General features: G+C 35.0%; 54 protein-coding genes (1 of these 54 running past the window's edge). 44 read left to right on the top strand and 10 right to left on the bottom strand.

Annotation, left to right across the window (positions count from 1 at the left end):
• The 5 genes from Q0W95_RS01265 to Q0W95_RS01245 form a co-directional block, all read left to right on the top strand.
• A protein-coding gene (locus tag Q0W95_RS01265) for a DUF969 domain-containing protein (protein ID WP_297788881.1) crosses the window boundary here: on the top strand, nucleotides 1-249 show its 3' portion. The gene continues 423 nt to the left of window position 1, outside the view; 249 of the gene's 672 nt are visible here — the last part of the coding sequence; its start codon lies beyond the left edge, outside the window; it ends in the stop codon at nucleotides 247-249.
• Nucleotides 242-1180 carry a DUF979 family protein gene (locus tag Q0W95_RS01260; protein WP_297788878.1) on the top strand — a complete coding sequence of 313 codons (939 nt, stop codon included), beginning with the start codon at nucleotides 242-244 and terminating at the stop codon, nucleotides 1178-1180. Before Q0W95_RS01265 ends, Q0W95_RS01260 begins: the two co-directional genes overlap by 8 nt.
• Before the next feature lie 8 nt (nucleotides 1181-1188).
• The gene (gene pcp, locus Q0W95_RS01255; protein WP_297788875.1) at nucleotides 1189-1833 is read left to right on the top strand and encodes a pyroglutamyl-peptidase I; all 645 of its coding nucleotides are present in this window, start codon (nucleotides 1189-1191) and stop codon (nucleotides 1831-1833) included.
• A gap of 61 nt (nucleotides 1834-1894) precedes the next feature.
• Nucleotides 1895-2914, top strand: coding sequence for an alpha/beta fold hydrolase (locus tag Q0W95_RS01250; protein ID WP_297788871.1), 1020 nt, complete (start codon nucleotides 1895-1897; stop codon nucleotides 2912-2914).
• A gap of 25 nt (nucleotides 2915-2939) precedes the next feature.
• A complete protein-coding gene (locus tag Q0W95_RS01245) occupies nucleotides 2940-3089 on the top strand; it encodes a hypothetical protein (protein ID WP_297788868.1) in 150 nt (49 codons plus the stop codon).
• 211 nt (nucleotides 3090-3300) lie between these two features.
• Here Q0W95_RS01245 and Q0W95_RS01240 read toward each other — a convergent pair whose 3' ends face one another.
• Together Q0W95_RS01240 and Q0W95_RS01235 are read right to left on the bottom strand one after the other, a co-directional pair.
• Nucleotides 3301-4395, bottom strand: coding sequence for a DUF262 domain-containing protein (locus Q0W95_RS01240; protein ID WP_297788865.1), 1095 nt, complete (start codon nucleotides 4393-4395; stop codon nucleotides 3301-3303).
• 1 nt (nucleotide 4396) lies between these two features.
• Nucleotides 4397-5488 (bottom strand): adenine-specific methyltransferase EcoRI family protein, encoded by a 1092-nt coding sequence (locus Q0W95_RS01235; protein WP_297788862.1) that lies wholly within the window; start codon nucleotides 5486-5488, stop codon nucleotides 4397-4399.
• A 113-nt stretch (nucleotides 5489-5601) separates the two neighbouring features.
• On the opposite strand from Q0W95_RS01235, the gene Q0W95_RS01230 reads away from it, so the two are divergent.
• Nucleotides 5602-6546 carry an L-lactate dehydrogenase gene (locus tag Q0W95_RS01230; RefSeq protein ID WP_297788859.1) on the top strand — a complete coding sequence of 315 codons (945 nt, stop codon included), beginning with the start codon at nucleotides 5602-5604 and terminating at the stop codon, nucleotides 6544-6546.
• A 22-nt stretch (nucleotides 6547-6568) separates the two neighbouring features.
• Here Q0W95_RS01230 and Q0W95_RS01225 read toward each other — a convergent pair whose 3' ends face one another.
• Nucleotides 6569-7828, bottom strand: a complete 1260-nt coding sequence (locus Q0W95_RS01225) for an L-serine ammonia-lyase, iron-sulfur-dependent, subunit alpha (protein ID WP_297788856.1) — start codon at nucleotides 7826-7828, stop codon at nucleotides 6569-6571.
• Between the two features lie 199 nt (nucleotides 7829-8027).
• Between Q0W95_RS01225 and Q0W95_RS01220 the strand changes: the two genes are divergently transcribed.
• The 16 genes from Q0W95_RS01220 (at nucleotide 8028) to Q0W95_RS01145 (ending at nucleotide 26360) form a co-directional block, all read left to right on the top strand.
• A complete protein-coding gene (locus Q0W95_RS01220; protein WP_297788853.1) occupies nucleotides 8028-9140 on the top strand; it encodes an ABC transporter ATP-binding protein in 1113 nt (370 codons plus the stop codon).
• The gene (locus Q0W95_RS01215) at nucleotides 9133-9927 is read left to right on the top strand and encodes an ABC transporter permease (RefSeq protein WP_297788850.1); all 795 of its coding nucleotides are present in this window, start codon (nucleotides 9133-9135) and stop codon (nucleotides 9925-9927) included. The genes Q0W95_RS01220 and Q0W95_RS01215 overlap by 8 nt, the downstream gene beginning before the upstream one ends.
• The gene (locus Q0W95_RS01210; protein WP_297788847.1) at nucleotides 9924-10727 is read left to right on the top strand and encodes an ABC transporter permease; all 804 of its coding nucleotides are present in this window, start codon (nucleotides 9924-9926) and stop codon (nucleotides 10725-10727) included. The genes Q0W95_RS01215 and Q0W95_RS01210 overlap by 4 nt, the downstream gene beginning before the upstream one ends.
• A complete protein-coding gene (locus Q0W95_RS01205) occupies nucleotides 10724-11803 on the top strand; it encodes a spermidine/putrescine ABC transporter substrate-binding protein (RefSeq protein ID WP_297788844.1) in 1080 nt (359 codons plus the stop codon). The genes Q0W95_RS01210 and Q0W95_RS01205 overlap by 4 nt, the downstream gene beginning before the upstream one ends.
• 3 nt (nucleotides 11804-11806) lie before the next feature.
• The gene (locus Q0W95_RS01200; RefSeq protein ID WP_297788841.1) at nucleotides 11807-13045 is read left to right on the top strand and encodes a CapA family protein; all 1239 of its coding nucleotides are present in this window, start codon (nucleotides 11807-11809) and stop codon (nucleotides 13043-13045) included.
• A 122-nt stretch (nucleotides 13046-13167) separates the two neighbouring features.
• A complete protein-coding gene (locus tag Q0W95_RS01195; RefSeq protein ID WP_297788838.1) occupies nucleotides 13168-14100 on the top strand; it encodes a zinc ABC transporter substrate-binding protein in 933 nt (310 codons plus the stop codon).
• Nucleotides 14093-14761 carry an ATP-binding cassette domain-containing protein gene (locus tag Q0W95_RS01190; protein ID WP_297788835.1) on the top strand — a complete coding sequence of 223 codons (669 nt, stop codon included), beginning with the start codon at nucleotides 14093-14095 and terminating at the stop codon, nucleotides 14759-14761. Before Q0W95_RS01195 ends, Q0W95_RS01190 begins: the two co-directional genes overlap by 8 nt.
• Before the next feature lie 3 nt (nucleotides 14762-14764).
• A complete protein-coding gene (locus tag Q0W95_RS01185; RefSeq protein ID WP_297788832.1) occupies nucleotides 14765-15559 on the top strand; it encodes a metal ABC transporter permease in 795 nt (264 codons plus the stop codon).
• Between the two features lie 10 nt (nucleotides 15560-15569).
• Nucleotides 15570-17828: a hypothetical protein gene (locus Q0W95_RS01180; protein WP_297788829.1), complete on the top strand. Its 2259-nt coding sequence runs from the start codon at nucleotides 15570-15572 to the stop codon at nucleotides 17826-17828.
• Nucleotides 17829-18015: 187 nt separating this feature from the next.
• A complete protein-coding gene (locus Q0W95_RS01175) occupies nucleotides 18016-18468 on the top strand; it encodes a MarR family transcriptional regulator (RefSeq protein ID WP_297788826.1) in 453 nt (150 codons plus the stop codon).
• A gap of 70 nt (nucleotides 18469-18538) precedes the next feature.
• Nucleotides 18539-19396 (top strand): fructosamine kinase family protein, encoded by an 858-nt coding sequence (locus Q0W95_RS01170; RefSeq protein ID WP_297788823.1) that lies wholly within the window; start codon nucleotides 18539-18541, stop codon nucleotides 19394-19396.
• A gap of 56 nt (nucleotides 19397-19452) precedes the next feature.
• Nucleotides 19453-20835: a tellurite resistance TerB C-terminal domain-containing protein gene (locus Q0W95_RS01165; RefSeq protein WP_297788819.1), complete on the top strand. Its 1383-nt coding sequence runs from the start codon at nucleotides 19453-19455 to the stop codon at nucleotides 20833-20835.
• On the top strand, nucleotides 20822-22147 hold the full coding sequence (locus tag Q0W95_RS01160) for an ATP-binding protein (RefSeq protein ID WP_297788816.1): 1326 nt from the start codon (nucleotides 20822-20824) through the stop codon (nucleotides 22145-22147). Before Q0W95_RS01165 ends, Q0W95_RS01160 begins: the two co-directional genes overlap by 14 nt.
• The gene (locus Q0W95_RS01155; protein WP_297788812.1) at nucleotides 22144-24231 is read left to right on the top strand and encodes a DEAD/DEAH box helicase; all 2088 of its coding nucleotides are present in this window, start codon (nucleotides 22144-22146) and stop codon (nucleotides 24229-24231) included. Before Q0W95_RS01160 ends, Q0W95_RS01155 begins: the two co-directional genes overlap by 4 nt.
• Nucleotides 24232-24261: 30 nt before the next feature.
• Nucleotides 24262-25185, top strand: a complete 924-nt coding sequence (locus tag Q0W95_RS01150) for a hypothetical protein (RefSeq protein ID WP_297788809.1) — start codon at nucleotides 24262-24264, stop codon at nucleotides 25183-25185.
• Nucleotides 25186-25286: 101 nt separating this feature from the next.
• Complete coding sequence (locus tag Q0W95_RS01145) at nucleotides 25287-26360, top strand: hypothetical protein (RefSeq protein ID WP_297788806.1); 1074 nt, start codon at nucleotides 25287-25289, stop codon at nucleotides 26358-26360.
• 114 nt (nucleotides 26361-26474) lie between these two features.
• Here the strand turns inward: Q0W95_RS01145 and Q0W95_RS01140 are convergent, their stop codons facing one another.
• The 3 genes from Q0W95_RS01140 to Q0W95_RS01130 are packed head-to-tail and all read right to left on the bottom strand — an operon-like array spanning nucleotide 26475 to nucleotide 29849.
• On the bottom strand, nucleotides 26475-27812 hold the full coding sequence (locus Q0W95_RS01140) for a S41 family peptidase (protein ID WP_297788803.1): 1338 nt from the start codon (nucleotides 27810-27812) through the stop codon (nucleotides 26475-26477).
• Nucleotides 27813-27829: 17 nt separating this feature from the next.
• Entirely contained in the window at nucleotides 27830-29155 is a 1326-nt protein-coding gene (locus Q0W95_RS01135; protein ID WP_297788799.1) for a HAMP domain-containing sensor histidine kinase, read from the bottom strand.
• Nucleotides 29136-29849 (bottom strand): response regulator transcription factor, encoded by a 714-nt coding sequence (locus Q0W95_RS01130; RefSeq protein WP_297788796.1) that lies wholly within the window; start codon nucleotides 29847-29849, stop codon nucleotides 29136-29138. The genes Q0W95_RS01135 and Q0W95_RS01130 overlap by 20 nt, the downstream gene beginning before the upstream one ends.
• A gap of 162 nt (nucleotides 29850-30011) precedes the next feature.
• On the opposite strand from Q0W95_RS01130, the gene Q0W95_RS01125 reads away from it, so the two are divergent.
• Nucleotides 30012-30275 (top strand): GlsB/YeaQ/YmgE family stress response membrane protein, encoded by a 264-nt coding sequence (locus Q0W95_RS01125; protein ID WP_297788793.1) that lies wholly within the window; start codon nucleotides 30012-30014, stop codon nucleotides 30273-30275.
• Nucleotides 30276-30361: 86 nt separating this feature from the next.
• On the opposite strand, the gene Q0W95_RS01120 is transcribed toward Q0W95_RS01125, so the two are convergent.
• Nucleotides 30362-33292, bottom strand: coding sequence for a transglycosylase domain-containing protein (locus tag Q0W95_RS01120; protein ID WP_297788790.1), 2931 nt, complete (start codon nucleotides 33290-33292; stop codon nucleotides 30362-30364).
• A 128-nt stretch (nucleotides 33293-33420) separates the two neighbouring features.
• Here Q0W95_RS01120 and hflX point away from each other — a divergent pair, with 128 nt between their 5' ends.
• The 21 genes from hflX to Q0W95_RS01015 all read left to right on the top strand — a co-directional run bounded on the left by hflX (nucleotide 33421) and on the right by Q0W95_RS01015 (nucleotide 53252).
• Complete coding sequence (gene hflX, locus Q0W95_RS01115; RefSeq protein WP_297788786.1) at nucleotides 33421-34659, top strand: GTPase HflX; 1239 nt, start codon at nucleotides 33421-33423, stop codon at nucleotides 34657-34659.
• A complete protein-coding gene (locus tag Q0W95_RS01110; RefSeq protein WP_297788783.1) occupies nucleotides 34634-35272 on the top strand; it encodes a YigZ family protein in 639 nt (212 codons plus the stop codon). The genes hflX and Q0W95_RS01110 overlap by 26 nt, the downstream gene beginning before the upstream one ends.
• Before the next feature lie 8 nt (nucleotides 35273-35280).
• Nucleotides 35281-36015: a YebC/PmpR family DNA-binding transcriptional regulator gene (locus tag Q0W95_RS01105; RefSeq protein WP_297788780.1), complete on the top strand. Its 735-nt coding sequence runs from the start codon at nucleotides 35281-35283 to the stop codon at nucleotides 36013-36015.
• Between the two features lie 2 nt (nucleotides 36016-36017).
• Nucleotides 36018-36818 (top strand): prolipoprotein diacylglyceryl transferase, encoded by an 801-nt coding sequence (gene lgt / locus Q0W95_RS01100; protein ID WP_297788777.1) that lies wholly within the window; start codon nucleotides 36018-36020, stop codon nucleotides 36816-36818.
• A 127-nt stretch (nucleotides 36819-36945) separates the two neighbouring features.
• The gene (gene mraZ / locus Q0W95_RS01095) at nucleotides 36946-37359 is read left to right on the top strand and encodes a division/cell wall cluster transcriptional repressor MraZ (protein ID WP_297788774.1); all 414 of its coding nucleotides are present in this window, start codon (nucleotides 36946-36948) and stop codon (nucleotides 37357-37359) included.
• A gap of 1 nt (nucleotide 37360) precedes the next feature.
• On the top strand, nucleotides 37361-38281 hold the full coding sequence (rsmH, locus tag Q0W95_RS01090) for a 16S rRNA (cytosine(1402)-N(4))-methyltransferase RsmH (RefSeq protein WP_297788771.1): 921 nt from the start codon (nucleotides 37361-37363) through the stop codon (nucleotides 38279-38281).
• 2 nt (nucleotides 38282-38283) lie between these two features.
• Nucleotides 38284-38679 carry a hypothetical protein gene (locus Q0W95_RS01085; protein WP_297788768.1) on the top strand — a complete coding sequence of 132 codons (396 nt, stop codon included), beginning with the start codon at nucleotides 38284-38286 and terminating at the stop codon, nucleotides 38677-38679.
• A gap of 3 nt (nucleotides 38680-38682) precedes the next feature.
• Nucleotides 38683-39630, top strand: coding sequence for a phospho-N-acetylmuramoyl-pentapeptide-transferase (mraY, locus tag Q0W95_RS01080; protein ID WP_297788765.1), 948 nt, complete (start codon nucleotides 38683-38685; stop codon nucleotides 39628-39630).
• Complete coding sequence (murD, locus tag Q0W95_RS01075) at nucleotides 39627-40955, top strand: UDP-N-acetylmuramoyl-L-alanine--D-glutamate ligase (RefSeq protein WP_297788761.1); 1329 nt, start codon at nucleotides 39627-39629, stop codon at nucleotides 40953-40955. Before mraY ends, murD begins: the two co-directional genes overlap by 4 nt.
• Entirely contained in the window at nucleotides 40952-42046 is a 1095-nt protein-coding gene (murG, locus tag Q0W95_RS01070) for an undecaprenyldiphospho-muramoylpentapeptide beta-N-acetylglucosaminyltransferase (RefSeq protein WP_297788758.1), read from the top strand. The genes murD and murG overlap by 4 nt, the downstream gene beginning before the upstream one ends.
• Nucleotides 42033-42848 (top strand): FtsQ-type POTRA domain-containing protein, encoded by an 816-nt coding sequence (locus tag Q0W95_RS01065; RefSeq protein WP_297788755.1) that lies wholly within the window; start codon nucleotides 42033-42035, stop codon nucleotides 42846-42848. The genes murG and Q0W95_RS01065 overlap by 14 nt, the downstream gene beginning before the upstream one ends.
• Before the next feature lie 33 nt (nucleotides 42849-42881).
• On the top strand, nucleotides 42882-43967 hold the full coding sequence (gene ftsZ, locus Q0W95_RS01060; protein ID WP_297788753.1) for a cell division protein FtsZ: 1086 nt from the start codon (nucleotides 42882-42884) through the stop codon (nucleotides 43965-43967).
• Between the two features lies 1 nt (nucleotide 43968).
• Complete coding sequence (gene nrdR / locus Q0W95_RS01055) at nucleotides 43969-44436, top strand: transcriptional regulator NrdR (protein WP_297788750.1); 468 nt, start codon at nucleotides 43969-43971, stop codon at nucleotides 44434-44436.
• Nucleotides 44437-44463: 27 nt separating this feature from the next.
• A complete protein-coding gene (locus tag Q0W95_RS01050; RefSeq protein ID WP_297788748.1) occupies nucleotides 44464-45783 on the top strand; it encodes a replication-associated recombination protein A in 1320 nt (439 codons plus the stop codon).
• A complete protein-coding gene (gene asnS / locus Q0W95_RS01045) occupies nucleotides 45773-47161 on the top strand; it encodes an asparagine--tRNA ligase (protein ID WP_297788746.1) in 1389 nt (462 codons plus the stop codon). Before Q0W95_RS01050 ends, asnS begins: the two co-directional genes overlap by 11 nt.
• Nucleotides 47162-47169: 8 nt before the next feature.
• The gene (leuS, locus tag Q0W95_RS01040) at nucleotides 47170-49572 is read left to right on the top strand and encodes a leucine--tRNA ligase (RefSeq protein WP_297788744.1); all 2403 of its coding nucleotides are present in this window, start codon (nucleotides 47170-47172) and stop codon (nucleotides 49570-49572) included.
• Between the two features lie 238 nt (nucleotides 49573-49810).
• Nucleotides 49811-51496 carry a DUF5633 domain-containing protein gene (locus tag Q0W95_RS01035; RefSeq protein WP_297788742.1) on the top strand — a complete coding sequence of 562 codons (1686 nt, stop codon included), beginning with the start codon at nucleotides 49811-49813 and terminating at the stop codon, nucleotides 51494-51496.
• A 66-nt stretch (nucleotides 51497-51562) separates the two neighbouring features.
• Nucleotides 51563-51829, top strand: coding sequence for a flavodoxin family protein (locus tag Q0W95_RS01030; RefSeq protein ID WP_297788740.1), 267 nt, complete (start codon nucleotides 51563-51565; stop codon nucleotides 51827-51829).
• A gap of 52 nt (nucleotides 51830-51881) precedes the next feature.
• A complete protein-coding gene (locus tag Q0W95_RS01025; protein ID WP_297788738.1) occupies nucleotides 51882-52100 on the top strand; it encodes a hypothetical protein in 219 nt (72 codons plus the stop codon).
• A 213-nt stretch (nucleotides 52101-52313) separates the two neighbouring features.
• Complete coding sequence (locus Q0W95_RS01020; protein ID WP_297788736.1) at nucleotides 52314-52907, top strand: VTT domain-containing protein; 594 nt, start codon at nucleotides 52314-52316, stop codon at nucleotides 52905-52907.
• Nucleotides 52908-52916: 9 nt separating this feature from the next.
• On the top strand, nucleotides 52917-53252 hold the full coding sequence (locus tag Q0W95_RS01015; RefSeq protein ID WP_297788734.1) for an SdpI family protein: 336 nt from the start codon (nucleotides 52917-52919) through the stop codon (nucleotides 53250-53252).
• Between the two features lie 57 nt (nucleotides 53253-53309).
• Here the strand turns inward: Q0W95_RS01015 and Q0W95_RS01010 are convergent, their stop codons facing one another.
• The 3 genes from Q0W95_RS01010 to Q0W95_RS01000 all read right to left on the bottom strand — a co-directional run.
• Nucleotides 53310-55070 (bottom strand): ABC transporter ATP-binding protein, encoded by a 1761-nt coding sequence (locus Q0W95_RS01010; protein WP_297788732.1) that lies wholly within the window; start codon nucleotides 55068-55070, stop codon nucleotides 53310-53312.
• Entirely contained in the window at nucleotides 55067-56812 is a 1746-nt protein-coding gene (locus Q0W95_RS01005) for an ABC transporter ATP-binding protein (protein ID WP_297788730.1), read from the bottom strand. Before Q0W95_RS01005 ends, Q0W95_RS01010 begins: the two co-directional genes overlap by 4 nt.
• Before the next feature lie 221 nt (nucleotides 56813-57033).
• Nucleotides 57034-57671: hypothetical protein (locus Q0W95_RS01000; RefSeq protein ID WP_297788728.1), on the bottom strand; the 638-nt coding region annotated here is incomplete at its 5' end.

Below are 57671 nucleotides of genomic sequence, written 5' to 3'. Positions count from 1 at the left end.
GAGGAGAGGGAGAAGCTAAAGTCTCGTGCAGCAGCTATGGAGAATTTTGGTAATTTCTTTGCTCAAAATACCTTTGTCGGTGCAGCTGGAGTGTTGATGATGGTTGGAACTATGGCTGAGCTTGGTTATAAGGTAACAAATATAGAGCTTGCCCAATATTCAATTCCTATCGCTATAATCACCCTAGTTCTTGGAGTTTTAAAAAACATTATTGATGATAAGAAGATTAAAGGAGATAAGGATGAGTAAACTTACACCAGCAGAATTTTTCCCAATGTTTTTGGAGGCTATTTTTGTTATTATAGGCTTACAATTCTTCTATACTGCCTATAGGACGAGTAAGGATTCTTCTAGGGATAAGAAGGCCACTACCGTAGGTTTTTGGCTAATCCTTGGCATACTCTTTGCCCTAGGTAAGGTGCTTCCACCAAAAATTAGTGGAGGGCTTGTAGTTTTGATTGCCCTCATATCATTGGTAGATGGAATAAAGATTAAGGGGATCAAGGAAGTTAATGAGAAAGTACAAATCGCTTCAAGCAAGAGGCTTGGCGGCAAGGTATTTCTTCCAGTAATTGTTATGGCAGTCCTTGCCATTGTGATAGCCAAGATAATCCCAGAATCATCTTCCTCAGTTCTAGGACTTACAGCAATAATTGCTATATGTTATGCTATGATTATGACAAAATCAAGCTTTAAGGATATGCTCAATTCATCCGACAGGATGGTTCAACAAGTTGGAGTAGTTGCAATCTTGCCCCAACTTCTTGCAGCCCTCGGGGCAATTTTTGCGGCAGCAGGAGTTGGAGATGTGATAGCAAAGATTATAGGAGGAATAATTCCAACAGTCAACCCTTGGACAGGAGCTATTGCTTATGTGCTTGGCATGGTGATTTTCACAATGATAATGGGAAATGCCTTTGCAGCCTTCACAGTAATTACTGCGGGAATTGGAGTTCCCTTCGTCCTAGCTCAAGGTGCAAATCCAGCAATTGCAGCAGCACTTGCAATGACATCTGGCTATTGCGGCACCCTTCTTACACCAATGGCAGGCAATTTCAATCTCTTGCCAGTAGCCCTATTGGAAATGAAAGATAAAAATAAGATAATCAAAGACCAAGCCCTACTTTCAATAATTTTGATACTTGTTCATATATTGTTGATGAGATTTTGGGCCTTTTAGGAGGTAAAATGAAAATTTTAATTACAGGCTTTGATCCATTTGGAGGAGAAGCAACAAATCCAGCTATAGAAGCAGTTAAAAGAATTGATGAAAATATTGAAGGTGCAGAAATTCATAAGCTTGAAATCCCAACAGTATTTCACAAGTCGGCAGCTCTAATAGAAGAAAAAATCAAAGAAATAAGACCCGATGCAATCCTATCTGTAGGTCAAGCTGGTGGAAGATATGACATAACTGTTGAAAGAGTTGCTATAAATGAAGACGATGCGAGAATCCCTGATAACGAAAACAACCAACCAATTGATGTCAAGATAAGGGAAGATGGTAAAAATGCCTACTTTGCAAGCCTACCAATCAAGGCTATGGTTGAAGAAATAAAAAGGGAGGGGGTTCCTGCCTCAGTTTCAAACACTGCTGGGACTTTTGTTTGTAACCATGTAATGTATCAAGACCTTTATCTAGCAGAAAAATACGGAAACATCAAGGCTGGTTTTATCCACGTTCCTTACCTACCAGACCAAGTCTTAGACAAAAAAGACACAGCGTCTATGAACCTAAAAGATATAGTTAAGGGCCTAAATGCAGCTGTTAGAGCAATAGTTAAATACGAGTACAAAAAAGATTTGACCATAACAGGTGGAGCGACCCACTAAGAAATAATCTCCTAGCTAGCTAGGGGATTATTTTTGGGTATAAATAGGAAAAGGAGGATTTATGAAATATTTTTTAATAATTATTGCCCTAGTCCTTATCCCACAAGTCTATTATTACATAGGAGAAAGAAGGTACAGGTCTATCAATGTTGGAAGGAAATTCTATAAGAAAATTGACGTAAGAAAAATTGACAATTATAGGGAATATTATCTGACAGGGGCTGATGGCTTCGATACTTTTGTAAGAGAGCTTGAAAATCCAAACCCTAAGGCAGTTGTCCAACTAGTCCACGGGATGAGTGAGCATGGAGGAAACTACATGGACTTTGCCAATTACCTAAACGATAGAGGATATGCAGTAGTAATCCACGACCACAGAGGGCACGGCAAATCCCTTAGCGAAAAATACCCAAATGGGCACATGGAAAGAGCGAGCGAACTTGTAAATGATACGGCTATGATAACAAGGTATATGAAAGAAAAATATCCCCATGCACCTATCTATATGCTAGGCCACTCTATGGGCTCAATGACAGCCAGAGTTTTCCTAATAGATAATGACGACTTAGTTGATAAACTTATTTTGACAGGAACTCCACCCCAAGATATATTCTCATATCCAGCCTATTTTCTCGCCAATATCCTTTGCTTCTACCTAGGAAAATACCAAAGGTCAAATGTAATTCACTACCTGGTAGGAAGTGGCAAGGATAGTCTAGACTTTATTTCATATGACGAGGAAAATAGGAAGGTAAAATATAAGGATAGGCTAAGAATCTTTGAATTTACCCTAGGATACACAAAAACCTTGATCGAAATAAACAAAAACTTATCCCCAAAATCAAAGTATAGGACAAAAAATAGGACTCTTCCAATCTACAACCTAACAGGAAGAGATGATATCATAAGCAAGGGAGAAAATGGAGTCAAAAAATCCCTAAAGCTCCTAAAGGAAGTGGGATACAAAAATATTTATAACAAGACCTACAACAAAATGCGTCATGAAATTTTGAATGAAACAAATAAGATGCTAGTATATGAAGATATCCTAAAAATATTTGAAGATAGAAAAAATGGGTAAAAATTAAATAGTCAAGGAGGAGTTTATGACTGAAAAAAAAGATATAAAAAAAGAAGAAGAAAAGAATATTAAAGATGGAGAATATTGCGGAATTGAAGAATTTAATGGCAAAAAATTCAATACTTGCAATGGAGAAGAGATAGTAGAAGAAGGATTCAAAAACCCTGACAAATAAAAGCAAAAACCAAGCTCCCACAAAAAACTTGTGGGAGCTTTATCTTTCATATGCCCTTGTCAAGATATGGATGATTTCCCATAAAGGGAATAGACAGAATTGACTAGGCTTTTCAAAAAGAGCCAAAAAACTCGTCTGGTTTAAGTAAATCTCAAAAAACATGGGAGGGGACGTCAAGAAAATCTGCTTTCATAGCCTACAAACCTCAACCTTAGTGATTAGACTTTTTTATATTGCAATCCCCACACAACATTTGACAATTCTCTGCTATAGTCTTCCCACCCTTGCTCCAAGGAATTATATGGTCGCCTTGAAGGTCGTCAAAGTCAAACTTTTCGCCACAACCAGCACACTTATGGCCCTGTCTTTCGTAGGCTGCTAGCTTATCTCGTCTGTCAAAACTTCTAATGTTTAGGGATTTTTCATCGCCAGTCAGTAGATAATTATAAATACCACTCTTCTTAGTAACATCTTCATCGCCCATTAATCTTTGAACTTCATCCTCAAGCTTAACAGGGTCAAGGTCCTTCCTGCTTCCATGTTGATTATAATAAAGCCCCCAAGGAAGACCCTTCATCTCCTTCCTTACCTTAGGGAAAATTGCCTGAACCCACTCGATAACAGAACGAAAATATGACCATAGTTCAAAAGCTGTTGGATCGTGCATATGCTTAGCCATATATTCCTCGATAGAAATCCCTTCACGAGAAGATACCCAAGATAGAGCAGTTTCAAGGTATTCTTGCCTAATTGAAGAACCTTTTAAATAATCGCCAGCTAAACCATCAGCAGCACTCCCTGTTTTTGAAAAATACCTCTTAGCATCCGTAGTCCAAGACCCTGCATAAACTGCATTTCTTAATTCTTGGTCTGTTAGTTTTTCGCCAGCTATGTTAATTATTTTAAACCATTCAAGCTTTTCGCTATCAGTTCCATCACAAACGTAAACAAAAAGTTCGTAGGCTAAAATTTTTTCTTGAATATCTGTAGGTAAATTCATAAAATACTTACCATCAACAGAAAAACTCCCATCTACATATTCACAAAGCGATATTGTTCTCTGTTGACCATCTAGAATTTCATAAGAATCCCCTCCAGTTCTTGCCCAATAAATTACATTTAGTGGTAATCCTTTTAAAACAGAACGGATAACCTCATTTCTTTTATCATCAGGATATACAAACTCCCTTTGATACTTTGGTCTAATATCAAGTCTATCGTCATATCCTGTTACACCTTCTTCGGCATCGTTAAAATAGCCTTCTGCAACCTCTCCAACAGTTACTTTTCTTTCTTCTATAATCATTTTAGTCCTCGTTTCTTGGTTCTGGGTGAAGATTTTTAATAAATATTCGTTTATATTTTCTTTTCTCGTCAACAAGGGGCTGGGATACTCCCGAGTCTTCATGCCACAGTCCATTTGAAAACCCCTTTCCCTCGCTTTCAGTTGCTCCATATACTTCAAATTGATATGGACTATATTTATCCATAAAAGTAATAGGAACTCCCATAATGCCTTCATAATCATAAGGAATATCTTTAACCTTTGAAACTTCAATTGCATCGTAATTATCATATTTAGGATATTCTTCGGCGTTATATCTTTTAATTAAAATTAAGTCTTCATGACGTTTCTTAATATCAAGATTTGTAAACCAGCAAACACCTGCTACATTTAAAATAATATCACCATTTGTATCTAATTTTGTCTTTTTGCTCTGAATTTCAACATTACCTGGCATAATCATCCATCTTCCACCATTAAGTGATGTTGCTCCAACCCAAACTTTGTTACTCTTTAGTAGAGGGAAAAACTCTTTATAAGTAATAGCGTTTTTATTTCCCATTATGACGAATTGTTTTTCGTAATCCATAAGAATAGTCACATACTCTCTAAATAAAGAAAAAGGTGGATTTGTTACAACGATATCTGATTCTTTCAAAAGTTCTATACATTCATCACTTCTAAAATCCCCATCACCTGCTAATTCTGTTAGCTGGTTTTCTCCTATTTTAAATAATTCTGCCACATCAAGCATATCAATACCTCCATCACCTGTGGCATCATAAATTTTAGTGACAACAGCCTTATAAGGCTTTCCTTTGTTAGCTTCATCACCACCTAAAACATCAAATAAGCTTAGTTGCTGATTTGCTATAGGAGAAGTCGCATAACAAGTCGCTATTAATTTTTTAAGTCCTAGTCTATTAAAATTAAGAACAAAATACTTGAAAAAATTTGATTCAAAAGGGTCATCACAATTACAAAAAACTGTCTTTCCTTTAAAATGTTTTCGATAATATCTTAATTCTTGTTCAATATCCGTAAGCCTAGTGTAAAATTCATCGTTTTTGACTTTTTTAGCATTTGCTAATCGACTATTGTTATTTTCCGCCATTTTTCCTCCTAGTCTTTTTCCTTACTAAAACTATACCCTAGATATTTGTTTGGTCAGTTTGTCCAAATAGTGTACAATGCATATGAAAAGTAAAATTAATCAGGAGGAAATTTATGACTAAGAGAAATAAAGTTGTTCTTATTGGTGATGGATTTGTGGGAAGTTCTTATGCTTTTGCCTTGGTAAACTCAGGGCTTGCTACCGAACTTGCCATAATTGATATAAGAAAAGATAAGGAGATAGCAGATGTTAATGACCTACTTGATGCTACAGTTTTAACTAGCTCTCCAACCCTTGTAAAGACAGGAAGTTTTGAGGATTGCAAGGATAGTGATCTCGTTGTTCTTGCCTATGGCAATAGCCAAAAAAATCTTGTAAATAGGCTTGATGATATAAAAATTGCCAGTCAAATGGTTGTTGATACAATCCCAAAGGTTGTTGAAGCAGGCTATGACGGAGTAATTCTCCTTGCGACAAATCCTGTTGATGTAATCTCAAGAGTTGTGGCAGAAGTGTCTGGTTTTCCTAAGGAAAAAATTGTGGGAACTGGAACAAGCCTTGATACTGCGAGATTTGCCCAATATCTTGCCCTAGCTAGCAAGTTCAATGTGGCAGATATCAATGCCTATGTTATAGGTGAGCATGGCAATTCTTCTGTTGCAGTTTGGTCAAATGCCAATGTAAATGGAATTAATATCAGTGAATTTATTGATAAAATCGATGATGCCTACAAAGACGAAGTGGGTGAATTGATTAGGGATAAGGCCTTTAAGATTATTAAGGGCAAGGGAGCAACTCATTTTGGTATAGCAAATTGTATGCTAGCCTTTACTAGGGCAATCCTCCTTGATGAGAAGAGGGTCTTGATGGCCTCAAGCTACCTAAGGGGAGAGTACAAGAACGAAGGATTATATACTGGAGTTCCAACAGTTGTTGGCAAAAATGGTGCAGAGAAAATCCTACAAATGCCAATAGATGATAGGGAACAAGAAATGTTCGACAAATCTTGCAAGGCTTTAAAGGAAAATTATAAACTAGCTCTTGAAATTATTGGATAAATCAAAAAATCGTCCCAGGTTACTAGTCGGGGCGATTTTTTTCGTGAAGTATCTCGGCTAGGATGACTTCATCAGTAGTTTTCATACCGAACCTTGCGATATGACCTATGGTTTCGATTGTTTTATCTATATCTTCCATCACTATTCCATCGCCTATCTTGAAAGAATTATTGCTTTGAGCTTGGATGTAGGCAAGGATTGCATTTCGAAGACTTGATGCTATTTTCATAGCGCAAGAAGCCTTGGCTCCATCACATATTATCCCAGAATTAACTGCTAGGGAATTGCTAATAGTTTCTTCGATTATCTTTTTATTTTCCTTGTTTATGAAGGCTATAGAAGCTATGGCAGCAGCAGATGCAGATACAACTCCACAATAGGCGGAGAGTTTGCCTATTTCATTTTTTATATAGAGAGAAATCAAGTTTGAAAAAATTAAAGCCCTATACAAATCATCATCTGAAAAGTCCTTGTCCTTAGCATAGATGCTGATTGGAACAGAGGCTGTGATTCCTTGATTGCCAGATCCAGAATTTATAACAACAGGAAGCTCACATCCATTCATCCTAGCATCAGAACCTGCTGCTGCGAAGGCTACAAGCTTTTCGTAATAGTTTGTCGAATTATTTTTTAGAATAAGCTTTCCAATATTTGCACCCCAATTATTTATAAGTCCCTCATTAGCAATTTTTTGATTGTATTCTATCTGCCTATCTAAAATTTCTTTTATGTCATTATAGTCGCAAGTTCGAGCAAAATCATATATTTTATTGAAGGAAAAATCTAAGGGACTTTCATCACTTAAAGCTTGTTTTTTTTCAAAAATAACTTCACCATTTTTCTCTATCTTAACTATATTAGTATGGCTATTGGCTATAGTTACTATAGCAGAAGAATTATTATCTATACAAGCAACTTCAATAAAAAGCCCAGCCTTATCTTTTAGCAAATTAACTTCGATTTTTTCATCAGCTATCATTTCATCACACAGACGTAACTTATTTTTATCAATTCCACACAAAAGCTCCAATCCCTTTGCTGAATCGCAAAGAATAGAGCCTACTGCAAGGGATATTTTGATTCCTCTCCTGCCATCTGTGCCTGGTACTGTTACAGAATTTGCATTTTTGATAATATTACTTGATAGATTTGCTATAATTTTTTGAGGTATACTTCCCAAAGTTTCTGCTGCCTTGGCGGAAGCATAGGCTATGGCGATTGGTTCTGTGCATCCAAAGGCAGGTATTAGTTCACTTTTAATTAATTCCTTGTAAGTAGTCATAATATATCCTAAAATCAATGTATTAACAGCTTATATATGCAACTTTTATGTATATTTCTATATTTATTATAAATCAAACGTTTTCTATGGTCAAGTATCCTTTTAGAGTAAGATGTAGTTAAGATTAAAACATAAATCCTAAAAATCTTTACATAAATATGGTATACTCATTTAAGAGATAAGAAGAAAGTAGGTGCCTATGGATAAGAAATATAAAGACATGAGTGTAGTTTTAAAAGCAGTTAGCAAGTCTTATGATGACGAGCTCGTCCTAAAGACTGTTGATTTGGAACTTGAGAAGGGAAAGTTTTATACACTTTTGGGGCCTTCAGGTTGTGGAAAAACTACAATTTTGAATATAATAGCAGGCTTTGTCGACCAATCTAGTGGCGATGTTTACATAAATGGAGAAAATGTTAACGAGACTCCAGCCAATAAGAGAAAAGTCAATACAGTTTTTCAAAATTACTCGCTTTTTCCTCATATGAATGTCTATGATAATGTCGCCTTTGGCTTAAACATTAAGAAGGTTGACAAGAAGGTTATTAGCCAAGAGGTCAAAAAGGCTCTTGAGATGGTTAATCTTGGAGGTTTTGAAAAAAGAAAGATTTCTCAAATGTCAGGGGGGCAGAGGCAGAGGGTTGCTATAGCCCGTGCTATTGTGAATAGGCCAGATGTGCTCCTACTTGATGAACCCTTATCAGCCCTTGATATGAAACTAAGAAAGTCCATGCAGGTTCTTCTTTCTAATATCCAATGGGAGCTAGGTATCACCTTTGTTTTTGTAACTCACGACCAAGAGGAGGCTCTGGCTCTTTCGGATGAAATTTTTGTTATGGATAAGGGAGAGATTGTCCAATCTGGTAGTCCTACGGATATTTACGATGAGCCAATCAATAGGTATGTAGCAGAATTTATTGGCGAATCAAATATTCTTGAGGCTGTTATGAAGGATGATTATTTGGTAGAGTTTTCTAACAAAACTTTCTCCTGTGAGGATGCAGGTATTCCAAAAGGAGAGAGGGTAGAAGTCGTTATAAGACCTGAGGATATTTCGGTTTCTAAGTCAGAAGATGCAGATATTAAGATGACTATTGATAATGTTATGTTTAGGGGTGTTTTTAACGAGTTAATTTGCTTTGATGAGAATGACTTTAGGTGGAAAATCCACACAACCAAGAATTTCCAAGAAGGAGATGTAGTTGGAATTTCAATAGACCCTGGAGATATCCATGTAATGAGATTTAACGAGTCAGAAGATGAATTTGATAAGAGGATTGAGAAATATTCTCTGGGAGAGGATGATGAATAGAAAATATAGGGGACTTTCAATTATATATTATGTTTGGATTGTTCTTTTTATCATAGCTCCTATAGGAATGTTATTTTATCAATCGTTTTTTGATATTTATGGCAAATTCACCTTAGATAATTATATTGCCTACTTTGTGTCAGGTAATTATGTGAGGATGACTCTTAATTCGTTTTTGACAGCTTTTCTTATCACTATGACTACCTTGGTCTTGTCCTATCCTTTTGCATATTTTCTTATAAGTTCAAAGAACAAGGAGTTTTACCTACTTTTGGTAACTTTGCCAACTTGGATTAACTTATTGTTGAAGGCTTATGCTTTTATAGGACTTTTGAGCAAACAAGGGCCTATTGCCCAAATTTTTGGTATGGCAAGTAGGGGATTCTTGTTTACAAATCCAGCCTTTGTTCTGGTAGCATCTTATGTGGAACTTCCCTTTATGATTTTACCAATCTTTAGGTCGCTTGATTCTATACCAAAAGAATATTTGATAGCAAGCGAGGACTTGGGAGCTAGCAAGTGGCAGACTTTTAGGAAAATCATCTTGCCTTTGTCCATGGATGGAGTCATTGCTGGAAGTCAGGCAGTTTTTATCCCATCACTTTCACTTTTCCTTATAACAAGGATTATTGGAGGAAATAAAATTATAACCCTAGGAACGGCAGTAGAAGAGCATTATCTAGTAACGCAAAACTGGGGCATGGGGGCAACTATTGGTCTTGTGTTGATAGTTCTGATGTTTGTGGTAATGAGTGTGCTAAATACAAGAAAGGATAATAAGCGATGAAAAAAACTTTTAAATTATCGAACCTCTACCTAATATTTATCTTTATCCTTTTGTATCTTCCAATTGCTTATTTGATTTTCTATTCTTTTAATAGTGGAAGCAGTATGAATAGCTTTGACGGTTTTTCTACCAGCCACTACCAGGAAGTTTTTAAGGATACTAGGCTTTGGGTGATTGTAATAAATACCATTATTTTGGGTCTTTTGTCATCGCTTCTTGCGACAATTATAGGGACTATAGGAGCTATAGCTATCTATTATTTGAAAAATGAGAGGGCTAGAAAGAGGGTTCTTAATTTCAATTCAGTCCTTATGGTAATGCCCGATGTAATGATGGGGGCTTCCTTTTTAGTGCTGTTTACCTTTTTGATAAAAATTCCTATGGGATTTATGACTGTTCTCTTATCCCATGTGGCCTTTTCGATACCTATAGTTGTGCTTATGGTTTTGCCTAGGCTTTTTGCCTTAAATGAATCAATGATTCTTGCTGCAGAGGATTTGGGAGCGAGTGACTTTACTATTTTAAACAAGATAATTCTACCCAATATTACAGGAGGAGTCCTTACAGGCTTTTTCATGGCTCTTACTTATTCCTTAGACGACTTTGCAGTTACCTTCTTTGTTACTGGTTCAGGCTTTACGACCCTTTCAGTTGAGATTTATTCGAGAGTAAGGACGGGAATATCCCTTGAAATAAACGCCCTATCGACTCTGATGTTTTTAATATCTCTAGCCTTAGTTGTAGTTTATTATTTTATTAGCCAGAAAGAAAATACTTTTCAAGAAGGAGGTAGTAGATGAATAAGGTTTATAAATTTTTCCTAGGATCCATTTTTGTAATAGTAGTTTTATTGGCTCTTAAATTTATGCTTATTGGAAGTGGACAAATATCAGATTCAAAAACTCTCTACCTCTACAATTGGGGAGATTACATAGCCCCAAAGTTGATTAGCAAGTTTGAAAAAGAAACAGGCTACAAGGTTGTAATGGAAACTTATGATTCTAATGAGGCTATGATAACAAAAATCAAGCAGAAATCTACTAATTTTGATATCTGTATTCCTAGTGAATATGCTGTTGAAATGATGAGAGACCAAGGACTTTTGGAAAAAATCGACCACAAGAAAATCGAGGGACTCGCCAATATTGATGAGAGATTTCTTAATCTCGCCTATGACCCTGGTAATGAATACTCCATTCCATACTTATGGGGAACCTTTGGCATAGTCTACAATACTAAAAAATATTCCCAAGAAGATTTTTCTTCTTGGAAAAACTTGTGGGATAAGAAGTTTGAGGGAGAGATTTTGAGCTTTGATGGAGCGAGGGAAACTCTAGGAATAGGACTACTCGCTGATGGACTTAGCTTAAATACTACTGACCCACAGACCTTGATAAAAGTTCGTGACGAATTGATAGGATTTATGGGCAATGTTAAGGCAATTCTTGCTGACGAAATAAGGATGTATATGGCTCTTGAAGAGTCGAATGTAGGCATAACCTTCTCTGGAGATGCGTCAAACGCTATAGATGCTAATAGTGATTTGGCCTATACAATTCCCAAGGAAGGGTCCAACATATGGTTTGATAATATGGTAATACCTAAGACTAGCAAAAATCAACAAGCAGCCTATGCCTTTATTAATTTTATGCTGAGACCTGAAAATGCCGCAGAAAATGCTGATTATATATGGTATGCAACGCCAAATAAAAAGGCTTTGGATTCAATTGATCCTGAGGCAAGAGAGGATAAAACACTTTATCCTGATGATGAAATTATAAATAAGCTTGAAGTTTTCAAAGCTTTGGATAAGGAAAGCACAATCTTATACAATGATCTCTTCCTAGATTTGAAGATATCACCACATGCGGAGTAAATTATGAAAAATATATTAAAAAAATTGAGCCTTGTAGTTTTTATGGCAATAATCCTTGCCTCTTGTGGACAAAACAAGGCAGAAAAAAACGAGAAAATAGACTTGGATAAGGCTATAAATCGAGCTTTAGAGGAAGTTAGGGAAGAAGAAACTAAGAAGAAGGAAAAAAGTTCAGGAGAAAATAAAAGAGATGAAAATGAAATAAAGAAAGCAAAACTTCTTTTTGGAGGGGATGTTCTTCCTCATATGCCTATAAACGATTATGCCCTTAATTTTGGTGGAGGAGTTTACGATTATTCACAATCTTTTAGGGACCTCAAAAGTTTTGCCAAAGACTTTGATTTTTTTATGGTCAATAACGAATTTTCAGTAAATCCTAATATGGAGCTTTCTGGTTATCCGACTTTCAATTCCAGCCCTAATATTTACTTGGCCCTAAAGGATATGGGGGTTGATGTTATGACGACAGCAAACAACCACTGCCTAGATACAGGGATTGAGGGTCTAAAATCAACAATTGATTCTATAGAAAGTCATGGGATTAGTCATGTTGGAACTAGCAAGGTTTCCTATACTCCATACATCATAAAAGAAGTAAATGGAATAAAGCTTGCAATTTTTTCTTATGCTGAGAACTTAAATGGACTAGATGGCCTCCTTGATACGGAAGATAAAGAAAAAATGGTGAATAGGCTTGATGCTGACCAGATTAAAAAAGATATAGAGGGAATAAAAGACGAGGTTGATTTTGTGGTAGTATATCCTCATTGGGGTGTGGAATATTCATCCTATCCTGAAGCCTATCAGATTGACCTTGCAAGAAATATGATAGATTGGGGAGCGGATATGGTTATAGGCAACCACCCTCATGTTATCCAACCTATGGAAGAATATGAAAGCAAAGATGGTAGGAAGGGAATTATCTATTACTCGCTTGGCAATTTACTTTCCAACCAAAAGGCAGAATCATTTGAGGGGGACTATAGGGTTGAGCAAGGCCTTCTTGTTGAAGCGAATATTGTAAAGGAAGCTGGCAAGAAGACGAAGATAGCGTCATCACGCTTCCATTCAACAATTGTGGATAGATCCTACGACCAATATGGAACCCTAGATGAAACTTATGTAGCAAGTCCATATCTGGCTAGTGAAGAAAAAATGGCAAATTTAGATGAGGGGACTCAATATCTTATAAGACTTGCCAATGAAATGAATACACAAACTATTGAAAAAGGAATAGAATAGGCGTAAGTAGGGTGAGCTTGGCTTGCTCTATTTTTGTGACAAAAAAATTAATGCGAACGGCTTGCAAATGTAAAAAAAAGTGATAAATTATATAATGCAAATGAATTGCAGATGGAGGAATTATGAAAAAATATTTTAAAAGCCTAATGGTTTTAGCTATAATTTGTGTTTTTGCTTGTACTTCTTGTTCCAAGAATGAGCAAACAAAGTCAGATGCAGGAAAAGATAATAATGGAAAAAAGATTGTGTATACGACCTTTTATCCAGTTGAGGATTTAACTAAAAGAATTGTTGGAGATAAGATGGAGGTCAGAACAATTATAAAGGCCAACCAAGAACCTCATTCTTTTGAACTATCAACTGATGATATGAAAAATCTTACTGGAGCAGACCTTGTTGTCTATAATGGAGCAGGCATGGAAAGCTTTATTGATGACTTGAAAAAGAGCATTAATGATGACGATAAATTCCTTGACTTATCCCAAGGTCTTTCACTTTTGGACAGTTCTGATGAAGCTAGTGAGCAAAAATCAATTAACCCTCACACATGGTTATCTATTAAAAATGCCATGGAAGAGCTTGATACAATCTATAAGAAAGTTTCTGCGATAGATCCAGCAAATGATGCTTACTACAAGGCAAACTTGGATAAGTCTGTTAAAGAATTTGCTGCCCTTGATAAGGAGTTTGAGGATGAGCTTGCCAAGGTTAAGTCAAAAGATAAGTATTTTGTTGTAAGCCATGCTGCATTTAACTATTTGGCAGATGATTATGGTTTAAAGCAAGTTGCTGTTACTGGAATATCTCCAGAAGATGAACCATCAGCCAAACAATTAAAAACTATAGCCGACTTTGTAAAGGCACATAATATTAAGACAATTTTCTTTGAAGGAAAGGCAACCCCTAAGGTTGCAGAAACTTTAGCGAAAAATACTAATACTAAAACATCAACCCTTTACACCCTAGAAAACCTCACAGAGGAAGAAGCCCAAAAGGGATATATCAACCTTATGAGGGAGAATTTGAAGAATCTTGTGGCGTCTTTCAATGAATAAGGCTATTTCTATCAAGGACCTTGACTTTGCCTATGATAAGGAAAAAATTCTTGAAGGTTTAAACTTAGAAATAGGTATTTGTGACTTTGTAGCTATTGTTGGAGGCAATGGGGAAGGAAAGTCCACCCTTATCAATCTTCTTCTTTCAAACCTGAGAAAGGATAGAGGGGAGATAAGGATTTTTGGAGATAACATTGAAGAGAACAATCATTTTTCTGATATAGCTTATATCAGCCAAGATGCTGTAAAATCCTACAAGACTTTTCCCACTACAATAGAAGAAGCTGTAAAGATTCATGCATCTTTTCTTAAAGTGCAAAAGGATGTGGATAAGCTTCTTGATGAAGTCGGTCTAAAAGGCCATAAACATAAAGCTCTAAGCGAATTATCAGGGGGACAACTTCAAAGACTAGGCCTTCTCCTTGCCCTTATTAAAGATGCTAGGCTAATTCTCTTGGATGAACCTACAACTGGGATTGATAAGAGTTTTTCTAAGGAGCTTTTTGAGCTTTTGAAGAAAATGACCCAAGATGATAAGACAGTTGTGATTGTAACTCACGATTTAAGACAGGCAAGCCTTTATGTTGATTATGCCTTCAAAATTTGTGATAAAAAAGCGACACTAATTGATAAATCAAGGCTTGAGGATGTATTGGAGTAAGATATGTTAGAAATATTTCAATATGAATTTATGAGAAGGGCCTTTATAGTAGGGGGGATACTTGCTATAATCCTACCTTGTATGGGTCAATCAATTCTTATAAAAAGACTTTCAACAATTGGAGATACCTTATCTCACTCATCCCTAGCAGGTCTTACTATAGGTCTTGCATTTGGTTTCAACCCTCTATCTACCGCTATAATTTCTTGTATAGTGGCTGGAGTTTTGATTGAATTTATTAGAAATAAATTAAAAAATTACCAAGAAGTTTCAACTGTTATAATTCTTGCTGCATCAATTGGACTTGCAGGAATTTTCTCATCTTTGGTGGAAAATACAAATTCTATCTCATCCTATCTTTTTGGTTCTATTGTAACCATTAGCGATGGAGAGTTCTATTTGGTACTTGTAATAGCTGCCATAGTTTTACTTTGCTATGGACTTCTTTACAAAAAACTTTACCTAAGTGTTTTTGATCCACAAGCTGCAAGAATTATGGGCATCAACACGAGCTTTATCAATTTTATGCTCACAATATTAACGGCAATTACAGTTTCAATATCTGCAAGAACAATAGGCTCATTGATTGTATCATCACTTTTAGTGATTCCTTCCCTTACAGCTATTGAACTAAGGAAAACCTACAAGGCGAGTCTTATCTTGTCTATAATTTTATCCCTCGTTTATGTTTACCTTGGTCTTTTACTTTCTTATCATTATAACCTAAGACCTGGTTCAGTAATTGTTTTAATATCAGTAGCATGCTTACTTATAATCATGCTAGTAAAAAATAAATAGGAGAATTAATATGAAAAAAATGCATATAGGAAAAATTATGGCTGTCTGTTCTCTTTCGGCAGTCATACTTTCATCTTGTTCCCTTTTTGGCAAAAAGGATGGCACAAAAAATGAAGCAATGAAAAATCAAACAAGCTTTGTTAGTAAGAAAACTAGCTACAAGAAAGATAAGACTACAGAAGTATTGATAGATTCAGAAATCAAGAAAGAAGATATAGTAAGAGTTGTAAAACACGGCGACCATTGGCACGTTTTCACCAAGGATGGCAAAGAGCACATTACCTACACCGATCCAGAAAAAATGGGAGATAAGGCAATGGATCTAGTTAGTGTCGTTTCAAAAAATGTTTTGAGTGGCATGGACGTTGTTTCAATCAAAAAACATGGCGACCACTGGCATGTCTATACTAGAGATGGAAATGAATACCTAACCTATGAAGACCCATCAGCCCAATTTCCGAATATTAGAGTTGGAGTTTATCATGGTAGCCATGGTTCAAGTGCTAGCTCTAATGGAAAAAGTGCAACTAATGCTAGAAAAATAAAAGAAAATCTTGAAGATAAGGGAGAATATGTAGTGAAAATTCTCCAGCACGAAGACCACTTCCATATTTATACCAACAAGGGTAACGAATACATCTCCTACGAAGACCCAAGGAGTCTATATCCAAATGCAAGTTTTGGTCAATATGTAGGAAGTCACGGTGGTTCATCTCATCTAGCAAGTAAAACTAGACCAGGAAAAACTTGGACGAGTAGCCCAAGTGCAAGTTCATCAAATAAATTAAAAAATATTGACAAACTTGTAAAGGTAAAGGATCCCAAAGATGTTATTCCACAAGGAAACAAAAACCAGGAAAGGGTAATAAAAATCCTAAAACATCAAGACCACTACCATATCTACACCAACAAGGGAAATGAATATATCTCCTATGTAGATCCAAGAAGTAAGTATCCTGATGCTGAATTTGGCATCTATCATGGTAGCCACGGTTCAAGTCAAAGGAAAGAAGAAGAACCTTCGGTCAAACCACCAAAAGTGGATCAAGAAAAGCCTCAACTTTCCCAAGAAGAGCAAAGAATTAAGGATATAAGGGAGATGAAAATTGTAAATATTATTGGTCAACAACCAGCAGATATTTTCGATATAGTAAAAATTCTAAAGCACGAGAACCACTATCATATCTTTGATTCTAAGGGAAGGGAATCAATAACCTACCAAGACCCTAGAAAACTATATCCTAAAGCCTTTTTTGGAGATTATGAGAAAGATAAAAAACCTCAACCTAATGAGGAGAACCCTAAACCTGAAAAAAATAAAGACCAATGGCCAGAAAATATAGTTAGAATAATTGACCATGGCGACCACTGGCACTTGTATGATAAGGATGGAAATGAAACTGTAGTAAATACTAATCCAAAAGCCCACTATCCAAATGCGGAATACATCGACGAAAGCAACCACAACTCAGATATTAAGGTTGATGATAGGGAAATCTTTACCTATGCAGATGTTAGAGCACAAATCATTGATAATAAAATAAAATCCTACATGGACGATAACTTAAAGAGTATGGAAGCCTATGGGGATGTTCCAAATGATGGCAAAGAAGTCTATGGCTCTGATGGGCTAAGGAAGAATGTATTTTATTGGCTTCATGGGGGTCATTACCACGCCATAACTATAAAACAAATTATCCAAAAGGAAAAGGCTAAGGAATTTGGCCCTTACACAGCCAAGGACGTTGTTGCTGCGATGAAATATAAGATTGAAAATCCTGGAACAGACTTGCAATACCAACCACAAGTAGAAGGTTGGGAAGTAGTCGAATATCTCAAAGAATACTATAAGATTAATGATTCTACTAGGATACTTCAAGTCGGAAATGATATTTATATCTACTCTGGTGATGATTCTGTAGCAATAAATCTTAGTGAATTTGAAAAAGTTGATGGAAAAATTAGCCACAAAGGCAAGCTACCTGAAGTCCTTTCTGATGAAGAGTTAGAAAAGAAATTAGAGGATTCTTCTAAAGAAGATGAAGAAAACCCTAGCGATGTTGACAAAATGGATAGGGATAATTATAATCAAGGTATAGTGGTAAAAGATAATGACCATAAATTAGCAAATGAGAATCAAAAAGAAGAAGTCAGCGATAAAAATAAGTCTGAAGATACCAAAGACAATTTTATCAATGAGAAAAATCCAGATGTGAATACAGAAAATAGTGATAAGATATCTGAGGCAAGCAAGGACCAAGCTAGGTAAAATAGCTCAAACTAATTATAACCATAGTCAGGGTTCTAGGAAAATATTCTAGAATCCTGATGGAATAATGGTTAGCTAAATAACCTTATTTTACAACTGGTGATAAAGTTGTTATAATGGTAATCTGGGATTGTATTTTTATCCCAAGATATTAGGTTTTTTAGTATAGCCTAGTAAGGAGATTGTTATGATGAATTTTGAAGAAGATATAGCTTTTGCTATAACTATTGCATCAAAGGAAATTGCAGACTCTTTTAACAATGTTGTTTTGTCATACGGAGTTACAAGGAGTCAGTGTGTTGCTATGTACTACATAAGTAAGTCTGAATCTATTACTCAAAAAGATTTAGCTTCATATATGCATATTAGAGAATCAACAATGACAGGTCTACTAGATAGACTACAAAGAGATGGACTGATTGAGAGAAAAGTTAATTCTGAAGATATGCGTAAAAAATCCATCTACCTTTCCCAAAAGGGTAAGAAAAAACTTAGGGAAATAGAAGATATTGCCATAGATTTTGTTAAGTGCTCTGAAAGCGACCTTAGCGAGGAAGATATAAGAAAGTTTAAAGAAATCATTGCAAAGATGGAAAATTCTACTAGTAAATGGGAAAAGGCAAACTTGAAATCATTTTAGCTTAGGCTAAGATGATTTTTTTATAAGGACATTTTTTTCTGTTATAATTTATATAGATTAGGAGGGCGAAATGGATATTTTTGAGAGTTTACCTCTTGAAGGAATTTATGATGTTAGAATTCTTTGTGGAGGGGATGTGAATGATGCCTATAAGGTGTATGCAAGGGGTGGTGAGTATTTTTGCTTAGTTCAAAAAAATGCTAGGAAAAATTTCTACCAAGCAGAAGTTATGGGCCTTAAACTTTTTGAAAAAAATAATATAAAGGCTCCTAGGGTTATTTCATGTGGTTTGGTTGGAAGGGATGCCTATCTACTTCTTGATTTTTTGGAAGAAGGATTTGTGGGTGATTTTAGAGACCTCGGAAGGCTTATTGCGGACCTTCATAGGATTGAAAGTCCAAATGGACAATTTGGCTTTGATTACGCCTACCATGGCTCAAGAATTATCTTCTCAAATACATATAAGGACACATGGAAAGAAGTTTTTCTTGAAGAGAGGATGGATAAATTAAGTGCCTTACTTTTGGAAACTTCCTTGTGGGATGAGAGTAGGTATAAAACTTATGAGAAGGTAAGGAAAATTATAGAAGAGGCCTTGGATAAGCACACTAGTAGGCCGTCTCTCCTCCATGGTGATTTGTGGAGCGGAAATTTTATGTTCCTCAAAGACGGACAACCAGCAATTTTTGACCCATCTCCCTTTTATGGAGATAGGGAGTTTGACCTTGGCATATCCATGGTCTTTTCTGGTTTTGACAAAAGCTTTTACCAAGCTTACAACAAATATTATCCCTTAGATGAAGGATTTGCTCTAAGACTTGAATTTTATAAGTTGTATTTTTTGATGGTCCACCTCCACAAATTTGGAAGTTCTTATAAAACATCTGTCGATAGGGCAATGGATAAGATTATTTCTTTTAAAGGCTAGCTAAGACTAGCTTTTTTATTTGCCTAAATTTCAAGAAAATTCCAACAAGCAGTATAATGAAAAGAAGAGTTTGGGGGTGGAGAATGAAGTTTGACGGTATTTTCGAACTTATAAATGATTTATTAGCGGATATTTCTAGCATTGACAAGAAAGAGGATAAGAAATCTTTTAGAAGAACTATTGATTCGGAAAAACTCAAGGGAATCTTTGATATTAGTCTTGATAAAAAAGAAACGAGAAATTTTGGATACAAAGTGGTAAAGCACGTTGATGAGTTTGAAGAAAATCTTGACTTTTACCAGTTCAGTGAGGATGAGAAAGAAGTCCTAAGACTGATTACGAGAAGGAATAACCAAGTTTGGAAGTATTCCTTAGCTAGGCGTTTGCTTTTTTCTTCATATTTGGCTACTATGAAACAAATATTTGCAAGAGATGATATAAGGACAGATAAAATTTTCCTCTACAAAAGCCCCTACAAGCTTTCGACAAATATTCTCGATGCTTTACTTATAATTTGCGAGCAAAGACTTAGGGCAAACTTTATTATTTTTACAGAAATTGATGTGAGTAAGCAGGTGGATTTTCTCAAAGAAAATGATATGGAAAAGCTTCTAAACTTTTTTTATAAAAATCTTGAGGACTTTTATGAAAACTTGGCTTATGAAAAAATAGAAGAAATATATTTTCAATTTTTCAAGGACAACCCAACTAGGGTAAATGATATGGCAAAATTCATAGAAGATGTAGATTTTTCTAGGCAAATAGACCTTACAGATGAGTTTTTAAAAATTTCTGAGAAAAACTTAGCCAAAACCTTGACTAAGTCCTTTTACAAATTTACCAGCCTAATTGGATTTTATTATTTAGAAAAATCTGGGCAAATGGATAAGGCGGATAAAAATCGACTTTTCAAGATAATATTGCCTGAAAATCTTGAAAAATTTAAAAAGTTGACTAAAGAAAGACCTCTGACTATGGATTTAATTGATGAGTTTTTATCTCTTGATAGAAAGCTTACTAAAAAAATTAATATTGATAGTGAAAAAGTTATTAAATCAAGGAAAGACTTGAATTCTACTGTAGCTAGGGTCAGTGAATTTATAAATGATGAAGTAGATGATATAGCTAAAATTGAAGAAATAGAAGATATTCATGAAGTTGATTTTAAAGATGAGGAGAGGGAAGATGAACCAGGAGCTTTTGATGAAAATACTTGTGATTTTCTAAAAAAACTTTTATCTGACGGTAATATCTCAATGGAAGCCTTAAAATCTTATGCCATCAAGGAGGGACTTTTGGCAAGTGCCTACTTGAATAAGGTCAATGAGGCCTTGTATCCTTATCTGGATGACCAAGGTCTGGTAGTTGAAGATGAAAAGATAAGTATTGATCCCTTTTATGTGGACATGGTAAAGGAGTTAGTAGATGGCAAAAATTAATCCTAAGCAAGCGGCTGTTATTATAAAATCACTGGAAGGTGGAGTTGTACCTAGTATTGGTATAGAGCACCTCCTAGTCGGCAGAAAAAGGGAAGTTGAGGAAGTTATAGGCATACTTGATGATGTAGCTTTAGGTGGAAGTGATATTAGATTTTGGGTGGGAGATTTCGGTTCTGGCAAATCTTTTATGCTTGCGACTATTGAACAATTAGCTCTAGCCAAGGACTTTGTCAGCTCAACTATAGACCTTGCTCCTCAAAGAAGATTTTATGCAACTGATAAGAAAGCCTTAGCCTTATATAGTGAACTTGTGGGAAATATAAAAACAAAAACTTCAAGGTCAGGTAATGTAATTGAACAAATAATTGATCAGTGGTTGATGAAAATTTTTGCAGAAGTTTCTGCTGATAAGCTAGTAGAAGTAAGTGAACTTATAAGGGGAGCTTGTGAAAATGAGGTAAACAAGGCTATTTTAGATACACTCGCAAGCTTTTCTTCTGTTGGTCTTTCTTATGAATTTGGTCAAGCACTAAGTAAATACTACCAAGCCTTTGTGAGGGATGATAGGATGTTAAAGATGAAGGCATTAAGGTGGCTTAGGGGCGATATCACAACAAAAACTGAGGCAAAGAGAGAACTAGGTATAAATCGAATTATTGATGATGATAACTATTTTGATGGTTTAAAAACCTTGGCAGAACTCTTCGTTGCCCTTGGATATAAGGGATTTGTCGTTAATTTTGATGAAGCAGTCAACCTTTACAAAATCCCCCAAGCAGTAACTAGAGAGAGAAATTACGAGAGAATTTTAAATATATATAACGAATGTAAGAGTGAGAAATCTAAGGGACTTTTTGTAAACTTCGGTGCAACTAGGCCAACAGTTTTTGATAAAACTAGAGGAATGTCCTCATATGGAGCCTTGCAAGGCAGGATAGGAAGTGAGCAAGATTGTGATTTATTGCTTGTTAATACCAAAAGAACAGTCCTTAGCTTAAAAGCTCTGACCGATGAAGAAATCTACACTCTTTTGGAAAATTTGGTAAATATTTATAACATCAATTACAAGCAAGAAATAGAAGTAAGTGAAGGTCAGATAGTTAAATATATGGAAGGTCAGTTAAATAGACCAGGAGCTCATGAATTTTTGACACCACGAGCAGTAATCAAGGATTTTCTGGAAATTTTAGATCTCAAAAGACAAAACGAGGATATAACAATAGAAAAAATTCTTGATGATAAGTACAAAAACATTCTTGAACCAGTAAGTAGAGATCCGCTGGATATGGATGATGATATTTTAATGATATGACCGATGTATATGCATTATTAGCAAAGCCAATGAAGGAGTATGTTTACAAAAACTCTTGGCCTAAACTAACCAAAATTCAACAGGCATCTATTAGGCAAATATATGCAAGCGAAAATAATTTAATCCTTATTGCACCAACGGCCCAAGGGAAAACAGAGGCTGCTTTCTTGCCTGCGATTTCAACGGCAAGGGACCTTAGGAGGGGACTAAGAATTCTCTACATTTCTCCTCTCATAGCCTTGATAAACGATCAATTCAAAAGAATCCAAGATATGTGCAAGGATATGGATATCCCTGTAACAAGTTGGCATGGAGAAGCAAACCAGAGCAAAAAAGAAAAACTGTTTGAAAACCCTAAGGGTATATGTTTGATAACCCCAGAATCCTTGGAGGCTATTTTTGTAAACAAAGGAGATCAAGCAAACAAGCTCTTTAAAGGTCTTGATTATGTCATAGTCGATGAAATACATGGATTTTTGTCAGGAAATAGGGGCATTCAATTAAAGAGTTTGCTAATGAGATTAGTAAAATACACTGATAATTCTCCTCGTTTTATTGGCCTTTCAGCAACTATAGGTGATGAGAATTATGAGTTAGCAAAAAACTTTTTCAACAATGGTAGGGATACAAATATACTGGTAGATCAAAGTAAAAATGAACTTGTGGCAAGCATTTCTTATATACAAGAAGATAATATAACAGACGAAACTACAGAAAGAATTTTAAAATTTTCTGAAGAAGGTTCTATGCTAGTTTTCCCAAATTCTAGAAAAAATGTTGAAAGTTTGGCAGTATCTCTAAGAAAAAAAGTGGCTGAACAAAAACTTCCTACAGAAATTTTCGCCCATCATTCCTCTGTTAGCAAGCAAAGAAGAAAAGAAATTGAAAACTTTGCCAAGAGAAGGGATTCGGAAAAATTTATAATTTGTGCAACTTCAACACTCGAACTAGGAATTGATATAGGAAGTGTCTACTCTATCTGCCAATATGGTTCAACTTACTCGGTCTTATCCCTAGCTCAAAGATTAGGTAGATCTGGAAGAAAAACTCACAAATCCATCCTTCACCAAATAGCTACCAATCCTTGGGATTTAGTCCAAGCTCTTGCTACTATTTCCCTTTACAAACAAGGAAGTCTTGATAAAATCGACCAGCTAGAAAAACCTTACGACGTATTTGCCCACCAAGTCCTATCAAGCCTACTAGAAAAAAATGGACTTGCTCTTGATGAGTATAATAATCTATTTAAGATACTTGATTTTGATATATCCTATGAAGAATTTATGAAAATAACCAATAATATGGTCAAGAAAGGCTATATAGAAAAGCTTGAAAATGAGTATATAACAGGAATTGAAACTGAAAAACTAATGAAGATGGGATCTTTTTATAACCAATTTATTCAGGCGGATAATTTTAATGTTTTTAATGAAAAAGCAAAAATTGGAGAAATAGAAAAGAGTATTGACCTAAAAAAGGGAGATAGAATATATCTAGCGGGTCTTGTTTGGAAGGTTGAATCAATAAACCTAAAAACTAAGAAAATTCTTGTAAATAGGGCAGAAGAAGGAGAGGCTCCAGACTTTGCTTCGACAAGAGGTGGGGATATTTCAAATGAGATTAGAGAAAAAATGGAAGAAATCATATCCGATAGAGATAAATATTCTTATAATGAAAAAATAAATAGTATCCTTGATGGTCTTTTTGTAGACAAGAATGAGGATGGGTTTTATCTGATTAACGATAAGGATGGCCATGGTTTAAGAACTTTTAGAGGAACAAGAATAACAAGAACGATTGGTCTAATGGCAAATATAAAATCATCCTTAGGAACTTTCAAAGTTGTTGATACTTCATCAACCATAATAGGGAAGGATGTCGAAAAAATTCTCACAAAAATCAGGAAGAATCCACTAAGGGATGAAGATATTATAGCCTACCTTAACAAAAACCCCAAGCAAGTAGCCTCATATCTTTTGGCTAATAAATATATGGACCTTGTTAGTGATGACTTAAAAATTGCTTATATTTTAAGAAATCTTTTGGATGTAGAAGGTGCTAATAAATTCCTGAAAATAAATTAGTGATAGCTTTATTTGTGAAAGGATTGAATAATGAAAATTACAGAAAAGTTTGAAATAAATTCAAAGGGTCCTACTAGGCAGTTTTCCATAATGCACAAGGAGGTTCCTATAAGGCTAACCAACGACCTTGATGAGGCGATCAAAATGCTCTTGTGGTATGTGCCAAATATTTCCTCAGAGCAAGCTAGAGTAAACGATCTTCTGCTAAATCCTTTTTATGATACCTATATTTTTACAGAAATTATGGAGCAGATGAATATTAGAGATGAGGATATCCTTATAACAGAAGAAATTAAAGCGAACTTGGTCAAATTTTTTAGGGGAGAGGTGAGGGTTGATGAGCAAAAATTAATCATGACCCTAGCTGACAATGATGAAACAAAGACAATGGCTCTCCTAAGGCATGTTAGAAATGCTATAGCCCACGGGAACTTCAATGTAATAGATGATTTGGTAATAGGTTTTGATGTAAAAAAAATTGGAGATAAAACTGATTATAAGGGGATTTTTAAGATAAATCCAAGTGGTCTTTTGAAGGCTTTAAGAAAAATTAATGAAGATTTCACTAATGAAAAACTTATTGCGACAGCCTTTAGAAGATGCTCCTATAAGGTTGAAGTCTATGAGGAAAAATATCAAAGGTCGCACAGGTTCGACCTATATGCCAGAAAGGGTAATAAGCGTTTTGCTATAGAAGTTAAGACTTTTGACTTTAGGGAGATTATGTCAAGAGATTTTGTTAGGGATATGATTGGAAAAATTCAAGGAATTGATTCTGACCTAAGACCTGTTCTTATTATAAATTCTTCTTTTTTGAGTGATGAGAATAGGGAAGACTTGATTAGGGAAAATGTCCTTATTTTGGATATAAAAAATATTAAAAAGATGCAAAAGGGTCGAGATATGTTGGAAGAAATTGTAACTAGGCAAGAAGAAAATAATAAAAATGAGTAATATTTAATTTATTGGGTATATACATTATATCAAGCAAATAAATTGCTAGATTTTATTCGACAAAACGAATATTTATTTTTGTGTTATTATAAGGAGGAAAAATGACAGATAAAAATAAAAAAAGAGTAGAAGAACCACTTGTTTATGAACAAACAACAAGCTCACTTCAAGCAGGAAAAAATTTATCATGGGCTTCAATTTTTGCGGGGGCAGTTTCTGCAGCAGCGGTATTTACAGTCCTAAGCCTACTTACAGCAGCCCTAGGATTTGGACTATTTTCACCACAAAGTTCTGATCCTTTGAGTGGAGTTGGAATTGGAACAGGTATTTGGACGATAATTACCCTAGTTCTTTCATTCTGTGCTGGTGGTTTTATTGCGGGATATTCTGCAAGATCAACTGGTCTACTTCATGGTGCAATCACATGGGCTCTAACCATCCTCTTGCTTTTCACTCTAATCTTTAATGCAGTTGCTTCTGCCTTAGGCTTAGCAGGAAATGTATTTACTTCAGTAGTAAGTACAGCTGGAAATGCAGCAGGAAATGTTGCGAATGTAGCATCTGATGCTGTCAGTGCAGGACTAGAAAAAGCTGGCTCATCAATTGCTGACGTAGATACAAAACAACTTCAAAGCGAGGTTGAACAATACCTTACCGATACTGATGTTCCTGAACTTAAACCTGATTACATTGAAGGTCAACTTCAAGAATCAAGAGATGAAATTACCCAAGCTGTAAAGGATATTGCATTGAATCCAAGTGAATCTGACAAAATTATAGAAAAATTAACAAATTCACTATCAGAAAAAGCAAAGAAAATTGCTGATTCAGCTGATAAAGATGCAATAGACAATGCCCTTGCCAATAATACCCAATTAAGCCAAGATGAAGCGAGTCAAGTTTCTCAAAACATCTATGATGGTCTCAAGGAAGCTTCAAAATCTGCAGAAGAATCTTTAGATAAGGCTTCTGAGGAAATTTCAAAACTTTCAAGTAAGGCTAATAAGGAAATTGACCAAACAGTTGAAAATGTTAAGGAAGGTGCAGACAAAGCATCCACAAAGGCATCAGTTGGTTCAATTCTTGTATTTCTCGGTCTAGTTATTGCCCTAGTTGTATCTGCTTATGCAGGAAAACTTGGTGAAAGAAAAGCTAAAGAATTTGTTAGAAAATAAGTATAGAGTCTTTGGGTTAACCCAAAGGCTTTTTTCTTGCTAAAATAGGAGATAAGACAAACAAAAACTCGGAAGAGCTTATGAGTATTTCTTCCGAGTTTATCTTAATAATAATTATTTTATGAGCTTTAGAATCTCTTTGTCAGGATTTTCTGAATTAATCCTGTGGTCATAGTCTAGGTACTTATCTTCATCAACGCTTACAGATGACAAGAGAGATACAACCAGTCCAGAATGGTCGAGAACTATGAAATCAGCAGGCATTTCCTTTACCTTATCAACCTTGCTTTTGCTAGAATCTAGTCCATTTTTGATGGTGAAAGCACCTTGACTCTTTAAGATACTTGCAAATCTTATAGCTTCATTTGACGTATTTTCATTGGTAAGAATATAGAGGTTTCTTTTCCTAAAGTTGTTTTTCCTTTTTATGGAAAGTTCGACTTGGTCATAGTATTGGAAGTTTTTCACATCGAACTTATCTACCTTATCCTTATATTTTCTAGCTAGATTTTTGACTTTGTTAGTCTTATAAAGACTATCTTTGTTATCTTTGATTTCATCTAAACTTTGCTCAAAGAGCCGTCCTCTATAAAAATATAGACTTTTTTTATCATAGTCCTTAGTTAAGAAGTAGGAGATAAATTCATTTACATAGGCGTGGTCAATCGAAGTATTGTCAGATAAATCAAAGACTATAGAGCTAATGTTGCCCTTATCCAACTCACTAGAGATTTTATTAATATCATCATTTAATTTATTTATAGAAAAATCCGGCAGACGAACTATCAGGGTATTTGCTGAGGATGAATTAATGGTCATCTCCTTTTTTACTCTTTCCCTATTTATCATCCTACCATACCTGTCAACTGCCTGATCATTACCAAGGATCTTTGCCTTAGGAGAATTTTTCTTATTTCTATAATAGTTAAAAAGACTTGTATAAGAATCTTTGCCGAGGACAAAACTATAGTTATCTTGTAGTTGGCTAATGTTTTCATCGAGTAAGTCAAAAAAATCTTGGTCAGTTTTGGAATTTTTTATCCTTTTTGTAAAAGAATCTTTGCTTTTCATGTAGGCAGAAAACCTTTCATGATTTTCCCTAGTAACTGGATAGTTCCTAGCTATATTTTCATAGACTTTGTCAAAGTCGGCGAGTTTTTCAGCACTAGTCAAACTTCTCCCGTCTGTATCTGAAACAAAGATATTCTGTGTAATACCTTCAAGAACTTCATCTCTAAAGGAAGGATAACCCTTCACTGAGTAGCTAGTAAGCTTACTAATTATTAACTTGCTAGGAAGAACTAATATAAGCAGAAAGATTAGAAGAACCATAATCCTTCTTCTCCTATAAATCCTTTGCCTTCTTAGGCGAGCTTTCCTGCTTAGAGGTCTTCTGTTTCTTTTATTTTTGACAATTCTAATCTCGCTTTTTTTTCTATTTCTTCTGCTCATTCGCATTATATCCTCATCTACTTGTCGAAGGAAAGGGAGAAGCTAGTTCCGACATTTTTCTTACTTTTCACATCAATTTTACCATTCAAGGCTTCCATGAAGTTTTTGCTTATAGAAAGACCAAGACCCACGCCATTGGTCTTAGTATTTCTGGAATCATCAATCCTATAAAATCTCTCAAAAATCATAGGAATTAGATCCTCATCTATGCCTATTCCATTATCAGTAATCTTAACTATTATATTTTTGCTTGTTTCAACAAGACAAACATCAATATGTCCATCCCTATCAATAGCCTTGATTGCATTGGTCAAAAGATTTTGAATAATCTGCAAAAACTTTGTCCTGTCAGTTATCATGTAGACTTCATCACAAATATCCTTGGTAATTAGGATATTTCTATTTAAGAAATTCCCATAAAATCCTTGTAGGATTCCATTTAGTAGGTCTGAAATGTTTACCTCTTCCAAGTTTAATTTATCATTAGCTACACTTTCGTTGAAAGAGTTTTTAAGTCCTTCAATTAGAGATTGGAGTCTGTTAATCTCAAGGTCTAAACTTTGGATAGTTTCTTCATTCAAAGGCATCATCCCATCACCCAAGGCCTCAATAGATAGCTTTAAGTTTGTTAGGGGAGTCCTTAGTTCGTGGGAAATATCTTGGGCATACTTTTTTCTGATTTCTTCTTGCCTAGCTAGGGACTTAGAGAGAAAGTTGATATTATCGTGTAGATTTTGAATCTCCTTGATATCAGAGTCATCTGAGCCCATATTTTCATATATTCCTTCCTTCATCTTTATTGTGAAGTCATTAATTTTAATAATGGGTTCTGAAATATTCATAGAAAGAATCACAGCTATTACAGATCCAACTATAAGAGATAGGATGATGGAATAACTTACCGCTTGGGTGAAGTCATCATGAAGCCTATTTACTGTTGTTGAATCGGTCGAGTATTCAACAACAATCCTACCAGCCTCAGTTTTTTTTACAGGGTTAAATATATTGTAATATTTTCTGTTGATTTCTCCTGAATAACTATCATCCATCTTTCTAACGTATTTGACTAAATTTCCTCTATCATCAAAATATTTTATATTTACATTTTGCTGGTAGGCTAAATCTTCCAAGTAGTCCCACATCATATCAGTTGTAATATTTTCATCATTATTCAAACGAATGAACCATTCACTAATCAAATTTGGTTTCTTATCATCAACAACCTTCAAAAGGTCGCTATACTTGATAGTTACAAAAAGAGTGATTAGGATTGAAAAAATGAGAATACAGGCAAGAATACCAGCAATAAAGTTCTTTATTAGTTTATTCTTTAATGAGGTCATCTACTCCACCAGACTTATAGCCCATTCCATAAATTGTCTTGATATATTGAGGCTTTTTAGGATTATCCTCGATTTTTTGTCTGATGTTTTTGATATGGGTGTCGATCGCTCTATCGTAGGCATCATAGTCAAGGCCAAAGGTTAGCTCGATTATCTCATCTCTAGTGAAAATTTTGTTTGGACTAGAAAAAAGAGTCTTGATTATTGAAAATTCGTTTTTTGTAAGGAAAACTTCTTCTCCATCTTTAAGGAACCTGTTGTACTTTAAGTCCATTAAAAGCCTACCATCGTTAGTTCTTATGATATCAGCTCTTGGTATATTGTATTTTTCAATTCTTCTTAGAACTGCCTTAACTCTTTCTACAAGCTCTTTTGTAGAAAAAGGTTTGGTTACATAATCATCAGCTCCAAGTCTTAGACCATTAATCCTATCAAGTTCTTCAACCTTAGCAGAAGTAATAATTACTGGTACTTTTGACTTATTTCTAATATCCTTAATCACCTCTTCACCAGAAATCTTAGGAAGCATAAGGTCAAGAATCACAAGGTCTATTTCTTCCTTATCAAAAAGGTCTAAGGCTTGTTGACCATCAAAGGCCTGAAAAACCTTGTAGCCATCTTTTTGTAAATATTTTTTTACTATATCTGAAATACTTTTTTCATCTTCAACTATCAAAATACTTATATCATTCATTTTTACCTCCAAGTAATATATTACAACTAGGTACTTTTATTATTGTAACGCTACCTATATTGTACTCTCACTTTAGAAAAATGTTTGAAAATAAAAAATATGGATATAAATATAATATAAGATTAATAAAAGATTATATGTAATTATCTGAAAGGAGATATTATGGGACAATATGGAATTATAGCTTCAATCATAATTGGAGCAATCGCAGGATGGATAGCAAGTAAAATCATGGGAAGAGATGCTCAAATGGGTGGTCTTGCTAATGTTATAGTAGGTGTACTCGGTGGAGGTATAGGTAACTGGCTATTTATGAAATTATTTAATTCAGCAGCTAGTGGAGTATTTTCACAGATAATTTATGCTGTAATTGGTGCGGTTATCCTTTTATTTGTTGTTGGTAAGATAACAAATTCAAAAAAATAATAATACTGATAAGTAAAAAAACTTCCAAGCTTGAGTTTACCTCTAGCTTGGAAGTTTTTATTTTTCATTTTTAGTTATAATCTTATTTATTCATTAAACCCAGATGAAGAACTTGAAGATTGTGATTTATCACTGCTTTCACTGGATGAACCTGTAGAGTCATCCTTATCTTTACCATCCTTATCCTTATCTTTGTCTTTATCCTTGTCCTTATCCTTCTTGTCTTTGTCTTTTTCGTCTTCTTTTGGAGCTACATAAACAAGGGTTGAGTAGGCTTTTGGCATCCTATAAGCCCAGTCTCTTGGATAAACTCCGTGGAACTTATTAGGATCGTATTCATCCTTTAGAACCATTACAGACCTATTTTGTATTAAGAATTTTGGGGTAACATCACTTGCCAAAAGATTATTTCTTGAGTCGATATAAGCCCATTGGTGGATGTCGTCTTCCTCTTTAGGATAATTTTTTGGACCAAAAATTTCTTCTTTTACAGTACCTCTATAGTCTCCTCTGGAAGCATCTGTTGGAAGTTTACCACTTATTGTATCTACTTCCATGTGCTTAATTCCATCAGGCTCATCAAAAGATTTTTCTTCATAACCATCAAGGATTTGACTGTTGATTTTATTCCACATGAAGGCTGCTCTATCAATACTGTTACTATTTAATTTGATATTTTGATTGTCAGCACCCATCCAGAATCCAACTGTGTAGTAAGGAGTGTACCCTACGCACCAAAAGTCTGTATTGTTGTCTGTTGTACCAGTTTTGGTAGCAAAATCTATACCATGGAGATATATATTTCCATAATACTCTCCAGCAGTTTGTAGGGCGGAGGTGATTTGATAAGCAGTTTCAGGACTTGTAACCTCATGTTTTATAGCTTGTTTCTGTTCAAATATAACTTTTCCTTGAGCATCCTCAATTTTTGAGAAAGTCAAAGGCTCGTTATATTTACCATTATTAGCAAGCGATGCAAAAGCTGCAGTCATATCTAAGTTTGTAAGTCCATGACTCATTGCACCAAGACCCATAGCAGCAAGGTTCTCGTCGTTGGTATCCTTATTTTCTTCTTTTGTAACGAAAGAATCATCACCATCTTCTCTGATAATTCCAAAGTTTTTCAAGTATTCCTTACTCTTGTCTATGCCGACCTTATCGAGAGTTTTTACAGCTATTGTGTTAATACTCATCTTGATAGCATCTCTTATAGGAGTAACTCCCATGTAGTAGTCATAAACATTCTTTGGCCATGGTTGGTCTTCTTCATTAAGCTCAAATGGAACGTCATCAACACCAGTTGCAAGGTTAAATCCATTATCAAGAGCTGGGGTATAGGTTGCTATTGGCTTAATGGATGAACCAGGTTGTCTTGGTACAGCACTTGCCCTATCCAAGATGTTTATACCCTCTTGGTTACGACCTCCCATTATTGCTTTGATTTGTCCAGTCTTTTGGTCCATAACTACAGCAGACGATTGGGGTTGGATAACTCCATTTAAGTCTATATCATAGAAATCCTTGTTTACTGAGAAGGAACCATCGTTATTGCTTATAAGAATATTGGAATTCTTATCAAGGTAATTTTTAGTTATTACAATATTAGCATCAGCATCAGCATAGATATCTTCGTTAGAGCTAAATTCAATAACGCCAGTTCTATGAGTTCTAAGGTTAGAATTTTCCTCATCAAGACTATAGAAATCTTTGAAGACCAACTTAGTTTGATTAAGGCTCGCTTTATTTGAGGAAATAACAATATTGCCATTATCATCATACCAGGCTTCTGCGGAATTTAAGTAGACGTTATTATTGTCATCCAAGATATTGGATTTTTTATAATATATTAAGGATCCACTTGAGTTTACGATATTTCCCCAATTGTCATATGCCAAGTCAAGAAGTGGTGCATAGCCAACTCCTTTTGAATTTCCAACAAGATAGCTTGAAAAATCATTGTAAATATCTTCCAGTTGGTTTTGAATGTTCTTGTCAACGGTTGTAGTAATCTTAAGTCCACCATAATAGAGCTTGTCCCAAGCTTGATTTTCGGAAATATTTAAAATCTGAGTCAATTTTTTTACAACTTGTTTTTCCAAAAGTGAGTTAAAGTAGCTAGCAATATTGGAACTTGCTCTTTCGGCTGGTTCAACAGTTTTAGCAACATCAAAGCCTATAGCTTGGTCGTATTGGTCTTTTGTTATGTACTTGTTTTCAAGCATTTTTTGAAGTACATACTCTTCTCTCTTGAAAGGAGCCTCGTTGTAAACGGCTGAATATTTTGTTCCATCAATAGAAAATTCTCCCAAGACTCTTTGATCAGTTATTTCACTTGTCCTTATAGACTTATAGAGGGAGTTTTCGGATGGTGATTGAACAATGCCTGCAAGAGATGCACATTGAGCAAGGTTTAAATCTTTGACATCCTTATTAAAATAAGTTTTGGCTGCAGCTTCGACTCCATAAGAGTTTTGACCCATGAATACTCTATTTAAGTAGGCCCCAAGGATTTCATCCTTATCTAAGTATTTCTCTATTTCAAGGGCTAGATAAATTTCCTTTATTTTTCTTTCAAAAGTTTGGTCATTAGAAAGATAGGTGTTTCGTGCAAGCTGTTGAGTTATTGTAGATCCTCCTCTTACAATAGAACCTGCCTTCATATTTTCAAAGGCTGACCCAATGATAGATAGGGGATCAATACCATTGTGTTTATAAAATCTTTCATCCTCTACTGCGACAAATGCATTTTTTAAATTGTCTGGTATGTCTTTATAGTCCACTATCTGCCTGTATTCGCTTGTAGCTATCGAATCGACTTCTTTTCCATTTTCATCCACAATTGTTGAGTTTTGGCTCATTTCGTACTTTATGCTATTAGCATCAATAGCTGGAGCAGTTTTCATTACTTCTACAACAGCTCCCCCAATCATGCCAGCAAAAACTACTCCAAGACCTGCTACAAATAATATTACAACAAGTATTATTTTCCCAACAAGGGTGGCAAGTTTTTTATGCATAATGCCTCCATGTTTTTTTCATATTATTATAGATAATATCATTTTATCATTTTTAAGTAAATACTTCCACATTTATTAACTTTTATAATTGACTTTAAAGTCGTATAATCAAAATAGAAAGGATGTTTATGCAGAAAGTTATACAAGTAAATGTATTAAACAAGGATGATGACCTTGATAATAAGATTTATGAATTAGAATCTTTAATAAATACAGCAGGTGGAGAAACAGTTGCCTACGTTTCTCAAAATATAGCCAAGGTTAATCCGAGATATTATATAGGCAAGGGCAAGGTGGAAGAGATAATGGATCTTGCTCAAAAAAATGAAATAGATACGGTTATTTTTGATGTGGAATTGTCTGCTAGTCAATTATACAACTTAGAAGAGGAGATGAAACTTCATGTTGTGGATTGGACTACTTTAATTTTAGATATTTTCGCCATGAGAGCCAACACAAAAGAGTCAAGATTAAAGATAAAACTCGCTCAATTAAAATATCAACTTCCAAGGATAAATAAGTGGTTTTCTTATCTTTCTAGGCAAGCAGGAGGGATTGGTACAAGAGGGCCAGGAGAGACCATGCTTGAAACTGATAAGCGTGCTATTATTAGAGATATTAAATCTCTCGAAAAAGCTCTCAAAGACGTGGAAAAAACTAAAAGAATCAATAGACAAGCTAGAAAAGACATCCACAACATTTCTCTAGTAGGATACACTAATGCTGGAAAGTCAACTATCCTTAATGGAATGTTGAAGCTTTTTGGTGAGGAAAAGTTCGTATATTCAGACGACCTTCTTTTTGCTACTCTTGATACATCAACAAGAAGGCTAGATTTTTCTAATACAAAGGTAACCTTAACAGATACTGTAGGCTTCATAGATAACCTTTCAGCCGAACTTAACGATTCTTTCCTTACAACTTTGGATGAAGTTAGGTTTGCTGATATGTTATTAATTGTAATTGACTCATCCCACAATATCGACCATCAAATCCATACAATAGAAAACTCTCTAAAGGATATAGACATTGGACAGAAAGAAATTCTTTATGTTTTTAATAAGATGGATAGGGTATGTGATGATCTAGCAGTAAGTTTATATAAGAGAAATAGTGAAAAAATTTATATATCAGCCCACAAGGATGAGGACCTAGAGAGGTTAAAGGAAAAGATTGTTTCTATGATTAAGGAGGACTACTACCTTGTAGAAATGCACATTCCCTTTTCTAAGGGAAATGTAATGGATTACATTATGAGCAATTACGATATATTAGAAAGAGCCTATGATGGTGAAGGTAGTAAGCTAAAGCTAGAGATTAGTAAAGAGGACTACGCCAAGTATGACCGATATATTGAAAAATTATAGAACCATAGAGGGTGAGATAAATTCTGAGTTTGAGGAAGAAAAATCGAGATTTATCACAAGTGCAAGCTTTGTTGAAACAGAAGAAGAAGCTCTTTCCTTTATTGGAAAAATCAATGACCTTCATAAACAAGCCACTCACAATTGCTACGCCTATATTATTAATGACCTGCCTGAAATAAAAAGGTATTCAGATGATGGAGAACCTCAAGGCTCGGCAGGCCTTCCCATGCTTTCAGTCCTAGAGAAAGAAGGGGTTAGGAATGTAGTAGTTGTTGTAACTAGATACTTTGGTGGCAAACTTTTGGGCAAAGGCGGACTTGTAAGGGCATATTCAAGAGGGGTATCCGATACAATTTCACCAAATGTAGTTTGTAAGAGAGAGTATTTTGTAGTAGAATTAATTCATTCATATACGGTATTGGGTCTTATTGAAAATTATTTGAACGAAAATAAGTTTATGATAATTGATAAAAATTTTACGGATGAAGTTAGAGTGCGTCTATATGTCAGAAGTGACCATTATACAAACTTCAAGAAAGATTTAATAGATTTAACCAGTGCCAATATAACAATCAATAACACAGAAAGTGTTATGTTATTTGAAAACAAGTAGGAGGAAATATGTCAGGACATAATAAATGGAGTAAGATTAAAAACAAAAAAGGCTCAGAAGATGCCAAGAAGGGTAAGATTTTTACAAAGCATGCTAGAAATATTACAGTAGCTGCCAAAGAAGGCGGTGGCAACCCTGATTACAATCCATCACTAAAAACAGCAATCGAAAAGGCTAAGGCTGACAATATGCCAAATGATAACATAGAAAGAGCTATTAAAAAAGCTGCTGGAGATGATGCTTCTGATAATTTTGTTAGAGTTATCTATGAAGGATATGGTCCAGGTGGAGTAGCTGTAATTGTTGACTGCTTAACAGATAATAAAAATAGAACGGCTCCTGATGTAAGACACGCTTTTGATAAGAATGGTGGAAATCTCGGAACTGATGGGTCAGTTATGTTTATGTTTGATAGGAAGGGAGATATAATCGTAGATAGCAGTGGAAAAGACTTCGATGAATTTATGATGGATGCCCTTGATGCAGGATGTGAAGATGTTAAGGAAATGGGAGAATTTTTTGAAGCCATTACTGACGTTCAAAGCTTCAATGACTGCCATGATAAATTAAAGCAAGCGGGCTATAAGATAGAAAGTGCTGACATTTCCTACCTCGCCCAAAACATGATAAAAGTTGCTGATGAAAATCAAGTGGCCAAGCTTGCCAAGTTAATAGATACTTTGGAAGATAATGACGATGTCCAAGAAGTTTACTCAAATTGGGATGATTCAAGCGAGGCATAAATATGGAATTTAATATTAATCCTGTAGCCTTTAGGATTTTCGGTATAGCCATATATTGGTATGCTCTGATAATAATTTCTGGAATTGTAATCGCATCTCAATTTGCCAAAAAAGAGTTTGTCCGAAGAGGGTTTGATGAGGACTTTGTTTACGATATTCTGTTTGTGGTTCTTCCTATAGGAATACTTGGTGCGAGATTTTGGTATGTGATTTTCGAGTGGGATTATTATGGCTTAAATCCTTCACAAATCCTAAACTTTAGGGCTGGAGGTCTTGCTATCCATGGTGGAGTTGTTTTTGGAGGCTTAGCCTTGTTTTTCTATGCAAGACACAAACAAATTCCTCTCCTTGACTTGATGGATGTTATGGTTACATCCCTAGTCTTAGCTCAAGGAATAGGTCGTTGGGGCAATTTCGCTAATTCAGAAGCTCATGGTGGTCCAACAAATCTTCCTTGGGGAATAATTATAGATGGTGTTAAGGTTCATCCAACCTTCCTCTATGAATCGCTAGGAGATGTATTAATTTTCTTGATCTTATTAAATTATAGAAAGAAAAATCCTGCCAAGGGTAAACAAAGTGCAATATACTTCATAGCTTATGGAATTTTGAGATTCTTTGTTGAAGGATTAAGGACAGATTCGCTTTATATTGGAGCATTTAGAACAGCTCAGCTTATGAGCATAGCCTATGTTCTAATAGGTATTTGTTTATTCGTTTGGGCTACTAAAAATAATCTCCCACCATATTTTAATAAAATCAAAAAACAAGATAAAAAAGATAGGATGGTAAGATTTCAATAACTAGCGAGTCTTTATCCCAAATTAAAATTTTTAGTCGACTGATTGGTCGGCTTTTTTTGTTGCAAATATCTTTATTATAGGATAAAATGATTATAAAGTGGATGATAGTGGTAGAAGGTGGTAGAAAATGTTTTTAGGTGAATTTACTCACAAATTGGATTCTAAAAATAGAATAATGATGCCTAGTGAGTTTAGAGATAGCCTTACTAATGATTTCTACATCACCAAGGGGCCAGAAAATTCTCTGGTTATTTATACAGAGGAAGAGTTTGTCAAACAGTCGCAAAGGCTTGATGAAAAGATAAATGAAAATAAAAAAAATAGAGCTATAAAAAGGTTGTTTTTCTCATCCACTGTCAAGACTAGCCTTGATAAACAAGGAAGAGTTTTGTTAAATAAAAACCTGAGAGATTATAGCGGAATTGTAGATGAAGCTATGATTATAGGCAACAACACGACAATAGAGTTGTGGGATAAGGATAGGTGGCAAGCTTACATTGATGAAGTAGAGGTGAATTTATCCGATATTATGGATGAATAATATGAAATTTGAACATATACCAGTTATAGCAACTGAAACTATAGAAAATTTGAATATAAAGCCTTGCGGAATTTATGTGGATTTGACCCTAGGTAAGGGTGGCCATTCCAAGATGATTTTGGAAAAATTATCAAGCGAAGGTATCCTAATTGCCGTAGATCAGGATAAAGAAGCCATTGAAGCAGCCAAGGAAAACCTAAAAGATTATTCGAATGTTATTTTTGTAAATAGCAATTTTGAAAGATTTGACGAGCTTTTAGATGAGCTTGGCTATGATTATATAGATGGGGCTTTGATGGACATTGGCGTGAGTTCTTACCAAATTGACAATGCCGAAAGAGGTTTTTCATACATGAAAGACGGGCCATTGGATATGAGGATGAACCGAGAAAATGAGTTAACAGCAGAAAAAATTGTCAATGAATACTCTCAGGATGAGTTGGAGAAGATATTTTTTGAATATGGGGAGGAGAGATTCTCAAGACTTATTGCAAAAAATATTGTAAAGGATCGCCAAGATGCGAAAATTGATACGACTTTCAAACTCCGAAATATTGTAATGAAATCTATAAAGTCGACCGATACTCATCCTGAAAAGAGAGTGTTTCAAGCCCTAAGAATAGAGGTAAATAGAGAACTTGAAGTTCTTGAAAATACAATAGATAAGGTAGTCGACCGCTTGAATATTGGAGGAAGACTTGCCATTATTACTTTCCATTCCTTGGAAGATAGGATAGTTAAAAATAAATTCAAAGATCTTGCAACAGCTTGTATTTGCCCGCCTGAATTTCCAGTATGTGTGTGCAACCATAAGGCAAAAGTTAAAGTTGTTACGAGAAAGCCGATAACTGCAAGCAAAAAAGAACTCAAAGAAAACTCGAGGGCAAAACCAGCTAAACTGAGAGTTTGTCAGAGGATATGATTATGGAAGAAAGAATACCTAAGATAAAAAATAACAACAAAAAAAGAATTAGGCTAAGGGTTAAGGATGATAGGAAAAAACGACAAGCCCAAAAAATCATTCAACTTAGAAAAAGAGATAGGAATTTAAAGTTGTTCTTATCTACAATTACCTTTATCATAATTGCTTGTATGCTTGTTTCTTCTTTCTTTAAGATGAGAGCCTTGCAAGCCAGACGATATGAGTATAATACATTAAAGGCGGATATTGTTTCTTATGAACTCCAAAGAGATAGGCTAAGTCAAAAGCTTGAAAATGCCATTGATATCAAAAAAATCCAAAGGCAGGCCCTAGAGGATTTGGGTATGGTGTATAGAGATAAGGACAATACTGTCAAATTAAATGTAGATAGGAACTAAGATATGAACAATTATTTATTAATTATTTTGAGCATACTTGTAAGTTTGGGACTTGGGGAGCTTATCCTGCCAATACTCAAAAAAAAGAAAATAGGTCAAAATATTAGAGAAGTAGGCCCTCAAAGCCACTTGGCAAAGGCTGGAACACCAACGATGGGTGGTATTATCTTTATAATAGCCAGTCTTGTTTTATCGCTAATTTTTTTAGACTTTAGCCTTGGCAATTTGATTCTAATAATATCAATGCTTGGCTTTGGGGCTATAGGCTTTATAGATGATTTTAGAAAGCTTGTTCTAAAACAATCCGAGGGATTAAGCCCAAAAGGGAAATTGGTCTTACAATTTGTACTAGCAATTATTATCACAACTATGGCCTACATAAATGATAAGGATAGCATAGGTCTTATTCAAATACCCTTTACAAATACAAGTTTAGAGCTAGGTATTTTTGGGATTCCTCTAATGATTTTCATAATAGTTGGAACAACCAATGCTACCAACCTAACCGATGGTTTGGATGGACTTTTGGCGAGTGTATCTGTACCAGTATTTGTAACCCTTGCTATACTTGGCAAGGGTAGTGATAATGAGATTTTCTCCTATATTATGATGGGGACTCTCCTAGGATTTTTATTCTTTAATTCAAATCCTGCCTCTGTATTTATGGGAGACACTGGGTCTATGGCTATAGGTGGAGCAGTTGTTGGTCTAGCTATAGTTTTAAAGATACCTATATATCTAGTCATATTTGGTGGAATTTATATGGTTGAAACCTTATCTGTAATAATTCAAGTAACTAGCTATAGGTATAGGAATAAAAAAAGAGTTTTTCTTATGACTCCAATCCACCATCATTTTGAATTGAAAGGTTACAAGGAAGCGAAAATTGTAGTAGCATTCACAGTTGTATCTGTGATTTTGTGTATGATAACATTGGCGGCACTAGCATGAAAAAAATTTTAGTTTATGGTTTAGGAGTAACAGGTATATCTTCAGTTAAAACTCTAGCAAAAATGGGTTATGAAGTTTATACTTACGATAAAAATAAAACAAAAGTTGAACAACTAGAGGGCTATGACTATAGCCCTATTTCTGATTTGAAGATTGATAGCATTGCCTATGAATGTGTAGTCAAATCTCCAGGTATCCCTCCTCATGATGATATGGTTTTAAGACTAGAGAAAAAATACGAGATTATTTCTGATATAGAATTATCATTTAGACTTTTTCCGAAGGCTAAGATTATTGGAATAACTGGAACTAACGGAAAAACCTCGACAACATCTATGATAAGCCATATTTTAAATGAATCTGGTTATAAGGCAATTTCTGTAGGAAATATTGGAGAGGGCATCTTATGGCAAATGTATGAGAATCCCGATTCGATTTTTGTGTGTGAGCTTTCCAGTTTCCAACTTCATGATACCAAAACCTACAAACCTCATATAGGAGTGCTTACAAATATTACAGAAGATCATATAGATTGGCATGGTTCATTCGATGATTACATAGCATCTAAGCTAAATATTAGTAAAAATCAAGATAACAAAGATTTTTTGATAATAAACCAAGAAGATCCCATCCTAGCCTCCCATATGGATTCTTATAAGGCGAATGTTTATAAATTTTCATCCATGAGAGAGGTTGATAGAGGTATTTTCCTAAAAGATACAAGTATATATTTAAAGGATAAGAAGCTAAATAAGCTTATTGATGTTAATGAGCTTTTGGTAATAGGCAAGCACAATTATGAAAATGTTATGGCAGCAAGTCTTGCTTGCTATTTATTTGGCGTTGGCATAGATGATATATCAAAAGCCTTAAAGACTTTTAAGTCTATCGAACATAGGCTTGAATATGTTACAAGTGTTGATGGAGTTAAGGTATACAACGACTCTAAGGGAACTAATGTAGATAGCTCCGTTAAGGCTATAGAAAGCTTTAACAATCCTATAATTATTATTGCTGGTGGCTATAACAAGCATATTGACTACACAGCTTATGTTAAGGCCTTTAAGAAAAATGGTAAACTAATGGTGATTATGGGAGCAACGTCAGATATATTGATTAATCTTTGCCAAAAGTATGGAGTTTCTTACACAAAGGTTGCCAATATGCAAGAGGCGGTAGATGTTTCTTTTGAAAATGCTGTAGAAAATGATGTGATCCTCCTATCGCCTGCAAGTGCTTCTTGGGATATGTACAAGAATTTCGAGCTTAGGGGCGAGGATTTCAAAAGTAAAGTCAAGGAACATGAGATAAGGAAGAGTAAATGAGAGTAATTATTTCAGGTGGTGGAACTGGAGGGCATATTTATCCAGCCATAGCCATAGCCCAGAAGCTAGAACAAGAAATAAGTAATACTGAAATAGTTTATGTAGGAATTAAGGGAGGCCCTGAGGAAAACATTGCTAAAAAATACGGCTACAAGTTCATAGACCTACCAGGGATGGGTATTCCTAGAAGAATCAACAAGAAATTATTTAAAGCTCTAGTAAAAAACTTGGAAGGTTTTAGGAAGGCTAAGAAGATAATAAAAGAATATAAGCCAGACCTTGTGGTAGGTACAGGAGGATATGTATGTGCTCCGATTCTCTATCAAGCTAGTAGGGCAAAAATCCCCTGCCTAGTTCATGAATCTAATTCCTATCCAGGTATTGCTTCTAAGTTTCTTTCAAATAAGGTTGATCGAGTTTTGATTTCTTATAAGGAAGCCGAAAAGCACTTCAAACACAAGGATAATATTATAGTAACTGGTAATCCCGTAAGAACTAATTTCAAGTTAACTTATAGCGAAAAAGACTTAAAAAAATTGGGGATAAAAAAGGACAGGCCTGTTGTATTTTCTTTTGGGGGAAGTAATGGTTCTTACTTTATGAATGAGGCTGTGAAGGACCTATCCAAAATAATGGATGGCTCATATTATCTCCTCCACCAGACAGGGGCGAGATATTATGATGATTTTATCAAAGAAAGCAAAGATAATCCCTATCTTAAGGTATTTTCCTATATTGACAATATAGACCTATTCTATGCAGTAAGCGATTTGGTTATAGCATCATCTGGTGCGATGAGTCTTTCTGAGATATCTTCAGTAGGCAAGGCATCAATCCTAATTCCGAAATCTTATACAACTGAAAACCACCAACAGTTCAACGCCCAAACTTACGTCGATAATGGAGCATCGGAGATGATTTTGGAAAAAGATTTGACGGGAGATATCCTTAACCAAAAAATTAGAGAAATAGTTTCTGATTCCAATAAGTTAAAACACATGGGAGAAAATGCTTGGAAACTTTCATCAAATGATGCAGGAGATAGGATACTCGGTGTAATCAAGGAGTTGGTCAACTATGAAGGAAAATAGAACAAGTGAAAGAAGGGCTAGAAGGCACAGGGATAAGAAACCAACAAATGCTAGTAGAAAAGTTAGAAGAAAAACAAAAAGAACTAGTATTTTTAATAAAAGATTCGTAGGATTTTTGGTTTTTATAGCTTTTTTTGTAACATTCATAACTTGCATGAGACATCCATATTTTAAGATTAGTCAAGTTTATGTAGATGGTAATGATAGGATACAGGATACGGATATCCTATCGAAAATTGAAAATCCTATAGGAAAAAATATCCTCCTCTATAATAGCAAAAAGCAAGAGAAAAAGCTTCTTGACAATGATATGATTGAAAGTGCTAAGTTAGAAAAGAAATTTCCGAAAATATTAAAAATAAAAGTTAGTGAAATATATCCACAATTTCTAATAGAAAATGGTAATAAGAATATATATGTTTCAAACAAACAAACGATAATTTCTAGTCAAAATTCATCGGAAAGTTTAGAAAATTCTTTGATTAAAATTAGGGTTAATTCCTACAATGATAAGGTCAAGGAAGCCTTCACGGATGATAAGGAAATAATTGAATTTATTAATAGAGTAAAGGATACTTCTTATGTTGATTTGATTAGTGAATTAAATTTTGAAAACAAGTCGCATATTGGTATAATAGTAAAAGATATACGAGTTGATTTTGGTAGCCTCAAAGAAAGTTCTTACAAGCTTGGACTACTAGATTCAATATTAAAGGATATAGAAAGTAAGGGCCAAGATGTTTCTTCCATTAATTTAACAAATGGCAAGAAACCAATAGTTAAAATGAACGAAGGTTCTTAATATAAAATTATCTTATAAAAAATGGGGGAAAGTATGGCAAACATTAACATGGATATGGATAACGGCTCTTTAGCTAAAATCAAGGTAATTGGAGTTGGTGGCGGTGGTAATAACGCTATCAGCCGAATGAGAGAAAGTGGACTATCGGGAGTAGAGTTTTTAGCTTTAAATACAGATCTTCAAACTCTACAAGAATCAAATGCAGATATCAGACTTCAAATAGGAGAAAAGCTTACAAGAGGACTTGGAGCTGGAGCTAATCCAGAGGTTGGAGAAAAGGCTGCTGAAGAATCCAAAAATGAAATATCAGAAGCAATTAAAGGTGCAGATATGATTTTCATTACAGCTGGTATGGGTGGTGGAACTGGAACAGGAGCTGCTCCAGTAGTTGCAAAAGTAGCCAAAGAAATGGATATTCTTACAGTTGGTGTTGTAACAAAACCATTTACTTTTGAAGGAAGAAAAAGACAAAATCAAGCTGAGGGTGGTATTGAAAGACTTAAAGAAAATGTCGATACCCTTATTACAATTCCAAATGATAGACTACTTCAAATAGTTGAAAAGAGAACATCAATGGTGGAAGCTTTCAAGATGGCTGACCAAGTGCTTATGGATGCTGTAAGTGGTATTTCTGAACTTATAGCTGTACCTAATGTAATAAACCTAGACTTTGCAGATGTTGAATCAATTATGTCTGATCAAGGTATTGCTCACATGGGTATTGGTAGGGCTAATGGCGAAAATAGAGCCGTTGAAGCTGCTAAGGCTGCTATTAACTCACCACTTCTTGAAACAAGCATTGATGGTGCAAATGCTGTTCTTCTAAATGTTACAGCTGCAGAAGTTGGACTTATGGAAGCAAATGAAGCAGCAGAATTGATAAGAGATAATATTGATTCTGATGCAAATATCATCTTTGGTGTAGGCAGTGATGAATCTCTTGGTGATGATATTAAGATTACTGTTATTGCAACAGGTTTTGATAATCAAAATCCACAAAGAAGACCAGCTCAAGTTAATAGAAGGGCATCAGAGAACCTAAGTGCACCACAAAGAAATGCAAGCAAAAAATCATCTAATCCATTTGATGATTTCGACTTACCAGATTTCCTAAAATAATATGAGGTGTCCCTACTGCGATTCAAATAACACCAGAGTCTTGGATTCTAGGTCAACTGAAGATGATAGGGCAATAAGACGTAGGCGTCTGTGCGAAGATTGTGATCGTAGGTTTTCTACTTATGAAAGATACGAAGATTCTACAATCATGGTTGTTAAAAAAAATCAAACTAGAGAGGCCTACGATCCATCTAAGTTGATTTATGGAATTGCAAAAAGTTGCCAAAAAAGACCGGTAACTATGGCCGATATCGAAAAAGTAGCAAGAAATATAGAAACTAAGATTAACCATACAGGGCTCAAGGAGATTGATTCGACTTATATAGGCGAGCTTGTCATGCAAGAGCTCAAGGAGCTAGATCCTGTAGCTTATGTCAGGTTTGCATCGGTGTATAGAGAATTTAAGGATGTAGATTCCTTTTATGAAGAAATTAAAAGTTTAAAAGATAAGAAAGATGCTACTAACTAGCATCTTTTTTCTTATGAAGGGGAAAATGTGGATTTATTTGAATTAAATAGGCTAAGACAATTGGAAAAATCTGCCCCTCTTGCCGATAGACTAAGGCCAAAGGATTTAGACGATTACATAGGTCAAGACCACTTGGTTGGTGAGGGTAAGATTATAAGAAGGATGATTAAAGCGGATAGAATCTATTCATCTATATTCTATGGTCCTCCAGGAGTTGGTAAGACAAGCCTTGCAAAGATTATTTCTCAGAAAACTCATATGGCTTTTGAAGAAATATCAGCAGTAGCAAGTGGTATAGCCGACCTTAAAAATAAGGTTCAGCTTGCTAAGGATAACCTAGCATTTGAGAATAAAAAGACTATTCTTTTTATTGATGAGATCCATAGGTTCAATAAGAGTCAACAAGATTATCTTCTTCCTTTTGTAGAGGATTCAACCATAACCCTTATAGGGGCTACAACTGAAAATCCGTACTTTGAGGTAAATAAGGCCCTTATTTCTAGGATGTATGTTTTTGAGTTGAAAAGTCTTGCAGATAAGGACTTAGAAAAGCTTATTGATTTGGCACTTAGCAAAGATGAAATATTAAAGAGTAAAGATATAATTCTCGATGGTGAAGCGAGAAATACCTTGATTTCTTATTCTAATGGTGATTGTAGAGCTTTGCTTAATGCCCTAGAGCTTGCTATATTTTCAGAAGATGAGAAAGATGGTAAAATAGTAATAGACAAGTCGACTATAGAAAATTCCACTCAAAAAAAGATTGCTGTATATGATAGAGATGGCGATAGACATTACGATACGACTAGTGCCTTTATAAAATCTATGAGAGGTTCAGATGTTGATGCAGCTATTTACTATCTGGCAAAGATGCTAGAAGCTGGAGAAGATATAAAATTTATTGCCAGAAGGATGATTATATTTGCAGCAGAAGATATAGCAAATGCTGATCCTCAGGCACTTGTTATGGCTACTTCTTGCTTTAAGGCAATTGATACGGTAGGTCTACCAGAAGCTAGAATTATCCTAAGTCAAGTAGTAACTTACTTGGCAGCTGCTCCAAAGAGTAACTCTACTTACCGTGCTATTGATAAGGCGATAAATTTTGTGAGAACAAACAAAGATGAAGTAGTTCCTAACAAACTAAAGGATACTCACTATCAAGGGTCAAAAAACCTGGTTCATGACACCTACCTATATCCTCATGATTTTGGTGGTTATGTTGACCAAAGCTATTTGCCAGATAAGTTTGTTTTAGAAAAATTTTACGAGCCAAAGACTGTAGGATTTGAGAAGGAAATGATAGAAAGACTAGAAAAAAATAAGAGAGGGAACAATGAAGATTAGAGATATATTAAAAGATGTAGACAAGTATGTAGATAAGGAAGTAACTGTATATGGCTGGATTAGGAATCAAAGATTTGGCAAAAATGTAGGCTTTATTGAACTTAATGATGGAACGACCTTCAAGAATTTGCAAATAGTTGTTGGAAAAGATATCGAAAATTACGATGAGCTAGACAAGCAAAATCTATCAGCATCATTAGAAGTAAGAGGAAGACTCGTTGAGACAGGAAATGCCAAAAACCCATATGAAATTCAGGCTGAGCTTGTCAAAGTTTTAGGTGAATCTTCAGATAAGTACCCAATCCAAAAACAAAGACAAACACTTGAATATATGAGAACTATCCCACACCTTAGACCAAGAACTAATACTTATAGGGCAGTTTTTAGGGCAAGGAGCATCTTAGCTTTTGCCCTACATAGCTTTTTCCAACAAAGGGGCTTTGTTTATGTAAATCCACCTATAGTTACAGCCTCTGACGCTGAAGGAGCAGGTGAGATGTTTAATATTACAACTATTGATGCGAACGATCCTCCTAGAAGAGAAGATGGAAGTGTTGATTACAGCAAGGATTTCTTTAGCAAAAAAAGCTACCTAACTGTTTCAGGTCAGCTTGAAGCAGAAGACTACGCTCTTGCCTTTGGAGATGTTTATACTTTTGGCCCAACTTTCAGGGCTGAAGAGTCAAATACACCAAGGCATGCTGCTGAATTTTGGATGCTTGAACCAGAAATGGCCTTTACTGACTACAACCAAGCTATGGATATAGCTGAAGATATGATTAAGTTTGCCATAGATTATTTACTAAAACACGCTCCAAACGAGATGGAATTTTTTAATACTTGGATAGATAAGGGACTTATCGAAAGGCTAGAAAAACTAAGAGATGCAGACTTTGCTAGAGTAACCTACACCAAGGCTATTGAATTATTAAAAGAATCAGGAGAAAATTTTGAGTACCCTGTTGAGTGGGGAATTGACCTACAAACTGAGCACGAAAGATATCTTTCAGAAAAAATAGTGGGTGGTCCAGTATTTGTAACAGACTATCCAAAAAACATCAAGGCCTTCTACATGAAGAGAAACGATGATGGTAAGACTGTTGCTGCCTTCGATATGCTAGTTCCTGGAGTAGGTGAGCTTATAGGGGGCTCTCAAAGGGAAGAAAGATATGATGAACTTTACAAGTCTATGGAAGAAAATGGCTTAAAACCAGAAGAGTATCAAAACTACCTCGACCTAAGAAGGTTTGGAACAGTTGTTCACTCAGGATTTGGTCTAGGATTTGAAAGAGCAGTGATGTATGTTACAGGTATGAAAAACATCAGAGACGTACTAGCATATCCAAGATATGTTCATGCATTTTCTGAGAAAAACTAGGAGGAATGATGGTAGAGTATAATCCAAATGCTATAGAGAAGAAATGGCAAAAAAAATGGGATGAAGAGAAAACATTTAAGGCAAGTATAGACAAAAATAAAAAGAAATTCTATCCACTGGTAGAGTTTCCATATCCGTCTGGTCAAGGTCTCCATGTAGGCCATCCTCGTCCATATACTGCCCTTGATGTAGTTGCTCGTAAGAGACGACTTGAAGGAGAGAATGTAATCTATCCTATGGGATGGGATGCTTTCGGTCTTCCTACAGAAAATTATGCCATAAAAAATAAGATACACCCAGCCAAGGTAACTGAGGATAATATAAAGAATTTTAAGGCTCAGATGAAGTCAATTGGTTTCTCCTTTGATTGGGATAGAGAGATTAACACAACTGATCCGGATTATTACAAGTGGAGTCAGTGGATTTTCATCCAAATGTACAAACATGGCCTTGCCTACAAGAACGAAATGTCTGTTAACTGGTGTCCATCTTGCCAAGTAGGACTTGCCAATGAGGAAGTTGTTGATGGTAAGTGTGAGAGATGTGGAACAGAAGTAGTCCATAAGATGAAGAACCAATGGATGCTTAAAATTACAGCCTATGCTGACAGGCTTATAGATGACTTAGAAGAAGTGGACTTTGAAGAAAGAATTAAGGCCAGTCAAATCAATTGGATAGGTAGAAGCCATGGATGCGATGTTGACTTTAAGATAAAAGATAAGGAAGATAAACTAAGAGTTTACACTACAAGGCCAGATACAATCTTTGGTGTTTCTTATATGGTAGTAAGTCCAGAACATCCAATACTAAGTAAATACAAAGATGAAATCAAAAATTTATCAGATATCCTAGCCTATCAAGAGGAAGCAAAGAAAAAGTCTGACTTTGAAAGAGCGGAGCTTAATAAGGACAAAACAGGAGTAATGATTGAGGGACTAACAGCAATCAATCCACTAAATAACAAGGAAATTCCAATCTGGGTTTCTGATTACGTTCTTATGACCTATGGAACAGGAGCAATCATGGCAGTTCCAGCTCATGATACTAGGGACTTTGAATTTGCAAAGAAATTTTCAATGCCAATAATCCCAGTTTATGAAACTGGCGAAGAGCTTCCAACAACTGATATAAACAAGGGTATAGCAATTAATTCAGACTTCCTAAATGGTCTATCAGCAAGTGATGCAAAGAAAAGGGCTATTGAATATATAGAAGAACAAGGTCTTGGACAGGTAAAGACGAACTTCAAGCTAAGAGATTGGGTTTTCTCTCGTCAAAGATATTGGGGCGAACCAATTCCTATGGTTTATTGCCAAGAGCATGGTTGGGTTCCTGTTCCAGAAACTGACCTACCTGTAAGGCTTCCAGAAGTAGAATCTTATGAACCAACAGCTACAGGGGAATCTCCACTTTCTGAAATAGAAGACTTTGTAAATACAACTTGCCCAATTTGTGGTAAGCCTGCTAAAAGAGAAACTGATACCATGCCACAATGGGCAGGCTCTTCTTGGTACTACCTCAGATATATGGATCCAACAAATAAAGACGCTATTGCGAGCAAGGAAGCCCTTGACTACTTTTCACCTGTAGATTGGTACAATGGAGGCATGGAACATACAACCCTTCACCTTCTCTACTCAAGATTTTGGCATAAGTTCCTATATGATATAGGAGTTGTTCCTAGCAAAGAGCCTTACAAGAAGAGAACTAGTCACGGAATGATTCTTGGAAGCGACCACCAAAAAATGAGCAAGTCTCGTGGAAATGTTATAAACCCTGACGATATCATAAGAGATTATGGGGCAGACACCCTTAGATGTTATGAAATGTTCATGGGAGATTTCTCATCAATGGCAATTTGGTCCGATGAGGGAGTAAGGGGTTGTAGAAAATACCTAGAAAGAGTCTTTAACCTTACAGACCTAGTAGTTGATGGCGATTCTTATAGCAAAGACCTTGAAGTAGTAATTAACCAAACTATAAAAAAGGTAAGTGAAGATTTTGAAAACCTCAAATTCAACACAGCAATCGCTCAGCTTATGACCCTATTAAACGAAATGAAAGCCCTAGGCAAAATCACCAAAAAAGACTTTAAAACCTATATCACCCTACTAAACCCAGTTGCTCCCCACATGACTGAAGAGCTTTGGGAAATGATGGGCTACGAGGGTGAGTTAAACCAAACAAGCTGGCCAATTTATGATGAAAGCAAATTGTCCTTTGATTCATTTGAAATGCCCGTCCAAATAAATGGCAAGGTAAGAGGAAAAGTATTGATGGCAAATGATGCTAGCAAGGATGATGCTTTAAGAGCGGCAAGCGAAGATAAAAATATAAAATCATATATAGATGGAAAAGAGATTAGAAAAATAATCTATGTTCCTGGAAAAATTTTAAATATAGTTGTCTAAACAAAACAACCCCAGTCCTTTGATGGATTGATATGTACTATTCTTACTGGTTAGCTAGTAGGGAGGGTACATATCGGATTAGGGGTTGTTTTTTGATGAATAAGTCAAAAATTATTGAAATTACATTGGTTGTTTTTGTAGATTAATAATGAATATACTTCTTCAACTTAATAGCATATTATTATGACACTACATTATTTTAGTGATATAATATATACAAATACAAATGGAGGGTTATATGAAAACAAATAAAAAAGCGATCTTATCTTCGGCCTTAATTCTGGCCCTATCTCTTAGCATAATTCAACCAACTTATGCAGATGAAGATTTAGCTAAGAAAGAGGGAGAGATAAGCATTACTCAATCAGAAGAAGAAAACAACGAGCAAGACAAAAGCTTAGGAGATCAAGAAAATAAAATTGATCTTAAGACAGAGAGTAATGAAAATAAGGATATTGACAAAGAAAATGAAGTTAATGAAGAAAAAGAAGCAAAGGATGACAAATCGGAAGTAAACCTAAACGATGAAAAGAAAGATAAGGATTTATCTTTGACCAGTTTAGATGATAAAAAAGACGAAAAAACAATAGCTAGTAAGGAAGACAGAAGTGCTGGTAATGATACTAGCGGGATGTTGTTGGATAAAGACGTAATATCAGGAAAAGTTCAACACTTTGCAATAAATTTAGAAGTTCCTAACAGAAGAGTTTATGATTGGGTAAAAGAATCATCTACGCTATACTATAATGGGAAAGCACTTAAACTTAGTAGTGATTTTTACACACACTCTGATACAAGGTGGTTTATACGCATAGAAGATTATTTTGAATTGGGCAAGACTTACGATTTTGAGATAAAGTATGATCAAGATAACAAAACTTATGCTAAAGGGTCTTTAACACTTCCAACTGATATTAGGCCTGAAGAATCTCATTTTAGGTTAGTTAATCTTGAATTAAGTGAAAATGCAAAAAGAAGAGTATTTAACCTAAATTTCTATGCCATAGATGAAAAAGGAAATGTAAGTTCTATTGATGGAGTTAGTAACTTCTATGCAAACGGAGAAAAAATAGGAGAAGTATATAGTGGTTTATTTCATTACTTTAAAGGAGAAGTTGGAAAGCCATATTATGTAGAATTAAGAAGTTTAGATAGTATAGGTAACAAGCTAGAGTATTCAGGGACCTTTAATATGCCAGATGAAGGGGAGCTTTTTAGAGATATAGCGCTAAATGTTGTATTAACTCCAAATAAGGATATACCATATCTTCATGTACATGGTAGGATGACTGGATGGGAAGATCGGATGATAGCTTTTGGGAAAAAAATTTTGACTGTAAATAAACAATTCAAGTCATATAAAATACTTCGAAATGGTCCTGGGTTGTATTCATATTCAATTGCATTGGCTCCTATTCCTAGTCAAGGTGAGCCAGAGCATAAACTTTATAAGAATAGAGAGGATGCTGTTAAGGCTGCACTAGCAGCTCTTGGTGAAAATAAATTATTTAATTCTTATGAAATAAAACAAGATGAGGATGGATTTTACTTCTATATGTTGAGCGTTAAAGATGAAAGACCAGATCTAAACGTTGAAAATCCAAAACCAAATGAAGATACTAGCTCCAAAGAAAATGAAAATAAAAAAATAGAACCTTCATCAGATACTAGCGATCATGCTAGTCCAGATAATACTAGCTCACAAGAAAATACTAATAAAGATAAAAATAAGGAAAAAGAAAGTAAGGGAGAGAAAGATTCATCAAGTAAGACAAAGGATGAAGAAAAATCTGACTCACCACAAGCTAGCAAGAACAATGCCAAATCAACAAATGTTAAAACTGGGGTAGTAGGAGAAGCAGGCTTATTTGCTATAATTGCAACTGCGGCAGCAGGCTTGTTTACAAGTAAGAAAAATAGATAAGCACAAGGTTTTATAAAAATATACCAACCATTTAGCTTAGGCTAGATGGTTGTTTTTTGCTTAATTGTGTCAAAAAAGGCAAAAGAAACTGCGGAAGGCTTGGGAGCAGAAGTTAGGCTTAGAAAAGTGAAGGAGCTACTTGATACTTCAAATGTTATAGAAGGTTCTGCCTGGGATAAAGTTATAGATGAAGAAAAAAATATTGCTATAGCCACACCTGATGATCTTGTATTGGCAGATGCAATAATACTTGCAAGTCCAACAAGATTTGGCAATGTTAGTAGCCAAATGAAGGCTTTTATAGACTCTAGGCGGTGTTTGGTCAGAAAGTAAACTCGTATATGTAAGGGCTTTTACATCAGCTAAAAATGTAAATGGTGGTCGAGTGAAAACTATAAGAGCTCTCTATACATCAGCTATGCACTGGGGTTTTAAAATAAAACCGACTGGATACATATATGGATCAATTTATGCCCAAGGAGGAAATCCTCATGGAGTAAGTGGAACACAAGATGGAAAAGCTCAAGTCGAAAGCTCGACAAACCCTGTTATGGATGCAGTAGCCCACCATACAAAAAGATTCCTAGACCTAGCAAGTAAATAAATATTAACCTCAGAGGATAAGCTAATATTAATTTATTACAAATTTTTGCCTATAGGGTTTTTGTTTTCAATAAACAAATTAATTATATTAAAGATAGACTTTAATTCTTTGAAAAAATATTGAAAAATTCTTCAATTTCTTATATAATTAACTTGACAATGTGATGAAAATAGTGTACTATTGTATTACAAACATCATACAAACGAGGTTGTTATGAAAGATTTTTTAGAAAAACAATTTTTTAATATATTATCGGTAGTGCTAATAGTTTTATTTACAGCCTACGCTATCCATCTTTATAGGTTAGGGATGTTTTCTTCTTTAGAAAATTTCAGGAATTTCATTCTATCAAAGGGAAAGCTTGCTCCATTAGCCTTTATGCTGGTTAACATTATCCAAGTTGCCCTTCCGATTATACCAGGAGGTCCAGTTCTAATCTTTGGAGTTGTGATTTTTGGTGCTTTTTGGGGCTTTGTTTACAACTACTTATCAATTTGTGTTGGCTGTATTATTGTCTTTATTATATCCAAAACTTTTGGGAAAAATGCTGTGATAAGAATTTTTGGGGAGGATACTTACAACAAATACTACCACAAAATCAACGACAAGTCTTATGAGAGATTTTTATTTTGGGCGATACTACTTCCCCTTGCCCCAGATGATCTTTTGTGCTACCTATCAGGACTAACAGATATGACTCTAAAGAAATTTTCTTACATAATAATTGTATGCAAGGGTCCTTCAATAATTCTTTATTCTGCAGCGTGGTTTATGGGCTTTGACTTTATATTCAAAAAATTTATATGAGGAAAGATTATGTTTTACAGGAAAGTAATATTATTTTACATACCAGCTTACCTAATAATTATTGGTTTTGTAAGCAATAAAGTTAAGGATAAGATGAATACAAAGTATGGCTATAGGTCAGAACTTTCCATGAAAAATAAGGCTAATTGGTACTATGCTAATAAGACAATGGCAAAGATGTGCTTTGGACTTGGAGGAGTTTTTCTCCTACTAGGTTTTTTAATAGCACGATACATGGAAGTTACTCTTTTAAGAATCGCCATCTTATGGATATTAGAATTTCTCGCCTACATTACAGGGGGCATACTCTTGGAAAGAAAACTAAAGACAATCCACAAAAAATAAAGAGCCTAGCTAGTGAAATAGCTAGGCTTTTTTGAATAAATTTTAAATTTAATTAACTTATACATACAAGTCTGCCTGACTTGTATACATTTTTTTGTACAAACCATCTTTTTTTATCAAGCTATCGTGATTTCCATTTTCTATGATTTTGCCATCATCACAAACTATAATTCTATCAGCGTACTTGGTTGATGATAGCCTGTGGGAGATGAAAAGTGAGGTTTGCCCTTTGGAAATTTCTAACATTTTTTCGAAAATTTCTTGCTCACTTCGAGGGTCTAGGGCACTGGTTGGCTCATCCATTATGAAAAATCTTCCGCCATGGGCCATAGAACGGGCTAGGGCTATTTTTTGGCCAAGTCCTCCCGATGGTTCGACACCTTCTTTTGAAAACAGGAGGGTGAGGTAGGTTGCGAGACCCTTGCTGGTAGAAGCTATCCATTCATCAATCCCAAGTAGCTTAGTTGAATCTTTGATTTTTGCAAGGTTGTCTTTGGATATTTCTTCTTCCTTGATGCCTGCTATGTTTTCGCTTATTTTGAAAGGAAATAGCCTAAAGTCTTGGAAGGTTGGTGACAATATCTTATGGTAGTCCTTGGCTGTGATGTCTTTTATATTGATATCATTGATATAAATATTACCTTCACTTGGGTCATAGAACTTACATAGGAGTTTTACTATAGTTGATTTACCAGCTCCATTTTTACCGACAAGGGCGACTGTTTCTCCATCTTTTATCTCAAATGAACAATTCTTTAGAATGTAGGAGTTGCTTTTTGGATATTTGAAGGAAACTTTATCAAATTTGATAGAAACTTTATCAAGCTTATTTGTAGAAATTTCTCCTTCCTCACTAGATCTTTCTGGAAGATTAATAAATTCAAAGTAGCTATTCATATTTTCATTTACAGAAATAACTTGGGCGTAGTTTTTTTGAACAATATTTACAGTATTAATTAACTGGATGATTGAGCTAAAATATAGGGTGAAGTCAGCAAGTGAAACGGACTTATTTGTGAGCCTATAAGTTAGGTAGGTTAAGGCAAGGACTATGCCTACTGAGGAAGTTATGTTCATCATTCCCCCATAAAAACCGTTTTTTGTGTAATATTGTTTGTTGGTATTTACCAACTTATTTAGGTATTTCTCTGATTTGCTGAGGATTAACTCTTCTCCACCATAGATTTTAATATCTTTAGCGTGCTTGTTGTCTTGGGCAAATTCAGAAAAATAACGGTAGATTCTATTTTCACCAGCAGATTTTTCTTGATAGTAAATTTCATTTTTCTTGATTAGTTTTACGAAAATCCTATTAGCAATTATTATCCCAACTCCTAACAAAGGCAGGAAGAGATTAAGCTTAACTAGAATAGCTAGAGCAAAAACGCCTGTGATTAGCGAACTTGTCGCTATATTTAGGGTCTCCCACAAGTCGTAGATGTTAAAAACTGAGACGTGGGCTTTTTCTAGCATATCTTGGACATCCTTACTGTCAGTTTTTTCAATTGGTAGGGTCAAGGACTTTTCGCTTAATTCAAAAAGTAACTTGTCGGTCATTGATTCAAAAACTAGGGTGAAGTATGCTTCATAGACCTTTCTTAGAAGAACCAAAATGATATTTACAAGAAGCACAAGTCCTAGGATTTTTGCAATTGTTGCTTGGTTGGCTCTTCCCAATAGCTCTTCTATAATAAGTTTAGGTGCATAGATATTGATTAGAGGCAAAAACCCCATAATTATGGACATCAGACATATATATAGGGTGAAATTTTTGTAGTCTTTGTCAAATCTTCTGAAAAGTTTTAAAATATTTTTCATAGAACCTCCTTATAATTTTTTGCTTGAATCTCGTAGAGGTCTCTATATTCCTCGTTTGTCTTTAATAAATTATCATGGCTATCATTGCCGATAATTTCCCCATCTTTAAGGAAAATCACCCTGTCGCAGAATTTTGTTGATGCGAGTCTGTGAGATATGAAGATGGATGATAGATGTTCGCTAAGACCATCATAAAGTGTGTAAAGTTCTCTTTCTGCCAAGGCATCTAGCTGGGCAGTAGGTTCATCTAAGACTAAAATCTTGCTAGTCTTTTTGTTTAGAGCCCTTGATAAGAAGATTCTTTGTTTTTGACCACCAGAAAGGTCAACTCCATTTTCATCTAAGGTTCTAAGAAGGATTTGTTGGTCTTTCTTAGCATATTTTTCTATGATACTATCAAGTCCACTTGTCTTATAAACTTTTTGTAAATTAGTAGAATTATTAGCTAAGTCTATATTTTCCCTAATAGAAAAAGGAAATAAGAGAGAATCTTGGAAAATTGCCGCTATTAGCTCCCTATAATTTGCTCCAAATTCTTCAATATTTGTTCCATTTAACAAGATTTCTCCACTAGTCGGTTTGTAGAGGCCACAGAGTAGGAGGGCTAGGGTCGACTTACCTGCACCATTTTCGCCTACAAGAGCAAGAGATTCCTTATTATGGATGGTTAGGTTGATGTTTTTTAGAACATAATCGTCTCTTGCTGGATATTTGAAGGAGACATTCTTAAATTCAATAACTACAGAGTCTAAGTTTTCGATAGGCTTGCCAGCCACTTCAGTGTTATCTTCCATAATGGCAAAGAAATAGGAAAAACTTGCCATACCATTTTTCATATTCGATATTATCCAAGTGTACTCATCATTGAAGTTGATAAAGGCTAAGATTGCTGTAAAAAACATATAGAAATCGCCAACATCAATTTTTCCAGCTATAATAGATGAGATTAACCAATAAAAAATGCAAGCATCTCTTATAAAACTAAAAATTCTCGCCAATGAATAAAGGGAGATTGCCTTTTTATTAGCATCGGCATAACCTTTAATTCTTTTCTTGTTAGTTGTCATATAATAAGACCTAAAAAGATTGATAAAATCATAAATTAGGATATCTTGCTTGGATTCTGGGTTTCTTAGCTGGTAGTTGAGCTTAGAAAAAATATTCCAATTTGTGGACATACTATCCCAATACTTGGTGTAGGCTTCTGTGGATTGGTAGTTAATAACAAAATAAATGCTTGTAGTTACTACAATCAAGGTAAGTAGGATAGGCCCCATCTTTGAAAAGATCCACAAAAATCCACTTATGGAAAAAATCAAAGCTCCAATTGGTGGAAGGCTCATCATTATTCCTCCTAGACCTTGGAAGGGTGATTCACAGGCTTTCATAGCATTGTTGATTTTTTCGATTTCATCCTTGTCTTTTTGCTTATCAAAGGGAAGATATAGACTGTATTTTGTTATCATTCTTATACAAGAATACCTAACATTATTCATTTTCATCCTATAATTACCCATGATAAAAGAATCAAAGAAACTAGATATAGATGCTACAAACAATAGAATTATAAAAAATATTATAAAAAATGAGAAGGGCTTACCAGTATTTTTTAATATGTAAGCAGGGGAAACAATCCATATGAAGGGTCTTAGACCTATGGATATGGAATATAGTACGATTAATAGAAACATTGATGGCTCGTACTTTGCCATCTCTTTAAATAAAAATTTGAGTTTTTTCATATAGCCGTTCTTGGCTTCCTCCTTGGTTAGCTAATCGTAAGGATCAAGGAGTATCCTGATACTTACTAGAGTTACTTAATTTTAAAGTCCATTTTTGCTTTTGTGATCATTTTATTTAACCTCCTTTTTTTATGATATTTTCATTTTAGCATAATTATTTGGATTTCGCAATAGTAAGCTAAATTAAAAAAGACCTGTATGGCAATACAGAGTCTTGGTTATTATTTGCCTGTGGTAAAAGTTAGTCTGATAAGCTCGTCTGCTACATCCATAGCTTCAATTTTAAAGGAGTGGAGCTTATAGGTATTGTCAAAGCAAATCAAGTTGTTTACAGCTTGTCCTATGCCAGAAAGCTCAGCTATGCCCTTGTCAAGGCTTATCTTTAATCCACTAGAAATAGCATAATTTATCATTTCTTCTAGTAAATATGGATCGAAATCTGGACTAGGATTTTCCAATTCTATTACTTTTACATCATCATTGGCCCTAAGGGTAAATCTTCCAGATGGATAGTAGGTTTTGTAGAAAATTTTAAAGAGGCAAAAGGCGGTAGATGCAAGGAGGTTTTCTTTCCTGATATTTTTGTCAAGGGATAAAACTAGGTCTTTTCTAGTTTCTTTACCTTCAATAAGGTGGACGATATTATCCCTTTTTTCTTCCACAGAAAGAAGTTTATGTCCTGATAGGTAGCCTTCATCATCTATGAGAAAATCATTTTTGGGCATGAAAATAGTCTTATCCAAGATTAGGTAAGTGTTGTTGTTGACAAATTTTCTGGATAGAACGTTAGCTTTTATATTTGTGATTTCTGGATATTTTTCATAAATCTTAGTCATTTCGAACCTCTCTTTTATTATAT

Source organism: uncultured Anaerococcus sp. (genome assembly GCF_947253225.1).
GTDB lineage: Bacteria > Bacillota > Clostridia > Tissierellales > Peptoniphilaceae > Anaerococcus.
The sequence above is the reverse complement of the archived record's forward strand: the minus strand, read 5'-3'. Positions and strand labels throughout refer to the sequence as shown.

What these genes read in the sequence shown, in the direction of transcription:
- Q0W95_RS01260 (WP_297788878.1), top strand. Translation starts at nt 242, where the DNA reads ATGAGTAAACTTACACCAGCAGAATTTTTCCCAATGTTTTTGGAGGCT.
- pcp (WP_297788875.1), top strand. Translation starts at nt 1,189, where the DNA reads ATGAAAATTTTAATTACAGGCTTTGATCCATTTGGAGGAGAAGCAACA.
- Q0W95_RS01250 (WP_297788871.1), top strand. Translation starts at nt 1,895, where the DNA reads ATGAAATATTTTTTAATAATTATTGCCCTAGTCCTTATCCCACAAGTC.
- Q0W95_RS01245 (WP_297788868.1), top strand. Translation starts at nt 2,940, where the DNA reads ATGACTGAAAAAAAAGATATAAAAAAAGAAGAAGAAAAGAATATTAAA.
- Q0W95_RS01240 (WP_297788865.1), bottom strand. Translation starts at nt 4,395, where the DNA reads ATGATTATAGAAGAAAGAAAAGTAACTGTTGGAGAGGTTGCAGAAGGC.
- Q0W95_RS01235 (WP_297788862.1), bottom strand. Translation starts at nt 5,488, where the DNA reads ATGGCGGAAAATAACAATAGTCGATTAGCAAATGCTAAAAAAGTCAAA.
- Q0W95_RS01230 (WP_297788859.1), top strand. Translation starts at nt 5,602, where the DNA reads ATGACTAAGAGAAATAAAGTTGTTCTTATTGGTGATGGATTTGTGGGA.
- Q0W95_RS01225 (WP_297788856.1), bottom strand. Translation starts at nt 7,828, where the DNA reads ATGACTACTTACAAGGAATTAATTAAAAGTGAACTAATACCTGCCTTT.
- Q0W95_RS01220 (WP_297788853.1), top strand. Translation starts at nt 8,028, where the DNA reads ATGGATAAGAAATATAAAGACATGAGTGTAGTTTTAAAAGCAGTTAGC.
- Q0W95_RS01215 (WP_297788850.1), top strand. Translation starts at nt 9,133, where the DNA reads ATGAATAGAAAATATAGGGGACTTTCAATTATATATTATGTTTGGATT.
- Q0W95_RS01210 (WP_297788847.1), top strand. Translation starts at nt 9,924, where the DNA reads ATGAAAAAAACTTTTAAATTATCGAACCTCTACCTAATATTTATCTTT.
- Q0W95_RS01205 (WP_297788844.1), top strand. Translation starts at nt 10,724, where the DNA reads ATGAATAAGGTTTATAAATTTTTCCTAGGATCCATTTTTGTAATAGTA.
- Q0W95_RS01200 (WP_297788841.1), top strand. Translation starts at nt 11,807, where the DNA reads ATGAAAAATATATTAAAAAAATTGAGCCTTGTAGTTTTTATGGCAATA.
- Q0W95_RS01195 (WP_297788838.1), top strand. Translation starts at nt 13,168, where the DNA reads ATGAAAAAATATTTTAAAAGCCTAATGGTTTTAGCTATAATTTGTGTT.
- Q0W95_RS01190 (WP_297788835.1), top strand. Translation starts at nt 14,093, where the DNA reads ATGAATAAGGCTATTTCTATCAAGGACCTTGACTTTGCCTATGATAAG.
- Q0W95_RS01185 (WP_297788832.1), top strand. Translation starts at nt 14,765, where the DNA reads ATGTTAGAAATATTTCAATATGAATTTATGAGAAGGGCCTTTATAGTA.
- Q0W95_RS01180 (WP_297788829.1), top strand. Translation starts at nt 15,570, where the DNA reads ATGAAAAAAATGCATATAGGAAAAATTATGGCTGTCTGTTCTCTTTCG.
- Q0W95_RS01175 (WP_297788826.1), top strand. Translation starts at nt 18,016, where the DNA reads ATGATGAATTTTGAAGAAGATATAGCTTTTGCTATAACTATTGCATCA.
- Q0W95_RS01170 (WP_297788823.1), top strand. Translation starts at nt 18,539, where the DNA reads ATGGATATTTTTGAGAGTTTACCTCTTGAAGGAATTTATGATGTTAGA.
- Q0W95_RS01165 (WP_297788819.1), top strand. Translation starts at nt 19,453, where the DNA reads ATGAAAAGAAGAGTTTGGGGGTGGAGAATGAAGTTTGACGGTATTTTC.
- Q0W95_RS01160 (WP_297788816.1), top strand. Translation starts at nt 20,822, where the DNA reads ATGGCAAAAATTAATCCTAAGCAAGCGGCTGTTATTATAAAATCACTG.
- Q0W95_RS01155 (WP_297788812.1), top strand. Translation starts at nt 22,144, where the DNA reads ATGACCGATGTATATGCATTATTAGCAAAGCCAATGAAGGAGTATGTT.
- Q0W95_RS01150 (WP_297788809.1), top strand. Translation starts at nt 24,262, where the DNA reads ATGAAAATTACAGAAAAGTTTGAAATAAATTCAAAGGGTCCTACTAGG.
- Q0W95_RS01145 (WP_297788806.1), top strand. Translation starts at nt 25,287, where the DNA reads ATGACAGATAAAAATAAAAAAAGAGTAGAAGAACCACTTGTTTATGAA.
- Q0W95_RS01140 (WP_297788803.1), bottom strand. Translation starts at nt 27,812, where the DNA reads ATGAGCAGAAGAAATAGAAAAAAAAGCGAGATTAGAATTGTCAAAAAT.
- Q0W95_RS01135 (WP_297788799.1), bottom strand. Translation starts at nt 29,155, where the DNA reads ATGACCTCATTAAAGAATAAACTAATAAAGAACTTTATTGCTGGTATT.
- Q0W95_RS01130 (WP_297788796.1), bottom strand. Translation starts at nt 29,849, where the DNA reads ATGAATGATATAAGTATTTTGATAGTTGAAGATGAAAAAAGTATTTCA.
- Q0W95_RS01125 (WP_297788793.1), top strand. Translation starts at nt 30,012, where the DNA reads ATGGGACAATATGGAATTATAGCTTCAATCATAATTGGAGCAATCGCA.
- Q0W95_RS01120 (WP_297788790.1), bottom strand. Translation starts at nt 33,292, where the DNA reads ATGCATAAAAAACTTGCCACCCTTGTTGGGAAAATAATACTTGTTGTA.
- hflX (WP_297788786.1), top strand. Translation starts at nt 33,421, where the DNA reads ATGCAGAAAGTTATACAAGTAAATGTATTAAACAAGGATGATGACCTT.
- Q0W95_RS01110 (WP_297788783.1), top strand. Translation starts at nt 34,634, where the DNA reads ATGACCGATATATTGAAAAATTATAGAACCATAGAGGGTGAGATAAAT.
- Q0W95_RS01105 (WP_297788780.1), top strand. Translation starts at nt 35,281, where the DNA reads ATGTCAGGACATAATAAATGGAGTAAGATTAAAAACAAAAAAGGCTCA.
- lgt (WP_297788777.1), top strand. Translation starts at nt 36,018, where the DNA reads ATGGAATTTAATATTAATCCTGTAGCCTTTAGGATTTTCGGTATAGCC.
- mraZ (WP_297788774.1), top strand. Translation starts at nt 36,946, where the DNA reads ATGTTTTTAGGTGAATTTACTCACAAATTGGATTCTAAAAATAGAATA.
- rsmH (WP_297788771.1), top strand. Translation starts at nt 37,361, where the DNA reads ATGAAATTTGAACATATACCAGTTATAGCAACTGAAACTATAGAAAAT.
- Q0W95_RS01085 (WP_297788768.1), top strand. Translation starts at nt 38,284, where the DNA reads ATGGAAGAAAGAATACCTAAGATAAAAAATAACAACAAAAAAAGAATT.
- mraY (WP_297788765.1), top strand. Translation starts at nt 38,683, where the DNA reads ATGAACAATTATTTATTAATTATTTTGAGCATACTTGTAAGTTTGGGA.
- murD (WP_297788761.1), top strand. Translation starts at nt 39,627, where the DNA reads ATGAAAAAAATTTTAGTTTATGGTTTAGGAGTAACAGGTATATCTTCA.
- murG (WP_297788758.1), top strand. Translation starts at nt 40,952, where the DNA reads ATGAGAGTAATTATTTCAGGTGGTGGAACTGGAGGGCATATTTATCCA.
- Q0W95_RS01065 (WP_297788755.1), top strand. Translation starts at nt 42,033, where the DNA reads ATGAAGGAAAATAGAACAAGTGAAAGAAGGGCTAGAAGGCACAGGGAT.
- ftsZ (WP_297788753.1), top strand. Translation starts at nt 42,882, where the DNA reads ATGGCAAACATTAACATGGATATGGATAACGGCTCTTTAGCTAAAATC.
- nrdR (WP_297788750.1), top strand. Translation starts at nt 43,969, where the DNA reads ATGAGGTGTCCCTACTGCGATTCAAATAACACCAGAGTCTTGGATTCT.
- asnS (WP_297788746.1), top strand. Translation starts at nt 45,773, where the DNA reads ATGAAGATTAGAGATATATTAAAAGATGTAGACAAGTATGTAGATAAG.
- leuS (WP_297788744.1), top strand. Translation starts at nt 47,170, where the DNA reads ATGGTAGAGTATAATCCAAATGCTATAGAGAAGAAATGGCAAAAAAAA.
- Q0W95_RS01035 (WP_297788742.1), top strand. Translation starts at nt 49,811, where the DNA reads ATGAAAACAAATAAAAAAGCGATCTTATCTTCGGCCTTAATTCTGGCC.
- Q0W95_RS01020 (WP_297788736.1), top strand. Translation starts at nt 52,314, where the DNA reads ATGAAAGATTTTTTAGAAAAACAATTTTTTAATATATTATCGGTAGTG.
- Q0W95_RS01015 (WP_297788734.1), top strand. Translation starts at nt 52,917, where the DNA reads ATGTTTTACAGGAAAGTAATATTATTTTACATACCAGCTTACCTAATA.
- Q0W95_RS01010 (WP_297788732.1), bottom strand. Translation starts at nt 55,070, where the DNA reads ATGAAAAATATTTTAAAACTTTTCAGAAGATTTGACAAAGACTACAAA.
- Q0W95_RS01005 (WP_297788730.1), bottom strand. Translation starts at nt 56,812, where the DNA reads ATGAAAAAACTCAAATTTTTATTTAAAGAGATGGCAAAGTACGAGCCA.